Consider the following 57,671-nt stretch of genomic DNA (forward strand, 5'->3'; position numbering starts at 1 on the left):
CCTCCTCAGGCCAGACCCGCGCATCAGCTACCGCCGCAGCGGTTTAGTTCAATCACAAATCCGACGAATCGGGAATCCCCTCCGATTCCGTCAAATCTTGAACCGCTCTAGCCGGGGCGACCGGGTCGGCGGTTGATTGCGCGACCGCCCCTCCGTTTTCTCAACTCAACGCGTTCTGACCAGAGCGGCCTCGTAGACGAGAATCTCGGACTCTATTGTAGTCTTGATAGAGCAGGCGGCCCACTCTCTCGTAGAGATACGACCCAGGCCAGCCTCGGTCGCTAGATCTCTATTTTTCGGTAGTGTAGTCCACCCCGTACCACTTCAACGACAGCTTCGACAGCGTGCCGTCTTCTTTCATCTTCTGGATAGCCGCAGCGATCTTGCCGCTGAATCCTTTGTCTCCATGAAGCACTGCGATGGCTCCGGGCGCGGCGTATAGCGGGTCGCCAAGAAGTTTTATTGGATAGCCAGCGCTTATGGCATTATTCGCAGAAGTGCCGTCAGTAATAACTGCATTAAGCCGAACTCCATCGCCGAGTCGGAGGTCATCGAACGCTACATTGGTGCTTGCATAGGTTTTGACTGCGCCAGGCCTGAATTGATAGGTGACAGGCGTACTGCCTTTCCAATCCGCGGTAAGCACGTGGTTGGCATAAGCTTCATACGTTGTGTTCGCTGTGACGCCGACCGTCTTGCCGTCTAGATCGGCAAGCTTGGTCGCCTTGCTGTCATTCTGCACAACAGCGAACACCTGCTCATAGAAGTAAATAGCTGGGAAGTCGAATTTCTGGGCTCGAGCCGCGGTTGGCGTCATCTGACCCATGGCGATATCCCATCTGCCTTCCCACTTTCCCGCTGTGATAATATCCCAACCCGGCGTCAAGAACTTGACCTCCACACCAAGCGATTTTGCGATATCCTTCGCGATATCGACGTCGTAGCCCTCAAGTTCGTGCTGCTCGTTTAGGTGCGAGACCGGACCCCAGTCTGTCCCCACGGCCACAGTTAGCGTCGCTGACTCCAGAACCTTGTCGAGCAAGCTCCCAGCATTAGTTGCGCTCGTCGTAGCCGCGATCGCTACCGCAACCGATGCCGCGGCTGCAACTGTCATTAGTCTGCTCATGGAGATACCCCTCTCTACCGTTGCTTTTTCCTTCGCCGACACGAGGCGCAAATCCGGCCTCTGCAGGCGGCAGCTGTTCATAGTCTGTAGCGACTGTCTTTGCAACACATGTTCTCGATTTTGAATTGATGCTTCATATGGATCATCATAGTGCGGCTGGCTCGAATATCGAGTTGGGGCTTGATGAACGATGATCGCGAAAATCCATCGAGCTGAATGAACGGCAAAAACAGGTCTGTATCTACTGAGCGGTGAGGCTAACTTCGAAGCAGCGCCGTAGTGGCAACAGCCGTGGGCTCGCGGGCCGACGGTTCTGCTGCAGGATCGGATCAGCGCTAGACGACGAATTCACTTATTGGCGGACGAGCGCCGGTTGCAGTCCTGGTGGTCGTTAATGACCTCACCCACAGAGATCGCGGACATGAACAGAGTGGATCGAAACTGGACGAGAGCGATTGGACTGCAGCTGTCAGCGCCCCTGAAACTGGGCGGGGGCGATTAGCCAGGAGCGCCTCGACCGCCTCGAGATGATCCCTCGTGTTGTGGCAGATGCCCTGAAATACTGCACATAAAAGCTTTCTTCAGCCCCCACGAGTCGCCCAGTGAAAATGATATCCGCCGCCCTCTGTGGGCCGACCAGGTCCTGGAGGAACCAAGCACCGCCGTCTCCTGGAACAATGCCCAAATTGATGAAAGTCGAGCCGAATACCGCATTATGGGCCGCAATCCGGATGTCGCACATAGTCGCGAGATCGAATCCCGCTCCGATCGCAGCCCCGTCAACGGCGGCAATGGCTGGCACCTCTAGGCCATGCATGGCTAGAGCTATTCTTTGGATGCCGTGGCAGTAGCGATCCTGTACATCATGGACGTCGCCAGCAAAGCTCCCCTTACGGTCGCGCATGTTCTTAACGTTGCCGCCGGCAGAAACGCCTTCCCGGCCCCTGTCACTACCAATACTGAGACGGCCGCAGAGCCATTGATCCAGTCGACTGTTTGCACAATGTCGTCGATCAGCGCGGTACCGTCAGCTCGTTGCGGACGTCGTCGCGGTTCAGCGAGAGCACCGCGACGCGATCGCTCACCCCGAGTTTCGCATCGATCAGTTTCGGCAGATCGATCATGCCTCAATCCCTTGCGTGTGTGCCGAGTGTGCTGCGGAAACCTCGGTGAGAAGGATGCGAACGTCCAGAACTGCCAGATCGTGGGGATAGGCAAGGACGGGATTCAGGTCGAGCTCATCGATCTCCGGGAAGGCTTCAACGAACCTCGAAATACTTACCATCAAGTCTGCGAGCGCGCCTCGATCGACCGGCGCTGCCCCGCGCACGCCGTCGAGAAGCGGTCGGCCCTTGATTTCGTCCAACATCGCCAAGGCATCACTCCGGGAGATCGGAAGCGCGCGGAAAACTACATCTCTGAGAACTTCGACGAGGACTCCGCCCAGCCCAAACATCATTACTGGACCATATACAGGGTCGCGCACGATGCCGACGATGACCTCGACGCCGCCCTTTGCGGCCATCGGAGTAATTAGAACCCCGGCAATATTCGGATTGGTTACTGCGGCCTTGGCGTTGGCGACGATCTCGACGAAGCCGCGGCGCACCAATGCAACATCTGTAACGTCGAGTTTGACGCCGCCGGCCTCCGTCTTGTGAAGGATGTCACGCGATACGACTTTCATCGCGACCGGCTGTCCACCGAGCCGGCGAAAAGCCTCTTCGGCCTCACTTTCGTCAGTAGCCAGAAACGTCGGTGCGAGATCCAGGCCGAAGTCGCTCAGGCCGGCTCGGCCTTCGTGCTCCAAGACCACCCGCCTACCCTCGGCCGTGCAATGTGCGAGCACCTGCGCGAACACGCCGCCGGGCTCAGTACTAGGCGGCAACGATTCAAGGGTGCGGCCAACCTCACTGTACTCGGCCAAAGCTTGCATGCAGCGGACAGCGATCTCAAGGGAATTGTGCACCGGAATACCGGCTCGATGCATGTTTGCCAGCGGCAGTGGCCGCTGATCTGCTTGAAACACATTGTACAAACTGTGAACGATCACAGGTTTGCCAAACCGGTGCGGCATCGCGCTGATCATGTCCGTCGCATCGAGTTCTTGGGCGAGCAAGTCTGGTGAGAAGCGGACCGCATATCCGCCATAGAGACCCGAGATAAGAAGTCCGTCGACTGCCGAGTCCTGCAGCAGAATATCTGCGCAGGCAGCAAAAACTGATGGATCTGCATCGGTACCGCCGGCAACGTCGATTGGATTGATCACCGACGCGGCCGGAGGAAGCACCGCCGCAAGCCGCCGTCGTGTCTCGTCGCTGAAGGAACTGAGCACCAGTCCACGCTCGGATAAGGCGTCGGCCGCAATGGTCGCGTGACCCCCGCCGTCCGCGAGGATGGCAATGCGGCGCGAGCGCAGCGGCGGTAGCAACGACAGTGCTTCCGCTATCGGCAGGATCTCGTCGGATCGGTACGCGATGATTGCGCCGGCTTGCCTCAGGACACCCTCGTTGATCGCATATTCGCCAGCCAAAGCGCCGGTATGGGACTTCGCGGCAATGTGCCCTGCACTTGTCCGGCCTGATTTGTAGATGACGACGGGCTTTTCCAGCGAGATGCGCTTCAAGGCGTTCAAGAAGCGGCGGCCATTTTTCAGTCCTTCGACGTAAGTGATCACAACGTTGGTGTTGGGATCGGCCGCGAAGTAGTCGAGATACTCATCGAAGCCGATATCGGCCTCGTTCCCGACGCCGACATAGGTACTCAAACCCAGATGCCCGTTCGCGTGCGCTTCCGTGACGAGCGATAGAGCCATATTTCCGGATTGAGACAAGAGCCCAATACTACCCTTGCGCAGCTCCGAAAAGCCGACGAGGTTACACGCTTTGTGGGTATTGAAAATACCAGAGGTGTTGGGTCCTATGATCCTCACGTCGCCAGCGCGCGCAGCGGCGAGTGCCGCATCTTGGAGCCGCTTGCCATCGTCTCCAGTTTCCGCGAAGCCTCCCGCCAGAATCACGGCGCCGCGCACTTTTTTTGCGGCGCATTCGGCCAGGACAGAAGGGACCGTCGCAGCAGGAGTACAGATCAGCGCGAGATCGACAGGCCCTGGCACATTGCCCAAGCCGGATAGACATCGGACGCCGCATATTTCACTCTCCTTCGGATTGATCGGGTAAATCGGTCCGGCGTAGCCGTCATCCAACAGTTTTCTCAGCGACCGATATCCGCGCTTCGCAGGATTATTGGATGCGCCGATGATTGCAATGGAGTTGGGGTACAGAATGGGAAGCAGCTCGTTCGAAACCATTGTTACTCCCCACGGAAGACAGGCGGACGCTTCTCGGCGAAAGCGTTGATACCCTCATGCCAATCGCGCGTAGTTGAACAAAACATCATGCCCTCAAGCTCAGCAGTAAGCACAGAGTCGAACGTCCCGTGAGCAGCCGACGCCAACTGCTCTTTGGCAAGCTGCATCGAGAATGGTGCCCCCTTTGACAGTTCGGCCGCCAACGTGCGGATGCCTTCGGCAAACTCATCGTCGGGGATACAGCGCGAAGCCAGCCCGATACGGACCGCTTCTGCTCCGTCGATCTGCTGGCCTAGGAAGATCAGCTCACGCGCCTTTGCCAGACCGACAAGTCTTGGGAGGATGTGAGTGACGCCACCGCCGAGAAATGCACCAAGGCCAATCTCGGGAAATGCAATCCGGGCCGAAGCGGCCATCACCATGAAATCGCAAGCGATGGCCATCTCAGCACCGGCACCTAGCGCATAGCCGTTCACCGCCGCAATACTCGGCTTTGGGTGTGAGAGCAGACGTCTACACACCCTTTGTTCGCTCATCAGATATTGCCTCCTCTCGAAGGCCGAGCGGCCGGCTTTGTGCTCCTTCATATCGGCGCCGACACAAAACGCCCGCCCTTCTCCGTTCAACACAATCACGCGTACGTTTTTGTCCATTTGAGCCCGATCGAGAGCCTCCAGGAGGTCGTCGTACAATTGCTGCACCACTGCGTTTAGCCGGTGCGGCCGGTTCAGGCGAATTTCGGCGATAGCGTCCTGGGTTTCGTACGTAATCGTTTCAAACATCATGTTGCCTGTCACCTCGCCCGACACAAATGGCCATGCTTGCCCGACATGATAACAGACTCAGTTAACTACGCAACAGTTGTTGCACTCTCACGCCTTTGAACCAAGTGGATCATCCTCCCATCGCTACGTGCCGCTACCGCGGCGTGAGTGGAACTGCCCTACATTTTTCGAACGGCTACCGGAAAGGCTCAAGAAGTCCTTGAGTATCGCGCTTCCATCTTCACTTCACCCCACCTCGACGTCGTGGCTCAACATGTCGAGCGCTTCTTTACAGAGATCACCGGAAAACGCATCCGGCTTCAAAAGCATCACTGAACTTCAGGCGTCAGCTTCGAATAACCTGGACAACCACAATGCCGCTCCCAACCCCTTCGTCTGATGAAGTCTGCGGGCGCGAAATCCTCGAAATGGTTGCCGTGCGAAACGCACACTAGCGCGGCCTGGCTGTGTGCATGCCGGCGCATCGTATTGGTGCTACGCTGGGCATCGCGATCCCAAAAAGTCAGCAATTTACCAGCAGGTCGCGTGACATATTGCTCAGCGACTTCGCGCCATCATCGGTCACGCGAACGGTCTCACTGAAGATGTAACCATCGGTCTTCTCAAAGATACCAATGAGGAGGTGAAAGGTCATGTTGGCCTGAAGCACCGTCTCATCTCCCTCCTGAAAACTCGGGCCGCCGTCCACCCAATCGATGCCTATTGAGTATCCAATTCTGGATTCTTTTCGCACGCCGCGAGGCGCGAATTCGCGTCGAAAAGCTCGCTCCACATCATTGCTCGTCACCCCAGCCCGGATAGCTCCAAAGGCAGCGAGAAAGCCGTCAAGGCACGCTTGGTGCACGTGTCGCGATCTCGCGTTCGGTTCTCCCAAAAATACCGTTCTCGACAGGGCGCAGCAATATCGGTGACGGACGGCACCGAGCTCAAAATTCGTCTGGCAGCCCATCTTATACTGTCCGTCGGTCCACGTGAGGTGTGGCGCGGCGCCGGGGGAACCCACTGGCATAGTAACCAAAGGACTACGGGAAGTCCCTCCCGGAAATTCAGGAGTGCCCGCGTAAAGTGCATGTGTTATAGTAGCGGCTACGTCGCATTCTCTGGCGCCAACAGAGATTGCAAGCCTACCGACCTGCATAGCTCTATCGACGATCTTTCCCGCCTGCTCCATGTAGGTGAGCTCAGCAGGTGATTTTATCGCCTTTAGCGCTGCAATCATCCCATCGGCATCGATGAACTCTGATGTGCCTAAACTTTTGCTCAAGGCGGCATGGCCCTTCACCCCAAGTATTTTACCCGATAGTTCGACCCCAATACGGCCAGATGGGCTGCGCTCGCGAACACTTTCAGCGATCGGCTGCCATGCCGTGAGCTGGCTCGCAGCTATGTATTTCTCCGGATAACTGAGGACGCGTGATTGCGGCAGGTACGAGCTGGCGTCTGCACACAGCGTGTCCATCTCACGCAATATGAGCCACGGATCCTCCTCGTCCTGGCAAACAAGAGCAAGTTGCGGAACGTAGTCGGAAAAACCTTCGTAGCCTGTAAGGTAGTTCATATTACCTTCATTCAGGACAAGCAGTGCATCGATGCCACGCTCGGCCATCTGCTGGCGCAGGCGGGTCGTGCGTGCGCGATATTCTTCTTGACTAAATGCAGGCACCAGCATCTCTCCTATCTTGATGAGGATTGCGCGAGGCAACCAACTCGGCTTTGCTTTCCTCGAAGCGGAACATTGGACGAACGCCGAGTCGTCTCAAAATCGGCAGGTATTTTGCTGCGCAAACAGCATGCGGCATCTTGCCTGGAATCCGCGAACAACAGAGCTTGTTTGGAGGGTCTCGAATAGGCAGGGCGTCTATGTCCGCCTTCAACCCTGTTATCCGCCCCCTTCGCACTCTTCCAAAACTGGCGCTCCACGATACAGTCCCGGCTACTCACGTTTCGACTCGACGCCGACGAGCCGCTTTTACCTTCAGCCGCGCTCTGTTTTCGATCGATAGCCGAGCTGAGATTCTGGTGGAGGTAGCGCGCCACTCTGCAAATCCGGCAAGCTTCAATGCCGCGCATCTATTGTTCAACGTGGTTGGCCCGCGATTTGTGCTTGCTGTGTTGAGCATCATTGGCCAGGATGATTTCGTCAAATACAGATTGTGTACCCGTATCATCTAGAAGCGAGATGGCGCTAGTGTCTGCCATGACCAGTGTCGTTGACGCACACCGCTTCCGGCATCGCAGTGTGTCAGATGTTGCCGTCTGGAGATCGAACAAAACAAAACCGCCGGTGACCTGCAACAGAAGTTTCAAGCGATGCGAACACGGTCCGCCCGCTTCGATTGGAACACGTGCAGCGCCCCGGAGCGGTCGAAGGGCAAATCGTGACGGAAGAACTCCTCGCCGCACAGATACTGGAAATAGGGGTTCTCCACCCAGCGAGCGCACAATTCCTCGTCCGACAGGTCGAAGGTGTGCTTCAGGATCGCCAAGCCCCGCCATCAGCCGGGTCGGCAGCGGCGGCATGCCCGGTCCGTCCGAATAGACGGCGCCGAAACACGCCTCCAGCACCGGCCAGTCGATCGCCTGCGCCAGCCGCACCAGCTCGTGCCTCATGTTGATGATCTGATCGAGCCGGGCGCGGAACAAATCCTGCTCTCCCGTCTCGCGCTTCTCGCGTGGCCTGGACATCGCTGTCCCCTCGATTCGCCCGCCAAATCGAGTGAATCACGCCTCAGCGCACAAGGAAACCGTCAAATCAAATTGCAAGAAAACGGCGCTCAAAAACCGCCAATCCTGCAATTCCAAACTCACGATTCTCCCTGATCAGGAACTCGAATCAATGGCTTGTGGATAGTTCACAGGCGACGGCTTCGGCCGGCGGGATGTTGCCGATGAGCTCCAGCAGCCGGCGACCCATTCCAGCGTCGCGAACTCGACGCCTCGAATGAGCGCCAGGCTTCGTCTTGCCCGTTACGCTGCGACCGGGACGGCAGCTTTCTCTGCGGCCCCACGAGAATCCCGTTATCAGAGGAGCCCTGTGAATGGTTTGCGTGTTAGGCCACCGACGAAGAATTCAACCATGGAGGTATAATCAAACACTGGTAGGTCAGTCGCCTCTTGAACCGCGGCCGCGTATGGTCCCAGCCCGCCACACTCAAGCAAGAGCATGCCGATATCCGGCCGATCCTTCTGCAGAGTCAGGATGGCGTTGACCACATCAGCCTGGACTGCCTCCACGTCCAGGTCACCATACGGCTCCAGGAAGAAGCCGGCAAACACGGGAGCGTCATCGAGTCCAAAGACAACCACCCTGTCACTGATTTCCGGTCGCACCCCAGCCGCTTTCAACATATCTTGGCTCAGTGCAGCCTTACTTGCCACGACTACGCCAAGTGCCTTGCCCTGGGGAAGCACTTGTTCAAGGAACGGAGCAAGGACAAGGCTAGACAAGAACACCGGCACATCAACCGCAGCGCGCACCGCTTCCTGGTACCGGATGAAATAGCCGCATCCAGCAGTAATCACTCGCGCACCCTCGCGTACGAGATCTTGCGCCGCCGCAATCACAGCGGATGTTTTTTCCTCGCCATCCGCCCCGAAAATGGCGGTATTGTTGAGCCCCGGTACGGTTTTATAGCGCACGGGAACGCTCCACGTGGTGGCATTGCCGGCGTCTCCGGGGATGTACGGACGGAGGCCGGGTCCCGGCATCCGATCAAGCATCAAAATGCCCACGGGTGCCCCGTGGAACGCCAATCGGGGCCTAACCCAAGACGGCCAGCGCTTTCCTTGGGCACGAGGAAAATCAGTCATCGGCTGTCACTCCTAAAGCAGCCCATATCTGACGATGGGCGGTCGTCGTAGCGATGGCTATCACGCGGCCTTGGCCGACTACCTCCAGTATTGGCAGCGTTATGCCCGGACTTCTGCGCTTCTCCTGAGCTGCGGTCATTTATTCGGAGGCTTATAGATCGCTGCAGCTACATACAAGAATGGCGACGAGCGCCCGTGCGAAATAAGTGCTAGAGTCACAACACTAGCGCGGCCTGGCTGTGTGCATGCCGGCGCATCGTATTGGTGCTACGCTGGGCATCGCGATCCCAAAAAGTCAGCAATTTACCAGCAGGTCGCGTGACATATTGCTCAGCGACTTCGCGCCATCATCGGTCACGCGAACGGTCTCACTGAAGATGTAACCATCGGTCTTCTCAAAGATACCAATGAGGAGGTGAAAGGTCATGTTGGCCTGAAGCACCGTCTCATCTCCCTCCTGAAAACTCGGGCCGCCGTCCACCCAATCGATGCCTATTGAGTATCCAATTCTGGATTCTTTTCGCACGCCGCGAGGCGCGAATTCGCGTCGAAAAGCTCGCTCCACATCATTGCTCGTCACCCCAGCCCGGATAGCTCCAAAGGCAGCGAGAAAGCCGTCAAGGCACGCTTGGTGCACGTGTCGCGATCTCGCGTTCGGTTCTCCCAAAAATACCGTTCTCGACAGGGCGCAGCAATATCGGTGACGGACGGCACCGAGCTCAAAATTCGTCTGGCAGCCCATCTTATACTGTCCGTCGGTCCACGTGAGGTGTGGCGCGGCGCCGGGGGAACCCACTGGCATAGTAACCAAAGGACTACGGGAAGTCCCTCCCGGAAATTCAGGAGTGCCCGCGTAAAGTGCATGTGTTATAGTAGCGGCTACGTCGCATTCTCTGGCGCCAACAGAGATTGCAAGCCTACCGACCTGCATAGCTCTATCGACGATCTTTCCCGCCTGCTCCATGTAGGTGAGCTCAGCAGGTGATTTTATCGCCTTTAGCGCTGCAATCATCCCATCGGCATCGATGAACTCTGATGTGCCTAAACTTTTGCTCAAGGCGGCATGGCCCTTCACCCCAAGTATTTTACCCGATAGTTCGACCCCAATACGGCCAGATGGGCTGCGCTCGCGAACACTTTCAGCGATCGGCTGCCATGCCGTGAGCTGGCTCGCAGCTATGTATTTCTCCGGATAACTGAGGACGCGTGATTGCGGCAGGTACGAGCTGGCGTCTGCACACAGCGTGTCCATCTCACGCAATATGAGCCACGGATCCTCCTCGTCCTGGCAAACAAGAGCAAGTTGCGGAACGTAGTCGGAAAAACCTTCGTAGCCTGTAAGGTAGTTCATATTACCTTCATTCAGGACAAGCAGTGCATCGATGCCACGCTCGGCCATCTGCTGGCGCAGGCGGGTCGTGCGTGCGCGATATTCTTCTTGACTAAATGCAGGCACCAGCATCTCTCCTATCTTGATGAGGATTGCGCGAGGCAACCAACTCGGCTTTGCTTTCCTCGAAGCGGAACATTTGGCTGTTAAACTTAACCACATGGTAAGTCGGCCGAGACATCTTTAAAATACAGCGTCCAACTCAGGATAGACAAGCAACGTGTGTCATTGGATATTGCAGTTGATATTATTTGCACGCGATAACCACGAGGTTCTCGCTACTGGTTGTAAACGCTCCACCTTCCTGCCCATAAGCTTCAACAGTCTCGAACCCCGCGCTTCGCAACATACGAACGTAATCGGAAAACCCATACTGCCTGAAAGAAAGCTGCGTTCGTCTAACGCATCCATCGCGGACGATAATCCTTTCGAGGTTCCGACGATCGCTTAGCACATCGTTGCTCATTATATCGATTCTTAGATCGTCATTACGCTGCACAACGTAGATAGGCGACTCGCGGCGCAGAAAAGCGAAGCGATTGGCGGAATCGATTAGAAGACGCCCGCCCTTTCGAAGTGAAGAAGCGGCTTCACGAAGAACTCTCCCATTGTCCGCGTCGTCGAAATAGCCAAATGTTGTGTACCACAGAAAAACTGCGTCAAATCGATCTCGCCAGGGAAGGGAGCGCATGTCGCCCAGAACATACTCAACATTTACTCCGCGTTCGGCCGCATCCGCTTCGGCTTTCTTTAGCAAGGTCGGCGAGATATCAAGTCCGGATACCCGCGCTCCTTTCTCAGCCAACCGGTTGGTAATCCGCCCATAGCCGCATCCAAGTTCAAGAACTGAGCTGCCTTGTGCAAGGGAAAGAAGATTCCAAATTGCTCCTGCTTGTCGGTCACTTGTCTCCGGCGGATTTACCACATCACCAAAATGATAGTAATCTTCGCTGAAGTATGATTCAAGCTCTGATAAGGACACTGCATTACTCATCTCGCCATTCATGTGCTTTACCTTCATATCCCATTTAGATTGGTTTTTGCATAGTGCGGAACGTTTTGAAAGGAAACATTTGTGAATTTTTCTTGCCGTTGTTAAATATTGTGGCAGTCATTGACTTTTGGCGGGGAGCTGAAATCCGATGGCCACGGTAATCCACCACCCCTTGGGTTTGTGCTGCGATGGCGTGACCAGATGGCCTTCTCCACCATGTGGATCAGCGATTGGCATCGACGTTTCGCGACTGAGCCCGCCGTATTTCCTGCGCGCGGTCCCAGAGTAGTAGTGGATGGAACCGCGCAAGTGACGCCCCGCCGCTGCTCGCCCGTCGCAGTCACCGCCGTATATCAATAGCATTCCCGCCGGCACTCAGAATCTCCACCTCCGCTCCGGGGCTCTTGATCAGTCAATGACACTGTGTCGGTAATCAGCATTGCGCGCTTTTCGATCTCATCCTTCGGGCAAATCGTCCAACCAGCAGGCGCCCTCGCGGTGCGGCCGAGAAAAGATCTTTCCGATCTTTTTCGGATCCTTGTTTTGGTGATATCGCATATACAGGCGGCCATCGGCTCCAAGGTCAAGGATTTCGATCTTCCCTGTGTAATGGGACATAATGTATTTGAATGTCTTTTGGATGCCGCTTACACGTTGGTTGATGCCGTGGGCAATCTCTAGCCCACGGCGCAGTGGAACCTGAAAATGCGATGCGCCTTTCACCGGCCTGCCCTGAAAGAGATAATAAGGGCGGACACCCATTTGGTGACACTTGGCGAAGGTCGCAGCCAAGATCTCAGGCTCATCGTTGACTTTCGCGAGAAGCACGGACTGGTTGAGGAACTGCACGCCCTGTGCGCGTAAGGAACGAATGTTGCGCTCCGCATCGACCGAGATTTCACCGATGTGGTCGAAATGAGTGACGATCACTGCGACCTTACCTGCTTGATGGATCCGTCGGAACAAAGCAGGTAGAGCGGGATCCTCGAACCGCTTGGGCTGATAGACAATTGCCTTTGTACCGAATCGAATCGAATCTAAATGTGGGATCGGCAGCAGATGATCAAGAATTTCGTCGAGCTTGCCGGTGCTGAGCACGAACGGGTCGCCTCCCGATAGCAGAACATTCGTCATCTCAGGATGGCCGCCAACATATCGCGCAATTTGGGCGAAATCGATCGCGATTTCATCGGAGTCCTTGCCAACGATGCGTTTGCGGAAGCAATAACGGCAATATGAAGCGCAACGGTCCGTTACCAGCAACAACCCGGTCTGGGCGTACTTGTGCTGAAGTCCGGGAACGACAGTATTGTCGTGCTCGCCGCTCGTATCCAGATTGCCGGGACTCTCGAACTCCTCGAACGAGGGCTCCACAATATACTTAAGCTGATCGTAGTAACCACTGTTGGTGATCTGCTCACGGTAGAATTTTGTGACATGATAGCGCGTGATGCTGTTGGCTTGTAGCTCACCCTCGGTGAGAACGCGCCTCCCCTCAATGAACTTCATGACCGAAGTGTGGGGCCTCGGGCCCGAGTTGAGGGACGATGATTGAGGCGGGCAAGCTCGAGGCGCCGCCGAGGTCGCCCGCGCGTTCAACTCGCGATAGCTCAAGCCCTGGTTCTCATTCGCGATCACCTCCGGATCTCGCTCCGCCTGCGCCTCAAATAGCTCGTGAATCCAGGGCGCCTGCGGATAGACCACTTCCGTCGGGTCGGACTCCATTGGAAAACGGTGATGCTCCTCTGCCAACAGAAGCGGTGCCGACAAAACCCGCTGCGCCGGGTCGGCCACCATCTGGTTCAGCGCGTGCTGCAAATCCCTCGCAAACCGCTCGACCGTGCTCCGCTCAAATAGCGACGTCGCGTAAATCAGCCTTCCGCAGATCGCCTCGCCGACCTCCGCCAGCTCAAGCGCAAGATCGTGTTGCGCGACACGGTCGACGCCGACGTATTCAAGTTCGAGCCCGGGCAGCGGCGCCGGCTCCTTGCCATTGTTTTGGCATGTAAGTATAGCCTGAAAGATCGGGGTTTGAGCCGGGTTGCGGGGCGGGTTCACGAGTTTCGCCACCTGGTCGAACGGCAGGTCCTGGTTCGTCTGCGCTCCACGCGCAACGGCATTTACCCGCTCCAGCAATGTCTCCAGCGTCGGGTCGCCCGACAGATTGATCCGCAGCGGCAAGATGTTGGCGAAGAAGCCTATAAGCCCCTCGATGTCGGAGCGTGTGCGATTGGCGCTCGGCGTGCCGATGACCACATCGTCCTGGCCGGACACCCGCGCCAGCACGAGCGCGTAGCCCGCCAGTAGAGTCACGAACAGCGTCGTCCCGTGACGTCGGCTCAGCGCCTTGAGTTGTGTGGTCAGCGCCTCGTGCAGCGCAAAGTCGACGCAGCTGCCGCTGTAATCCTGCTGCGCCGGACGCGACCGGGCTGTCGGCAGCTCCAGCACCGCCGGCGCGCCCTCCAGCATCCGGAGCCAGTATTGCGACTGACGGTCCAGGACCTCACCTGCCATCCAACGTCGCTGCCAAAGGGCGTAGTCCGCATACTGCACCGGCAACGGCGCCAGCCGATCCGCGCGGCCGTCCCGGGCCGCGGCGTAAAGCTCGCTGAGATCGCGGGTCAGGATCTTCCGCGACCAGTCGTCCGAGACCATGTGGTGCATTGTGATCAGCAACACATGATCCTCCACCGCCAGGCGTACCAGCCGACCGCGGATCAGTGGCCCGGCTTCCAGGTCGAACGCCGCCTGCGCTTCATGGCGCATCAGATCCGCGAGCGTCGCCTCCACATCTGCTGCCACCGTCAGATCGTTTCGTTTCAGTGGCAGGCCGACGTCCACCGGCCTGATCTGCTGGAACGGCTCCCCGTCCTCCATCCGGAAGGTGGTGCGCAGCACCTCATGACGCGCCACCAACCCGTCCAAGGCTGACTGCAGGGCCGCCTCGTCCAGCTCGCCGCGAAGCCGAAGCCCCATCTGGATGTGACAGGCCTCGCTGCCGCCCGCCAGACGCAAAAGGGACCAAAGCCGCTGCTGGGCGAATGACAGCGGCACCCGCGGCGGCCGCGGCATAGCTTCAACTGGCGGGAGCGCATTCAGTGCAGCGTCTATCGCATTGATTTGGATCGTTCGAGGAAGTTTCATGTAAACCTCTCGGCCGGAGACTGCGAAACCGCTATGGTCGTAACGGATTCTTCGCCGTGTTTCATGCAACCGGCGCGCCAACGCCGAGGGTGCGAGCAAAACGGGCAAAACCATGTGTTTCGCGGGCAACGGCGGAATACTTGCGCCTCAGCGTGTCAGGTTCCGAACACAGACGCGTCTTCAATGGGACAATGCTGAACACGGACCTCGAATGACGGCTGTCAGCGAGACGAGGAAGTCTTCCAGGCCGAGCGGCTCTCTCGATTGGCCATCTATCCACGGCCAGGATCTGGCACGTTGCGTCCCGGTCGATGCCGACGGCGATCAGCCCCGCCTGCCTCATAAAGATGCTGACCTGAGTACCTTGTCGTAGCGGGCGTCGGGCAGAGGTGGGCAAACGGCTCTTGCAGCTGGCGCTGGGCAAAGGCCTTCAGGCTCTCGTCCAAGCGCTTGCCGATGGCCGAAATCGACGAAGCTGAGAAGGCATGGCCGCACAGCTCTTCCCCAATCGCTTCACACCGCGGGTCTACAGCCTTGCACATACCCTTCCGCAGTGGCCACCAAAGGGTGCTCCGAAAGCTAGAGCGGGATGAATTTAGGTTGGCGGATATCCGGCCTCGTTGAAGTAACTTCTGCATTCGGTTGAAGTGACGGTGTGGAGGATTTGGCCGATAGCGTCACAGACGGTCTCGACTGTCCGCTTTGCGGCTTTGCGCAACCAATGCTTGAGCTTGGCGAAGAGCTTCTCGATGGGGTTCAGGTCGGGCGAGTATTTGGGCAGCAAGAACAGCCTTGCGCCGGCCGAGCGGATGGCGCGGCGCACGGCCTTGCCCTTGTGTGAGCCGAGATTGATGGGGTGGACGCCCCCTCACGGCATCGCTGTGCCAAAGTGGTGTCGTTGATCATCACTTGAACGGAGGCGTCCATGTTGGAAGTTAGCACAATCGGGTTGGATCTGGCGAAGAACGTGTTCCAGATGCACGGCGCGGATGGATCGGGAGCCGTGGCCTTCCGCAAGAAACTGCGTCGTGACCAGGTGCTCAAGTTTCTTGCCGCGCAGCCTGCTTGCACGGTGGCTATGGAGGCCTGCGCCGGCGGTCATTATTGGGCGCGGGAGATTGCGAAGCTTGGGCACGATGCCCGGCTAATCGCTCCGGGATATGTGAAGCCTTTCGTGAAGCGGCAGAAGATGGGATGGTTGCCGCCCTCCCCAGACGGCATCGCAATGTGCCAAGGTCGTGGTGTTCAACGCCACGAGAAGGAGAGGACGGCAAATGAACGATACTATGATCGGGGTGGACCTGGCAAAGAACGTTTTCCAGCTTCACGGCGCGACAATGACGGGGCATCTGAGATTCCGTAAGAAGCTGACGCGGTCACGGTTCCGGCAGTTTATGGCAAGCCAGCCGCCTGCTGTGGTTGTGATGGAAGCATGCGGCAGCGCGAGCTACTGGGCCCGAGAAATGGTCAAGCTTGGCCACGAGGTGAAGCTGATCGCACCTCAATATGTGCGGCCCTTTGTCAAACGGCAGAAAAACGATGCTGCCGATGCTGAAGCAATCGTCGTTGCAGCACAGCGTCCGGAGATGCGTTTTGTACAGCCGAAGTCGGAAGATCAACAGGCATGCGCTGTGTTGTTCCGAGGTCGGGAGCGCCTCCTCCATCAGCGCACCGAGCTTGTGAATGCTCTGCGTTCGGTGCTGTACGAATATGGTCACATCATTCCGAAAGGGATCGCCCACATCAAGCGGATCGAGGGCATCCTGGAGGCACCCAACAGTGACCTGCCCGAATTGGTACGCGAGGAATGCCGCGACCTGATTGAGCAGATTGCCGAGAAGACAGCTCGGATCGACGTCAAAACGGCAAAGGCCAAAGCCCTTTCCCTGGCGACCGATACAGCGCGGCGCCTGCAGACAATGCCTGGTGTCGGGCCCCAGACCGCGTTGGCGATCAGCGGCTTTGCTCCGCCGATGGAGAGCTTCAAACGCGGGCGAGACTTTGCGGCCTGGCTTGGGCTTGTGCCACGTCAATACACCTCCGGCGGCAAAGAGCGACTTGGACGCGTGTCGAAGGCTGGCCAAACTGATATCCGTTCTTTGTTGATCATCGGTGCCATGTCACGCCTGACAGTGCTGGCCCGCAAATCCATCGTCGAGGGTTCATGGCTGGCACGGATGCTGCGTCGCAAGCCGCTCATGCTGGTCGCGATCGCGCTTGCGAACAAGATGGCGCGGGCGATCTGGGCGATGATGACAAAGAAAGAGGATTATCGAAATCCGGCGCGAGTTGTGGCTGCATGACGGATGCATCACCACACGAACTGCGCCGGTGAAGGAGGTGTAGGAAGTCGATGACCTGAATGGGCACAATGATCGAAAAGATCTGGATCAGGAAAACCAGACATCGTTCGCGAGCTTGAAAGCTCTTGCAGAAGATTTGGACCCGATCCGCAGATCACCATACTGGCCCGCGGCTTCTTGAAAGGTCGCAACGAAAGGCCTGAGAGAAGAACGCACTCGATCACCGGGCACATCAGGTTGGAAGGCTTCTTGCATCGAGGGCGGCAACCAGAGAAGAACGATGCCGCTGACGCTGAGGCGATCTGCGAAGCAGCCCAGAGGCCGACCATGCGGTTCGTGGCGGTGAAGAGCGAAGAGCAGCAAGCTGCGGCAATGGTGTTCCGCGTTCGCGATCTTATGGTTCGTCAGCGGACCCAGACCATCAATGCGATACGGGGCCATCTTGCCGAATTCGGACTCGTGGCTGCACAGGGTCTCTTCCATGCCGCCAAGCTTGTCACGGCGATTGAGGACAAAGGTACCGCCATCCCCGAAGCTGCCCGTCCGATCCTGTCTCTGCTCGTTGCACAGTTGCGGTCGCTGGATGAGAGAGTGGCCGTGCTCGACCGCGAGATCGCCCGGCGTGCCAAGGAGGATGCAGAAGCCAGGCGATTGATGACCATTCCCGGCATAGGGCCGATCACCGCGACGGCACTTGCTGCTCTGGCTCCATCGGCGACAACCTTCAAGAGGGGGCGAGACTTCGCGGCCTGGCTCGGCCTCACGCCGCTGCAACGCTCCACGGGCGGAAAGCAGAAGCTCGGCGAGACGTCTCGGATGGGCGAGCGAACGCTACGCCGGCTGCTGATCATAGGGGCCAGCGCGGCCGTACGCTGGGCAATGCGGAAGGGGAAATCTGCGGACCCATGGCTCATGCGCATCTTGGGCCGCAAGCCGCCCATGTTGGTGATCGTCGCGCTTGCCAACAAGACTGCACGCATCGTCTGGGCACTGATGGCGAAAGGCGGAACTTATCGGGCTCCAGCCGTGGCGGGTTAGTTCCGCTCGGCCAGAAGGCCTCGAAAGTGTGAGAAGGTCAAACGGAGAGTATGGCGCAACGGTCAACGAGACGGGATCGGGAAAACCAGATCATGGATACGCGCCTTGAGCGCGCCAGATTGAAGTGACGGTGTGGAGGATTTGGCCGATAGCGTCACAGACGGTCTCGACTGTCCGCTTTGCGGCTTTGCGCAACCAATGCTTGAGCTTGGCGAAGAGCTTCTCGATGGGGTTCAGGTCGGGCGAGTATTTGGGCAGCAAGAACAGCCTTGCGCCGGCCGAGCGGATGGCGCGGCGCATTGCCTTGCCCTTGTGCGAGCCGAGATTGATGGGGTGGACGCCCCCTCACGGCATCGCTGTGCCAAAGTGGTGTCGTTGATCATCACTTGAACGGAGGCGTCCATGTTGGAAGTTAGCACAATCGGGTTGGATCTGGCGAAGAACGTGTTCCAGATGCACGGCGCGGATGGATCGGGAGCCGTGGCCTTCCGCAAGAAACTGCGTCGTGACCAGGTGCTCAAGTTTCTTGCCGCGCAGCCTGCTTGCACGGTGGCTATGGAGGCCTGCGCCGGCGGTCATTATTGGGCGCGGGAGATTGCGAAGCTTGGGCACGATGCCCGGCTAATCGCTCCGGGATATGTGAAGCCTTTCGTGAAGCGGCAGAAGATGGGATGGTTGCCGCCCTCCCCAGACGGCATCGCAATGTGCCAAGGTCGTGGTGTTCAACGCCACGAGAAGGAGAGGACGGCAAATGAACGATACTATGATCGGGGTGGACCTGGCAAAGAACGTTTTCCAGCTTCACGGCGCGACAATGACGGGGCATCTGAGATTCCGTAAGAAGCTGACGCGGTCACGGTTCCGGCAGTTTATGGCAAGCCAGCCGCCTGCTGTGGTTGTGATGGAAGCATGCGGCAGCGCGAGCTACTGGGCCCGAGAAATGGTCAAGCTTGGCCACGAGGTGAAGCTGATCGCACCTCAATATGTGCGGCCCTTTGTCAAACGGCAGAAAAACGATGCTGCCGATGCTGAAGCAATCGTCGTTGCAGCACAGCGTCCGGAGATGCGTTTTGTACAGCCGAAGTCGGAAGATCAACAGGCATGCGCTGTGTTGTTCCGAGGTCGGGAGCGCCTCCTCCATCAGCGCACCGAGCTTGTGAATGCTCTGCGTTCGGTGCTGTACGAATATGGTCACATCATTCCGAAAGGGATCGCCCACATCAAGCGGATCGAGGGCATCCTGGAGGCACCCAACAGTGACCTGCCCGAATTGGTACGCGAGGAATGCCGCGACCTGATTGAGCAGATTGCCGAGAAGACAGCTCGGATCGACGTCAAAACGGCAAAGGCCAAAGCCCTTTCCCTGGCGACCGATACAGCGCGGCGCCTGCAGACAATGCCTGGTGTCGGGCCCCAGACCGCGTTGGCGATCAGCGGCTTTGCTCCGCCGATGGAGAGCTTCAAACGCGGGCGAGACTTTGCGGCCTGGCTTGGGCTTGTGCCACGTCAATACACCTCCGGCGGCAAAGAGCGACTTGGACGCGTGTCGAAGGCTGGCCAAACTGATATCCGTTCTTTGTTGATCATCGGTGCCATGTCACGCCTGACAGTGCTGGCCCGCAAATCCATCGTCGAGGGTTCATGGCTGGCACGGATGCTGCGTCGCAAGCCGCTCATGCTGGTCGCGATCGCGCTTGCGAACAAGATGGCGCGGGCGATCTGGGCGATGATGACAAAGAAAGAGGATTATCGAAATCCGGCGCGAGTTGTGGCTGCATGACGGATGCATCACCACACGAACTGCGCCGGTGAAGGAGGTGTAGGAAGTCGATGACCTGAATGGGCACAATGATCGAAAAGATCTGGATCAGGAAAACCAGACATCGTTCGCGAGCTTGAAAGCTCTTGCAGAAGATTTGGACCCGATCCGCAGATCACCATACTGGCCCGCGGCTTCTTGAAAGGTCGCAACGAAAGGCCTGAGAGAAGAACGCACTCGATCACCGGGCACATCAGGTTGGAAGGCTTCTTGCATCGAGGGCGGCAACCAGAGAAGAACGATGCCGCTGACGCTGAGGCGATCTGCGAAGCAGCCCAGAGGCCGACCATGCGGTTCGTGGCGGTGAAGAGCGAAGAGCAGCAAGCTGCGGCAATGGTGTTCCGCGTTCGCGATCTTATGGTTCGTCAGCGGACCCAGACCATCAATGCGATACGGGGCCATCTTGCCGAATTCGGACTCGTGGCTGCACAGGGTCTCTTCCATGCCGCCAAGCTTGTCACGGCGATTGAGGACAAAGGTACCGCCATCCCCGAAGCTGCCCGTCCGATCCTGTCTCTGCTCGTTGCACAGTTGCGGTCGCTGGATGAGAGAGTGGCCGTGCTCGACCGCGAGATCGCCCGGCGTGCCAAGGAGGATGCAGAAGCCAGGCGATTGATGACCATTCCCGGCATAGGGCCGATCACCGCGACGGCACTTGCTGCTCTGGCTCCATCGGCGACAACCTTCAAGAGGGGGCGAGACTTCGCGGCCTGGCTCGGCCTCACGCCGCTGCAACGCTCCACGGGCGGAAAGCAGAAGCTCGGCGAGACGTCTCGGATGGGCGAGCGAACGCTACGCCGGCTGCTGATCATAGGGGCCAGCGCGGCCGTACGCTGGGCAATGCGGAAGGGGAAATCTGCGGACCCATGGCTCATGCGCATCTTGGGCCGCAAGCCGCCCATGTTGGTGATCGTCGCGCTTGCCAACAAGACTGCACGCATCGTCTGGGCACTGATGGCGAAAGGCGGAACTTATCGGGCTCCAGCCGTGGCGGGTTAGTTCCGCTCGGCCAGAAGGCCTCGAAAGTGTGAGAAGGTCAAACGGAGAGTATGGCGCAACGGTCAACGAGACGGGATCGGGAAAACCAGATCATGGATACGCGCCTTGAGCGCGCCAGATTGAATTGGACCCGCTCCGCGAACTCCCATACAGGCCCGCGGCATGTGACAGCCGCAACAGAGGCCGGACACATGTCAGCACCCGACCACGCTCCGTGCTCTTCGAAAGATTCTTCTTGCACCAACGGGGGCGTCCACACATGTCCATGACGACGATATCGCCGGACTTGAGGGTGGGGACGAGAACCTCATCGACATAGAGCTGGAAACGCTCGCCGTTGATCGGCCCGTCGATGAGCCACGGTGCTTCGACGCGATCGTGGCGCAGTGCCGCCAAGAAGGTCATGGTCTTCCAATGGCCGTGCGGCACCTTGGCTTTGATCCTTTCGCCGCGTGGCGCCCATCCCCTGAGCGGCGCCATGTTGGTTTTGGTCCAGGTCTCGTCGATGAACACCAGACGAGAAGCATCGATCCGGTCCTTATAGCGCGACGATCAGGATGAGACGCCGTATTGCCTCACGTAACGATGCTCCCTGAGGCTCGAATGTTGCCTCATCCATTTTGCTCCCGGCTTGGGTGAAGGAGGCCCGGCGCGGAGATGGCCGGGGTTTCGGAGCGTCGGGCCTCCTTGGCGAGCGCCAGGAAGCCTCAGTTTGGCCTTGCGATCTCCGGGATCGGTGGCCCGTTGTTTAAGGGGCCAAACAGCAGCGCGTCCGCCTGTTCGCTGCGCCAGACCTTCAGCCGACGCTGAAGTGTTCGAAGCAGTTTGTTCGGGTAATCGCCGGGATACTCGGCCTGCAGTCGTGACAGAAGTTCGCTGCCGGTTCGCCATGGTTCGGCTTCGAACCAATTTCGCAAGTCGGCAGTTGCCTTGACGAGAGGGTCAGGACGCCGCCGCCCTCTTTTGGCCTTCACAATCGGGCGATCCGTCGGCCGGATAGCTCCGTCCTTCCAAGCTGTCCGCAAACTCGCCAGGAAAAGGTCGATTGGTTGAGCTGTGCCGTCAGGGCGGATGGCCTGCGAAGTATCGGCAAGCGCAGCGAGTCGCTCCTGCACGGCGCGGATATCGCGCAATAGCAGGACAGGATCGAGCCCGGCGTAGATTTCCTGCAGACGGGAGCGGACTGCATCGGAGGTGCGAGCGTCGGCAACCAGACGCTGATGCGGCGTAGCTGGCGGACTATACGTCTTGCGCATACGTGCGCCGTCGCGCTGCTTCGCGATCAACTTGAACGATGGCTGAAAGAAGTTCACGAACAGCCGCGCTGACCGGTAGAGCTTCGCTAGCAGCGTGGCGGCCTCCAGCCCCTCGAACCGACGATATCCGACCATCCTACGCACCACGGCGCCATTCTTCTGCTCAACAAAGGCCTGGTCATTCTTGCGGTAGGGGCGGCAGCGCGTGAAGACGATGTTGGCGGCGTCGCAATAGGCCTTCAGCGTCTCGTTCATGAAAACGGTGTCGTTGTCCGTATCTAGGCCCAGAAGCGCGAAGGGCAGTTGCTTGCGCAATTCAGTGAGCACCGTGCTCAACAGTGTCTGTTCGCGAACCAGCAGGGGCGCACATTCCGTCCAGCCGGTCGCGATGTCGGTGAGCACGAACGTTTGGATGAAGCTGCCGCGAGTCGAAGGGCCGCTATGGGCCACGAGGTCCGCCTCAACGAAGCCTGGCGCAGGATCGTCCCAATCCGCCGACGTTCTAATGGGAATGCTCCGTCGCAGGGCGTGCGCCGCGGGCCGTCGTCGGGGACGTCCCAGGCCTTCTCGGATCGGTCGCAGCGTCCTGTCGATCGTGGCCGCGCTCATCGCCAGCAATTTGCCCCGGATTTCCAGCGCTGGGTCAAAATGACCGTGCCGTTCCATTGCCTCGATAAGGACGGGCAGCAACGCTTTCAGCCGCTTGCCGCAGACGCGGTCAGACGCCTCCCAGAGCAATATGAGCGCATTGCGTTCCGCTTCATCATAAATTCGCGGCCGCGCTCGCCGGCCTGAAAACGGCCCTTCACGGCGTCGTAGCAGCCGCATCGCGTGCTTGCGGTGAAAGCCCGTGATGACGACGAACTCATCCAAAATTCTCGCCTTCTCCGCTCGCGTCGAAGCACGATAGCGCTCTGAAACCGCCGTCGTCAGTTCTTTCCTTGTCGCCATGCTCAGCCGTCCCATCGTCGCCCCTGCTCATACCCCTCGGTAGGGAGCAACTTATGTGAGGCAACGGTTGAATATTCGGGAACAATTCAGGCGAGGCAATGCGAGTCTCACCTTGATTGTCGCCGCGCAGGTCCTGATACTTTGCCCACTGTGCCCGCCGGCGCGCCACATCCGGGCGATCCTGCTCAGCCGCGATCAGCGTCTTTTTTTGTGACTGAGCTTCTCGGCGTGGACGAACTCCCACACCGAGCGGTAATCGACCTTCAGGCCGCGCTCGCCAAGTTCGCAGACAAGACCGCGCAGTGTGAAATCCGCAGCTCGGCAGCACACCAGCAGCCACTCGCGATGCTCTCCGGCAATCTTCTTCGGCCTGTGCCCACCCATCTTGCCAGGCGCAAGACTGCTCGTCTCGCGCAAGCGGCTTACCCATCTGATGACCGTGCTGATCCCAACCTCAAAGCGCACTGCCGCCTGCCGTCGCGACAGCCCCTCTCGCTCAACCGACGCAACAACCCGTTCGCGAAGATCCATAGAATAAGGCTTGCCCATCCATGCTGACCTCCTTGCTCAGCAAGCAGGTTGATGAGGTGGACGCCCCCTCGCGCCGGCATCGATGTGCCTTAAGGTGGCCGTTGATGATCGGAACCACCGAGGAAGGAGCGTTTACATGAAGGTTACAACGATTGGGCTCGACTTGGCCAAAAGCGTATTCCAGGTTCATGGCATTGCCGATGACGGCACCGTCGTCGTGGTGAAGAGGCTGCTCAGGAAGCAGATGATCAATTTCTTCTCCAAGCTTCCGAACTGTCTGATCGGCATGGAAGCCTGTGCGACGGCGCATCATTGGGCGCGAGCCCTGGCGGTGCTGGGGCATGAGGTCAAGCTGATGCCGCCCGCCTATGTCAAAGCCTACGTGAAGCGGGGCAAGAACGACGCCGCGGATGCCGAGGCGATCTGCGAAGCCGTCCGGCGCCCGACCATGCGCTTCGTTCCAGTCAAGACGCCAGAACAGCAAAGCATCCTGATGGTTCATCGGACCCGAGCCTTGGTCGTGCGCCAGCGCACCATGGCTGCAAACGCCCTGCGGGCGCATCTGGCGGAGTTCGGACTGGTCTGTAACCCGGGTGTGGTGAACCTCATAAAGCTGATGCGTGCCGTCTTCGACGAGCATGATCCACAGACTATGCTTCCTGAGATGGCGCAGGTGGCGATGACGACGCTGGTTCGCCGGCTCCTCGAACTGGAAGACGAACTCCGGAAGCTCGACAAGGTCTTGCACGAATGGCATCGCCAGAACGAAGCGAGCCGGCGCCTGGCGGCCGTTCCTGGCATCGGCGTGATCACCGCGACGGCGATCGTGGCCACCGTCAGCGAACCCGGCCAGTTCCGCTCCGGGCGCCAGTTCGCAGCCTGGCTCGGCCTCGTCCCCAAACAGAACTCGAGCGGTGACCGACAACGTCTCGGCGGCATCTCGAAGCAGGGAGACCGCTATCTTCGCCGGCTGCTTGTCGTCGGCGCTACGGCCGTGATCCGTCACAACCGGGGCAAGCAGACGCCAGGAGCCCAGTGGCTGCAATCGTTGCTGGCGAAGAAACCGGTGCGGCTGGTCTCGGTCGCTCTCGCCAACAAGACCGCGCGGATCGCCTGGGCTCTTCTCGCCCGCGGGCAGCAGTTCAGCCCATATCGGATCAGCGCCTGCTGACGGCCGCCAGCCGCTACAGGCAAACACAGGAATTGGTGACGGCAGAACGTGATGCGAGATGATCGACCAAGAACGAGAACACCCCGTGTGATTCAATGCGTCTCGAATGCGCCAGCTTGATCAGGGATCTCGTTCGCGGATTTCCATCAGGGCCAGCGGAAACTGCTCCGCACAAACAGGCCGGACATATGAAAGCGACCGATCAGAAGCTCACCAAAAGCCATTGCCAATCAGGGGCGTCCACATATGAATCAGATTTGCGCGCCTAAGGGAATCTGGAGGCTTCTGTGAGGTCGCGCGGCGGAGATGGTCTGGCTTGGCGCGGTGCGCGACCTCATTGAAGTCGGATTGAGCGAACCCGCTGACGCGGCCACGCGCTATGGGATTAGTGTCGCGAAGCCTGTTCCAGGTGAGCGGCTTGGTGTGATGCAATGCTGCCATGTCGGTGAAGACGAGGCCGAGACGCCGACGTTGACCGAGGCGATCGACGCGCCCGGTGGCATCTTTGGGCGGGCTGCGGGGTAATGCTTCTGCTCTTCGGGCTGGTCGGGAAGATGACGATATGGGGGGTCATTGCGTCCGTCGACGCTGATGCCGCGACGCTGCCACGATCGATGCTGGGGCGACATCCTGTCGTCATGAGGTATCCGGCTGCGGTCGTGACGGCCCGGTGCGCCATCGCGGCAGTGTGGCGGTGATGCGCAGAATGCCACCACAGCAGGGACAGACGGTTGGGTCAAAGCGCGGGAGCGGCCTGGTAGTCTCGCCGGCTGCGGCGGTCGGAGCGAGCTTCATCGCCACCAGGAGTTGCCGGATGATGGCGAGTCGGGTCCGGCGGCATCCATTGGCGAGGAAGCCATAGTGGCGGATGCGGTGAAAGCCGTCGGGCAGGCAGTGCAGTAGGAAGCGACGGATGAACTCGTGCGGATCGAGCGACATCAGCCTGGGCGCGTTGCCGTGACGATAATCGCGCCAGCGGAAGGTGACGCTCGTCTCGTCGGCGCTGACCAGGCGACTGTTGGCGATGGCGACCCGGTGGGTATAGCGGCCGAGATAGGCGAGGACCTGCTCGGGCGAGCCGAACGGCGGCTTGGCATAGACGATCCAGTTCTTGCGACGAAGCTGCCGGATCGCGGCCGCGAAGGCATGGGCCTGACCGAGCCCGTCGAGGGTGCCGGAGAAGCGCAGTCGCCCAGCCGCATAGGCCGCCTGGAGCCGCTCGAGGAACAGCCGCCGGAATAGGCGGGAGAGGACATGGATGGGCAGGAAGAAGCGTGGCCGGCAGCTGAGCCAGCGCCCATCGGGAGAGAGAGCGCCGCCGGGGACGAGGCAATGGATGTGCGGATGATGGGTGAGCGCCTGGCCCCATGTGTGAAGAATGGCCAGGAACCCGATCTCCCCGCCGAGGTGCCGCGGATCGGCGGCGATGGTCTTGAGCGTTGCGGCGACGGCGTCGAACAGGATGGCATAGACGACTGCCTTATTGTGAAAGGCGATCTCGGTGACTTCGGCCGGCACCGTGAACACGACGTGGAAGTAAGGCACCGGCAGCAGATCGGCCTGACGGTCGGCGAGCCACCGTTCGCGCGTCGCACTCTGACACTTGGGACAATGCCGGTTGCGGCAGGAGTTATAGCAGACGCGGGCATGTGCGCAGTCCTCACAGGCCTCGACATGACCGCCAAGCGCCGCAGTCCGGCAGAGCTCGATCGCGGACATGACGCGGCGCTCGACGCGACCGAGATGGCCGTCATGGGCAACACGATAAGCATGATCATGGCGACGGAAAATATCCGCCACCTCCAGCTCGGAGCGCATCGCTGGGCTCAGGCGGGCGGCACCACCTCCAGCGTCAGGCGGTCGAGCGGGCTCTGCGTCCTGGCGATCGTGCTTGTTGCCACATGGGTGTAGCGCGCCGTCGTCGAGAGGTTGTTGTGCCCCAGCAGCACCTGGATAATCCGGATATCCGTACCGCTCTCAAGCAGGTGAGTCGCAAAACTGTGGCGCAGCGTATGCACGCTCACCCGCTTGACCAAACCCGCCGCCTTGGTCGCGGAGCGGCAGGCCGCGTGAAGGACCTGCACGTCGATCGGCTTGTCGCCTCGTCCGGGGAACAGCCAGTCCTCCGGGCGTGCCAGTCGCCAGTAGGTCCGCAAGATCCCGAGCAGCTGCGACGACAGCATGACCGTGCGATCCTTGGCGCCCTTGCCGTGACGGACCTGGATCACCATTCGGTCGCTGTCGATATCCGCCACCTTGAGGCTCACCGCCTCCGAGGCGCGCAACCCCGCGGCATAGGCGGTGGTCAGTGCAGTGCGCGCCTTCAACGATGGCACCGCTTCCAGAAAGCGCACAACCTCGTCGGCGCTCAGGATCGCCGGCAATTTGCGCGGCGTGCGCGCATAGACGATGCGCTCCGGGATCTCCGCCCGGTCCAGCGTCACGCCGTAGAAGAAACGCAACGCACAGACCGTCTGGTTCAGTGCCGGCCAGGAAATGCCCTGCGACACCAGATAAACCTGGAACGCACGGACGTCCTCCAGCCCCAGCCGATCCGGCGACCGGCCGAAATAACGGCTGAACTTCGCCACCGCATGCAGATAGGATCGTTGCGTCGCGGGCGACAGGTTGCGCAAGCTCATGTCGTCGATCATGCGACAGCGCAGCGGGCTTACCGCTGTCGTGGCTTCAGCCATGGGATGGTCTCCTGGTCAGGGGTTGGTCTCAGCAACCAAACCTTCCCATCAGGAGGCCATTCCAGCCAATGCACACGCCAATCCCGCGTCAGCGGGTTCGTTCAATCCTCGCCGATTCAGCCTCAACTCATCCCGCTCTAGCTAGTAACGCTCGAATTTCTCCGTGGAGAAGCGCCACTTACCGGTCCTGCGGAGCCCGCGGCTCCAGCTTGCCGACATGGGTGACAAGGTTGCGGCCGAGCGGTAGCCGAGCCGCTCCGATGTCCGCTTATCCTTCGAACGGCCTAGCGCTTCCCTCCAGAAGCTCCGGCATCACCAACCGGATGAGTTCATGCAGCCCATCCCGGTTCGATAGCAGAATGTCTTTGACTGCGGCCGTGGCGGTCTTAATTTCAGTCTTGGCTACGGTGGCGTTCCTTCGGGGAATCGGTGATGCGGATGATTCGCTTGCCCTATGACGCCGTGAGCAGATTAGTTTAAACTCTTACAGGTCAAACTAGTATCGTGGACCTCACATCTCTCTGACGTTTGTTGAGATGTTCCGAGCCACCCGGCAGCTGGTAGCGAACGTTGTAACAGATCCTTCAAATAACTTTACAGAATCTTTGCGAGCGCGGATCACTGACAATGGTACCTTGACCCGCAACGTCTGAGGTCGAACACGACTAAGACCGATGCCCGTTTACGCTCGAACCGCACATCACGCAACGTCGGAGTCAATGGCCCATGGCAACAAGAGCGCTCATCCTGCTCGAAGGTCACAGGAGTGTTGGTCTGCTATACATAAAAGCAGCCCAGCGTCTTGGGCTTCATCCAATTATCCTGGCGGCCGATCCAGCTCAGTACGACTATCTTGCGGCCGGAAGCCTTGAGGCCATCCGTGTCGATACAGACGATCTCGATGCGCTGATCCGCGAATGTTCCCAGCTACGTGCGACCTATGACATTGCTGGCATTACTGGCTTTTCGGGCCTCGACGAGTCGATCTATGCGACAGTTGGCAAGCTCTGCCGGCATTTCGATCTGCCAGGACCTAACCCGACATCCATTGAACAGTGCTGCGACAAATTCACTCAACGTCAACTCCTCGCGGCGGCCGGCGTTCCAATGCCTGCTTATCGCCTGGCAGCGGATGCGACGGAGGTGGAAAGCTCTGCAACGGAGATCGGCCTACCGGTGATTGTTAAGCCAGCCGTCGGCAGCGGCAGCTGTGGTGTCCGATTGTGCCGCAACGCTGACGAGTTGGCCGAACATACGGCCTTTCTGCTGTCTGGAGGGCCGACATGCGGGTCTTCGCCGAGGATACTGATCGAAGAATTCGCACAAGGTCCCCAGTGTAGCGCTGACACAATGGGAAATGAGGTCATTGCAGTAGGTGCCGCTGACTTCGACTGCCCACCGCATTTCGTCGTTCGTGGCAGCATCTTTCCGGCCCTGCTGACTGATCGCGAGCATAAACGCATCGCCGATGTTTCACTGAGCTGTTTGCGCGCTCTCGACCTTGCTTGGGGACCAGCGAACATTGAATTCCGGTGGACGGAGCGTGGGCCAGTAGTCATCGAAGTCAATCCGCGTCTTCCGGGTTGGACCACTCCTCGGCTGATTCAGCTGGCTTACGGTATCGATCCCATTGCCGAGCACCTCAAGCTTGTGATCGGCGAGGAATGGGATTTGCGCAGAAAGCATTCGCAGACTGCGGCGGCGCGGTTCCTCGTTCCAGATCGCGATGGCATCCTCGATTGGATCGATGGCGACAGCCGGGCGGCTGCCATACCAGGTGTCGCCGAGGTCAAGTTGTATGTTGAACCCAAGACGCCGATCATCAGGAAAGGCGATTTCCGAGACACCATCGGACATATCATCGCCGCCTCACCCAGCCGTGCTGAGACCGAGGCTATACTGCAGCGTGCCGTCGACTTAATTAGTTGGTCGATCACACCCTTTCCAACCCTTGGCGAACAGAAGCAATCTGCGGCCCCTCACCTCCCCGCACCAGGGCAGGTGACGCCAGTTAACGGGTGATCGCGCCAAACATAGATGGCATCGAAAGCACGAAAGAGCCTCAGATCGATGAGGAGACCTTGGCCGGCCGGTAGGAACCTGGTCAGGTTGATTTTAGCTCAGGCATGATGCTGTTGCGGCGAGCCGATGGCCAGCTCGATGGCAGCTGGACGCCAGAGTTCGCGCGCTTCATATGAGGGCCAGGCGGCGGTTGTCGGCGAACATTGACGGCCGAAGTCTCCAAGAACCAAGCGCGCTCGATTAAATTCCCGCTCACCATAGCCAAGCTGCCGCTCGCCAACGAACGCTTGGAGTTTGCTGTGCAACGGTCAACGATGCGATGCCCGCGAGTTAGTTAGCCAGCGGCCGCTTCGTCGCCGACCAGCGCGAAGCCTTCCTCATCGACGGTGCTGGACCGGCAAATCTGGTGACTACCCATCCGTCTCGACTTCCTCGTCTTCGACGAACTCGGCTATCTGCTTTTCGCCCAGGCTTGCGGTCAGCCGCTGTTCCAGCTGATCAGTCGACTGCGAGCGTACCTCTATCATCGTCACCACCAACGTCGCCTTCGGCCAATCGCCAAATGTCTTCGCCGGCCGGCGCCAAGATGACAACCCGCTGCTCGATCGGCTGACTGATCACTGCGAGGTCATCGAGACTAGTAACGAATCTGGTGCTTTGAGAGCCGCACTCAGATCTCACATTTGGAGTTCTGCCTCCAAATATGAGGCGAACCTCCTTTACCCAACTTGAACAGTTGGAGGTGAACGGATGGCGAACGCTGTAACGCTGTCCGTTAAGCTATTGAATTCATTTGCATTGAATTTCCGGCGCGAAAATGTGTGGTAACAACATTTGTGCCGTTATCGCGGTTCTGTATGGATTGTACGGCATTTATTCGCTAACAACGCTGGCATGTTTGTCGTTGAGAGAGTCGCGCGCGGCCATCGCTATCTCTACCTCGTGGAAAGTGTCCGCGACGGCAAAACCGTTCGCCAGCGCACGATAAAGGCGCTGGGCCGCAAGGATGCGCTGGTTGCCAGCGGCGAACTTGACAGATTGGCGGCCTCGATTGCGCGCCATGGCGAACGCAGCCTCATCCTGTCCGACATTGACGCGGGGCGGATTGCCGCTCGCCGCATTGGCGGTCCGCTGTTGTTCGGGCGGCTGTGGCAGCGGCTCGGGATCGGCGATGTGCTGGAAGAGGTGCTGGAAGGGCGCCAGTTCGGCTTTGCGGTGGAACGGGCGGTGTTCATTGGCACGTTGCATCGGCTGTTCGTCTCGGGCTCGGACCGCGACTGCGCGAACTGGATGGCCGATTATGGTATCGAGGGCGCCGAGGGTCTGGCGCTCCATCACTTTTACCGGGCCATGGCGTGGCTGGGCGAGGAACTCGGCGAAAAGGCGCAAGGCGCGCTGGTGGCGCGCTGCGTGAAAGACGTGATTGAGGAAAAGCTCTTCGCGCGCCGGCAGGACCTGTTCACCGACCTCAGCCTTGTGTTCATGGACACAACCTCGTTGTCCTTCCATGGCGCGGGCGGCGAGACGCTGGGCAAGCGCGGGCATTCCAAGGACTTGCGCCCCGATCTGGCGCAAATGATCCTGGCGCTGGTCGTTGATGGCGAGGGCCGGCCGATCTGCACCGAGATGGTGCCCGGCAACACCGCTGACGTGACCGTCCTGTTGCCGGTGGTCGATCGGCTGCGAACGCGCTTCGGCGTCACACGCGCCTGCGTTGTCGCCGATCGCGGCATGATCAGCGCCGATACCATCGCCGCGCTCGAAAAGCTGGGCATGGAATACATTCTGGGGGCCCGGGAACGCTCGAGCAGCGTGATCCACAACCTCGTGCTCAATGACACGGCGCCGATGGTTCCGCTCGTTCTCGAGCGCCAGCGAGGTGAAACTCAGTTGTGGGTCAAAGAGGTCAAGGTCGGTAAAGATCGCTACATCGTCAGCCGCAATGACGCCGAGGCGAGAAGGACAAGGCCGACCGCCAGGCGATCATCGCCGGCCTCGAGGCGCAGCTCAAGAAAGGGTGACAAGGCACTGGTCGGTAACTCGGCCTACCGGCGTTACCTCAAGGCCAGCGGCAAGAACTTCAAGATCGATGTCGGCAAGCTTGCCGAGGAAGCCCGCTACGACGGTATCACCGTGGTGCGGACCAACGCGAAGGTGACCCCGCTCCAGGCCGTGCTGCGGTATCGCGATCTGCTCGAGGTCGAGAGCCTGTTCCGCGCCGCCAAGGCAACCTTCAATACCCGGCCGATCTTCCACCAATCCGATGCCGCCATCCGTGGGCATGTGTTCTGCTCGTTCCTGGCGCTCGTGCTCAGCAAGGAACTGCGCCGCCTCTGCCGGGCCAAAGGCCTGACGCCCGAATGGCAGCCGCTCCTACGCGATCTCGACCGCCTCCAGGAAGCCACCATCGAAAAGGATGGTCGCATCGTCACAACCAGAACTCACGTCACCGGCCAAGTGGGCCACGTCTTCAAGGCAGCTGGCACCGCTCTGCCACACAACCTCGACGAACAACTCGCCTGAGATCACCCCCAAAATGTAGTGGTAACACGCGCCGGCGCGCGCCTAACATGCTGACTTAATGACATATTCTTACAGGCGGTGTTTAAGTCGGGCTTTACGTGATCAGGCTCATGTCTGAGCCAGTTCATGTGACGCTGCATTTTCCTTTTGCCGGTTCAAAACTCACCTACAGTCGCTGCGTTTGTCACCTGCACCGCCATCCCGCTTGCGGTTGCCCCTGCATGAACCGCGCTAAGCGCAGACGAGCCTGGTGGCGAAGTCACCAACACCGCCCACCCGAGGTGAGAACAGTCTGAGCTTGGACTTCTGACGCATAGCAGTGGCACGCAGCCTAACCGACACACCCAGAACGCGTACAGGGGGTCAGCGTAACCAGATAAGTCGAGTATCGTTACATTGTCGAAACTAAAGATATAACAATATCCATTCTTCTGAAACAGTGTACATATTACTCTCAAACTATATTAACTTTGTGCATTGCCTGAATGGTGATAGAGATATGGCGATGCCGGGCTGCCGAGGACGGCGCGCAGAGCCGTAGCGTTTCAACCGGCAGCTTTGTGGGCCAGCGACAACATTCATGCAACTGCTGCGGTGCAGAGATCATGGAACGCCATCGGTTGACTGCTGTCTCTCCTCAGGGGGCGCCAACCAGAGTATCCGATTTCTTTGGTCCTCGCGATGCATTTGCTTGAGGCTGCTAGGGAGGCGTTCGCGGTCGAGTTCGGCCGATTTCTCGACCAGACTGATGGCGTTGCTCAATCCGAGCGGTTGTTCGACCTGTTATCTGCTTTTGCCGTGAATTTTGATTGCCCTTGGATCGCCTATGACACTCTTGCACCCCAAAAACGTTTGAAGTCGGTCCAACGCGATCCGGCGGTCATACTGAACTTTCCTGATGAATGGCAGTGAGCGCGACGAGCAGCCCACGGCTTTAGTCTGTTGACGGACGAGGAGCCGTCCGTTGTTTCAGGACTTCTGCTTTGCGCGCTTTGGCATGAAGTAGCTTCGGATGTTGACGAGGGCTTCGCCCACGGCAGCAGCATCCTCGTGGGTGGCGGGCCGTTTCGTCTCGCTGAGTTTGCGGATTGGCGCGATGATATCGCCGGTGACGGCATGGCCGCGAATGACGGGCTGCCACAGCTTGGGGGCGAACCCGGTTCCTATCAGGAAGCAGACGTCCCAGTCCATGGCATCGAAAGTTAGATCATCGATCTTGGTGAACCTGGGCCGGTGGTCTTTCGGCGTTTCGGCGAGGCTCGCCGATATCCGGTTGTATTCCGCAACGATGGTCTGCACGGCCCGATGCTCGGTTGTTTCCACTGGCAGGTTCAGGGCCTCCGGGCCGGTCAGCTCCGGGATCCACTGACGTGGGTCGATAAACCTCGGGCCGATGATGAGAGCCGTGAGATAGCCGTCGAGGCCGCTCATCGACCAGATCGGTGACACTGGACGACGTGGCCTGATGAAGGCTTCGAACGCCTCGTCATCGAGCTTCGGTCGTGCCGCCGTCCCCTGGCTGCTCTCTGTCATGCCGCCCGTCGCTCCTGATCTGCAATGTCCTCGCGTTCCGCCTTCCAAGCCCACGGCAAGAGGCTTTCCATCCGGTTGGCTTTCACTTTGCCGGAGATGATGCGTTCCAACACATCGGCAAGCCAGGTTTCAGGATCGACGCCGTTAAGTTTTGCTGTGTTGACGAGCGATGCCAGGACCGCGAAGGACTTGCCACCGCGTTCGTTGCCCACGAACAACGAGTTCTTCCTCGTCAGAGCCACCGATTTCATTGAGCGCTCGACCACATTGGAGTCCACTTCGATCCGGCCATCCTCCAGGAAGGCTGCCAGTCCGCTCCAGTGATTGAGCGCGTAGGAGACGGCCTTCCCAAGCGCCGATTTTGACCACACCTCTTCGCTCAGTTCGCTGAGCTGGACCTTCAGTTCTCTCATGATGGGGTGCTGTCTCGCGACGCCGTACCGTGAGCCGGGTATCGGCACTTTCGCCGCGCAGTTTCGCCTCGATGCGATAGACCTCGGCGATCCTGGCCAGGATCGACAGCGCCTCCGAAGAGCCGGTCAGCTTGACGACATCGACGAACTTGCGTCGTGCGTGAGCAAGGCAGAACGCCAGCCGCATGGGGGCGACATTGCTCTTCCCCCTGCGCTTGGCCAAAGTTTTATAGGCTTGATAGCCATCAACCTGAAGCACGCCGGCAAACGACGACAGTTGCCCCTCGACCTCGCGAGCGCTGCGGCTTTCGGCAAAAGTATAGGCCACCGCCGGCGGCGCCGGACCATTCCATGGCCGATCGTCGACCGCCTGCGCCCAGAGTTGGCAAAGCTTGGTGCGTTTGCGCCCCGGATCGAGCCGCGGAAGCGGCGTCTCGTCACAGAACACTCTAGGCTGGGAGCGGATGAAGGCGGTAAGCGCATCGTAGAGAAGCTCGAGCCACCAGGCGACCCGCGTCACCCAGGCGCCGAGCGTGCCGCGATCGATGATCACGCCGCAGGAGGCAAGCATCTGCGCCTGGCGATGCAGCGGCAAATGCCAAGCAAACTTCGAAACGGCGACATGCGCGGCAAACGCCGTGGTCACCATGCCGCCGTCCATCACCCGCGCCGGCGCGGGCGCTTGCACAACAACGCTTTCGCAGGCCCGGCATGCATAACGCGGCCGGATCGCCCGCTTTACCCGGACAACCGCCGGCACGATGTCGAGCGCCTCACTCACGTCCGTGCCGACGCAATGCAGTTCGAACGAGCAGCACGGGCAAATCTTGCTCTCCGGCTCGATGAGCTCTTCATACCGCGGGAGGTGCTTGGGTAAACGGCCGATGTTGCGTGACGGCAATCGTCGCTCCTGCTTTGACCCTTCAGCCACGGGTGCAACATCGTCATTGGCCGCCTCGGGAATGTCGCTGAGATCGCCCAGATCGAGCGTCGCCTGCGTCGGGTCGATCGTCGTCATCTTCTCCGATTTTGGCCCAAAGAGCTGGCCCTCGAGGAAGGCAACGCGCGCTTTGAGATCGGCGTTCTCTTCGTCGAGCGAGAGAATGATCCGGGTCAATTGCGCAGCATCCTGGGGCAAGGGATCGGGTCGAAGCGGCATGGCAGACCCTACCATATGAGCCTGAATCTTCAAGCAAAATCAATAGGATCAGCCTACTTTTGAGGGCCTCTTCACCGCGTTTCGTTTGACGCGCGTCCAGTCAATACCGGCCAGCAAAAGCGAGAACTCCTGGGCACTCATCTGCATTGAGCCCTCGCGGATCGGCGGCCAAACGAACTTGCCCGCCTCAAGCCACTTCGTCACCAGGATCATGCCTGATCCGTGCAGCGAAGTCGATCGAGACGCTTGGCGCGGAACACGAACACGTCGCCACAGTGCGGTTAGGTGGCGCGCCACCTAACCGCACTTATGCATCGGGTGAGATTTTGTGGCGGAGCCGTCCTAGCGCCAGCCGGGGTCTGCCAAATCTGGCGTGCTCCGCCACATAATGTTTTAGCTTAGATGCTGTCCAGCAGTTGCAGAACGGCATCGGTGGGCCGGAAGCGCGCCCCGTAATTGCCCTCGATGCCCGCCTTTTCGAGTCCGTTGCGCATCATCTCGACATCCGCAGCGGCATAGCGGTGGGTGGTGGCGACCTGTGCGTGGCCGAGCCAGGCTTGAATCGTCAAGAGATCCACGCCGGACTGGAGAAGCTTCATGGCGAGGGAGTGTCGAAAAATGTGCGGTGATATGGGCTTTTCAGCCAAGTCCGGCCTTACGGCCACGGCCTTGGCCGCTGCTCGTCGTACGATGTGGGTAGCCCCGAAGCGCGTCAGGCGCTCATTGTGGGCGCCGACAAAGATCGGTCGTGGTTCGTGGTTGGCGATACCGCGCTCGCGCAACACGGCCGCCAGCGCTCTCGCCAGATCCTGAGGAACGGGGATGACGCGATCTCTGCGCCCCTTACCGTGCAACAGCACCTGCGAACGCGGGCGTTCCAACTGAAGGTCGTCAGCATCGACACTGATGGCTTCGGAGACGCGCGCGCCGGTCCGCGCGAGGAACAGCAGAAACGCGCGGTCGCGCCGGCCACGGGGCGTCCTCTGATCGGGCGCCCCAATGATTGCGTCCACTTCTGCGCTGGTGAGGTGGCGCGTCACCTCAATGTGTGCCCGTTTTGTGGGAATGGTCAAAACGCGTTGCGCGACACCAAAGGACGCCGGGTCGGCCGCTGCCACATGGTGGAAGAAAGATCGTATCGCAGCTAGTCGGGCATTGCGCGTGGCGACGGTGTTGTTCCGCTTCTCCTCGAGTTCGTCGAGAAAGGCGAGAATGAGGTCTCGATCGAGATCTTCAAGCACCAACGCCGCCGGCCTCTTCCGCAACCTGGCGGCGGCGAAGAGGATCAGCATGCGCAAGGCGTCGCGATAGCTCGCGACAGTCGCGGGAGTGGCGTTGCGCTGCTTGGTCAAGCGCCGGCGAAAGTAGGATTCCAGGAGCGGCGCTAGGAGCATATGTTCGCTCATGCTGCACCTCCATCGAGGAAAGCGCGATCCGCCGCAATGGCGAGAAGATCCGCCGAACCCGTGAGGTAGTAAGCTGTATCGCTGTAGCTGGCGTGGCCGAGATATGTGGCGAGCAACGGGAGCAACGCCTGAACGTCTGCACGCTGTTGATGCCAGAAGCTGAGACGGGTCACGGCGAACCGGTGCCTGAGATCGTGCGGCCTTAAGGGCTTACCGCCATCAAGGCCGGCGAGCTTGCGGACCTCGGCAAAACCGTTTTGCAGGCCGGTCGCTGAGAGGCGGTTGCCACGAGAGCTGAGGAAGAAGCCCTGGTCCTTGGGCGTGGGAAAAGCGGCGTCACGATCACGTGCGTAGTGGCGAAGGGCAGCCTGGGTCGTCGTGTGAACTGGAACGAGACGGTCCTTGCGGAACTTCGTCTTCCGAACCAGAAGAACCCCGCTGGTCAGATCGACGTCGGAACGATCAAGTCTGACCGCTTCGCCAGATCGCAGTCCCGAACTTGCCAACAATCCGATCAGCGTTGCCATCGTCCGCCCCCTGAGTGGGATGCCTGGCGAAATGCGCGCACATGCGTCGATGAGCGACGCCAACTCTGACTCGCTGAGGATGCGCGGCGGCGGAATTGCCCTGGATCTGGGAAAGACTCTGCGCTCCAAGGCCTCGGTTTGGGCGTCATAGATGGTGAGATACTCGTAGAATCGGCGGAGCACGCCGTGACGAGTGGTGCGGCTGTTGGCGGCGCCACCGAACGACAGGACGAAGTCCAGCGCCATCGTCCGGGTGGCGGGCGCAACGAACTGAGCGTGTTCAACGTAGCGGACGAAAGCCCGCAAGGTGGCGGCTTGTTTGCTGAAAGAGTAGCCGAGCGAGTGGCGCAGTTCGATGTAACGCTCGGCCTTCTCGCCGAGGAATTGGGTAAAGACGGTCATACCGCGCCTCCCGGAAACGGGAGTGCGACCTCGGCGAGTTGTGAGGCCGCAACCTTCACGTACAGCGCCGTTGTATTGATACTCCGGTGTCCAAGAAGATCGGCGATCTCGTTGATTGGCCTTCGCTGCCTGACGAGCTGGGTGGCAAGGCTGTGGCGCAGGAGATGCGCACCTGCGACCCGCCCGAGTTCGACCCCGCCATGCCGCAACCGCTTCCGCACGATCCTCGAAACAGGCGATGCGCACGTGAACGGTCCCAGCGGCGGCTTGAAGGACAGGAACAGATACGGACTGTCCACCTTCGGTCGAGCGCGCAGGATGTAATCGGCGAGTGCGGCGCCGGTCTCCTCGAGGAGTGGCACCACCCGATCACGTTTGCCCTTGGTGCGCCGGACAAAAACCTCGCCGGTACGCCAGTCGATATCCTTCAGCCGAATGGCGCGTAACTCGCCGTTGCGAATGCCCGTGGTGGCGAGCAGCAGCAGGACGGCTCGATCGCGGATGTCGACCGGTGTCGTTGCGCCGATCGCATCGATCGCCTGCCGAACGTCATCCCATGCAAGGCGCGGCGGCAAATGTGCTAAACGCCAAGAGGGCGTCCTTGGGACAAGGCAGGCGAGATCTTGGCGATGGTGGCCAGCCCAATACAAAAACCGAAGAAATGTTCGAATGTGAGAAGTCGCTGCCGTGCGGCTGCTGGAGGTCGCCGATAGCGACAGCCGATGTTCGGCAGCAGCGAGGACGTGCTCAGCCGTCAACATCTCCAGGTTTTGCCGAGGATGGTGGTGGTGGAACCAATCCAGAAAGCGGCGGCCGCCCAGAAGAACGCCTTCGAGGGTCTTCGGCTCCAGGCCCCGTACCCTACGCAGATAGTCCGAAAAGGAGGCCAGAAGCGGGGCGTCCGGATCATCCTCTTTATTTGGAACGGAAACAATGAACCGCTCCGGAGCCACTCGCCGTGCGTGTCCCAGCGCCGACACTGCCCCAATGCGCGGAGAATCCGTAGTAAACGTACGCAAATAGCTATCGACGACATCTTGAAGGATCGGCATCGGACCAGAGCGCGTCGCGGCAAACTGGCTAAAGTGCGCAATCCGGCTCAGATAACACTTGGCCGATGCTCGCTTGTAACCAAGCGTGAAGAAATGCTCCGCGAGGCGATCCATCTCGCCGCCGAGCGCACCGCTACGCAGGCGCTTGAGTACCCCACGATACGAAAAATAGAAGTCGAGCATATTGCCCCTCCGGCATTGCGACGCAGGGGGATCCCGCGTCCGTCAGAGAGGCATGAAATATTATGTGGCGGAGGAAGCCAGATTTGGCAGACCCCGGCTGGCGCCAGGACGGCTCCGCCACAAAATCTCACCCGATGCATAAATAGGGATCGGCCGCAAGCGCTGATGCCACCAAAGCCACCAGGCCATTCATGCCGCGCCGGAAGTCGACAGGCTGCGTCGCCACCATGATCTTCACGCCATTCGGCGAAAGTCCGATCACCGGCGTCCTCGCAACGCCGCCACCATCGCTTGCGCCAACTCGGGCGCCACCGAGCCGATCACGGTCATGCGCGCCCCGGCAATCTCAATCTCAATTCGACCGGCGGCAAGGGGCGCGACATCCGACGCCGAGCTCTGGTGAGCCGCTCGACCAACCACCGTCACCGGCACGAACATCGCCTGCTGAGCGCAGGCTCTCTCGGATCGTCGAGAGGTCAGCCCGGCATCACGGCGCCAGACGTTGAGTAATCCTCGATTGACGCCCCAGCGCCGGGCGACGGCCGAGATGTTCACGTCGGGTTCTGTGCTTTCGGCGAGGATCCGCGCCTTCTCTTCGTCGGTCCAATTCCGCCGCTGGCGTCGACCGGTGATCACCTCGATCCGACGATACTTTCCCTCAGCCTGCCTTCATGCATGCCTTCATCCATGACTCCAAGCATGGCACCAGCGCGATCTCCAACCACCCGTTCCACTCCTGTCGATGACGGAGCTTATCTCGCGGTCTCAATCAGCAAAGAAAAGGTGGGCTGTTCGTCGCGCTCACGAATGGCAGAAGCGTTATTTCGAAATGGGATATGACAGGATAGATCCGATCATCAAAGCAAGTCGAGCGCGAGCAGGCGCTTTTCGGTGGAGCGAGGTGTACAACGACGTAAGCACGACTGAAGACGAACGGCGCGTTTTTGACGAGGCTGCGACGTTTGGCCTAAGATCAGGCATTAGCGTTCCATTGCACGGCCCGGGCGGCAGCTTTGCGATCATGAGCTTTGCCCAAGCCCGAGATGGTGAATTCCAAAATCGAAGAATCACGTACTTGCAACTAGCGGCGTTGCATTTCCATCTCAGAGTCACAAAGTTCGCCAATTCGAGCGGCATCGAGGAGACCCCTGACCTTTCTCCAAGACAAAAGGGAATGCATCCGATGGGCGGCGAAAGGGAAATCGTCGTGGGAAATGGGGCAGATTTTAGGAATATCTGAAAATACTGTTAATTTTCATATAAAAAACGTAATGCGAAAAATGGACACTACGAGCAAAACAACCGCGGCTATAAAAGCGCTGACGTTGGGAATAATCGAATTGTAAAAATGACATCGAGAATGTCATCCGAAAAAGTTATGCCAACGTCACGATATGGCTGTGCGGAGAAATTTATTCCGACAATTTTGCCTTTTTACGATGGTCAGCGGTGCTCACTGCACCCTGTAGGCGACCTATCAATCTGTGAAATATCCGTTGCCTCCATCACCGATTTGTTCTGTTGCTTTTGCCTTGCTCAACATCATATCGCGATGAGTGTTCGGCTCCGCACCGGGAACAATGGAGCGCTGAGAACTGCCGAAATTCAGGAAACGTCCGGCAACAATAGTCTGTGCCTGTATCTGTTGAGCAGCGCAAAGAACTTCATTATATCACCTGCGCAATAGGCAGTGACGCAGACAGATAATTAGCAATCGTTTGGGAGACCGGCAGCATCTGAAGCGTCCCAGGGACTTCATGATAGTGCCGGTCTTTGGATCAGCCCGAGGGCTGTTACTACGAGACCTCCCCCGTTGCCACAGATGTGATACTTCACTGTCCGAGGTCGGTCAGTCGCGGTGAGATTCAACTTCAAGTCCACCAGAGAACAAGATCCGGCCGCGCAAACCCGAAAAAGCAATTCAGCAGCACGCGACGCTTTCCTTTGCCTGATTGACCGGTAACCCCATGAACGAAACCGCCGTCAAGTAGCGCGATATCCCCGGCCTTGAGCTGGATTTCGCGACTAGGCACGGCCTCGAGATAAGCTGCCGAATAGGGATATCCCGTGGTCTCCACACCCTGCGACTTTCGGTCGTCAACTGTTGGCTTGTGGCTCCAGAGCCGCAGATTGCCGCCTTCCTCGGACATACTGGGGTAGAAGTTGAGCGCGGCGACGGTATTGTGCGCCACCGCAGAGAGCTCGTAGTCGTTCCCAGCACGTAGCACTTGAGCGACATCGTCGTGGGGGTCCAAGGAAAATGTGCCGCTGCCGGTCCAACTGAGAGCCCGACAAACGTTAGCCTGACCGTGTTCTGAACGCGCCAACCGCAATTCAATGCCTTGTTTGTGAAGCTCGCGCTTCAATGCGTCGAATACGGCTCGGACCGGGTCAACTAAATTGCCAAAAAGGGCGTCAACGTGCGGCCGCGCATTTTCCGCCTCCTTGAAATAGGTGGCCGCATCCTTCCTGTAGTGGGATGCACCGACATATTGTCCGGGGACGCCATCTTTGCGCTCGTTGAGTCCGGGACTGCCAAAAAACTTCGCGGTGATCTCCTCGGCTATTTCGGTGCTGAAAGCTTGCTTGATGTGCAGAGCCGTGATCTCACCTTTCAGGACTGAGATGATCTCCGCAGTGCTGATCGTGCCGGTTCGTTCTTTGATCGTAAGAGGCGAGATGGCCGGCGTTTGAGCTACTTGGTTAGTCGCCATTGGTTTTCTCCTGTAGTGCGTGATCGAGGATGGCAATGCCGTGATCGAGTTCGTCATCCGAGATGGTTATCGGCGGAAGGACTTTGATGACGTCGCGATTTGGCCCCGAGGATTCGATCAGCAGGCCGTTTTCGAACGCGACATCGTGCACACGGCCAACAACGGCCTGTGAACGGCACTTGAGGCCGGCCATCAGACCACGGCCGCGCTTTTGTTCGATGCACTTGGGGAATTTCGCAACGAGGCGATCAAGGTGTTCTTGCAGTTTGACGGCCGTCCGCTCGACGGCTGTAGTAAATTGCCTATCGGACCACATTGTGCACATGGCAGCTGAAGTCACGAAGGCGAGGTTATTGCCTCTGAAGGTCCCGCTATGTTCTCCCGGATTCCATATGTCCATGTCAGGGCGAATCAGAACTATGGACAACGGATTACCTGAACCGCTCAGCGATTTCGAAAGACACACGATGTCGGGTTCGATCTTGGCGAACTCGAACGAGAAGAAATCGCCCGTTCGTCCCGAACCTGCCTGAATGTCATCGACGATGAAAACAACGTCGTGCTTACGGCAAATGCGCTGAATTTCTGCAAGCCATGGTGCGGATGCGGTGTTCATGCCGCCTTCTGCCTGGATGGGCTCCAGGATGATTGCGGCCGGCTTTTCGATCCCGCTGCCTGGGTCGCCCAACACGTGATCAATGTAACTCGCGGAATCGAAAGTTTGGTTCGGATAATTCTCGTAAGGGACTCGGATCACATCGTGGCGAGCAACGCCGCCAAGCTGTCTGGTTGACGCTGAACCCGACACCGCCAAGGAGCCGAGCGACATGCCATGGTACGAATTTGTGAAGGCCATGACACTCGAGCGGCCGGTATATTTTCGCGCCAGCGCCAACGCCGCTTCGTTAGCGTTTGTCCCGGTCGGCCCAGGAAACTGTATCTTGTAGGACAGGCCCCGGGGCTTCAGGATCGACTCGACGAACACTTCGATGAAATCACGCTTTGCAGCTGTATACATATCAAGCGACAAAACAATATTTTTATCGGCGAGATATTTAATTGCCGGCGCCATAATATCTGGATTGTTATGACCGTAGTTGAGCGCGCCGGAGCCTACAAGGAAATCGATATAGGGCTTGCCGGCCTCGTCCCAGATTGTCGCCCCAAGGGACTTTGTAAAGACTGTGGGAAACGATCGCCCATAGCGACGAACGTTAGACTCGTAAGCTTCGAAAATGTCGATATCCATTAAACGGCCTCTCTGTATGCGGCTCGCGGTCAACGCTGCTGGTTCTGTGTTCACACATTCCAAACCATTGAGTTAGACGATTAGCTACGGCCAATCTCGGACTTAAAGCGAACGTATCATGGTCAGCGACTTGCATTCGCAAAGAGTCTGTAAACTTGTTTGACGAATCTGTTGCAACGCTTTGGATAGCGATAGCGTGACAGTCAGTACCCGCCTTGCGGCAGCGCTATCGGCGGCGTTGTTGGCGGGGCCACTGACATAGCCGCACCGGTTTTTCCACATGACTGCAACCACGATGCTTGTATTTCTCTACCTCGGCCGTGACGGGATCCTTGCCGACGAGTGGCTGTGACAAATGGCGATTTCTCTCCTTCGATGTGACGGCGAGACCGGTGCTCGCCGAGTTTCGTTTTGGATCGCGGACGAGCGAGACCGCGATTCGCGACAGAACTGGAACTGACCGCGGCCTCTAATCGTGGCCGTGGCCGCCGTGGCGGTGATTGCGCTTTTCCCTGAGCGGCGCGCTGGCCTACCTCCTGGCTTCACGGCATTTACAATGCCTCAGTCGGCCCTTGCGAGGTGACGGCCGCACTGCAGGCCACGGGCCGAGCACGCGAGTGGCGTTCGGCATCTACGAGCCGACGCAGATTCAACGGCACCTGCTTTGAGAAGGCGCGATCGATGCGGCTGTCGACCACCCGGTGTTCGCCATCGCACCGTGTGGTGACGATGGCGCGGCTTTTGGAGCGCAGCACGACTTAAGAGTTCCCACCCTTACACTGGTCAACATTCATATGATCGAAAACGAAGGCTCAGGCGACGACACTGGCGGTGTGTCCAATGCCGCTTCGTACGCAACGTTTCACTCTGTCCGACATCCGACAATTGTTGGATGTGAGACGGGGCGCCAAATCCGCTAACCCGGTGTTTTAATCCAATCTTCCTCTCTGGCACGCTCTGTGCAGCGTGCCTTTCGAACGCATCAGCTAGAAAATAGTCCCATGATCACACTCACTGAAAACGCCGTCGCCGCCGTCAAGGCCGCGCTTTCCCGCGCCGACGAGCCGGCGGAAGGCTTTCGTATCATGGTCGAGGCGGGCGGCTGCGCCGGCCTCAAATACCGGATGGGTCTGGAAAGCGTCTCGCGCGAGGGGGATGCCGTCATGGAGACGGACGGGGTCAAGCTGTTCGTCGACGCAAGCTCCCAGCCCCATCTCGCCGGCATGACCGTTGACTTCGTCACGGACCTGGAGTCCTCGGGCTTTGTCTTCGACAATCCCAATGCGCGGGACAAATGCGCCTGCGGCAAGTCCTTCGGCTAGCCGCCATCACGACAAGGATCGGCGCCGTGCGGGATAATACCGACAACGTCTGCCTCTTCAGCGACAAGCTCTATTTCATCAACCCGCACAATGTCGGCGCTTTGGACACCCCCAATGCGGCCGGCGAGGTCGGCGCCGTCGCCTGCGGCGACGGGCTTAAATTGATAATGGGTTTCGACCCCAAGACCGAGACGATTACTGCCGCAACGTTACAGACCTTCGGCCGCGGCTCGGCCATAACCGCTTCCTCGACATTTACCGAATTCATCGTCGGCAAGACCATCGATGAAGCCCTTCAGATCACCGATCAGGACATGGCGGATTTTCTCGACGCCCTGCCGCCGCACACGACCTACTCATCGCTCGACCGCCTCATCCTGGAGCGCGGCTTGCGGCTGATGAGCGAGTTCTTCCGTGCTGTGAGGCAGGCTTTCGAGGAGACACCAGGATTCTCACGCCTCGTCGTCGTCAAGGCATCATCGCCATGACCGGCGTGATAGCGGCGTTTCTCGAGGTGATAGGCTTCAAGGAGGGGGAAGCCCTTCCCCGCAGCCTCCGCCCGCTGAAACCTAATTCTGCGAGGAGTTCGAGCGAGTGGGTTTTCGGTAACGAGCCTCGACGGTGGAACGCGCTGCAAAACGTGCAGTGGGACATTTCCCACCTTTTGCCGCGTCTCGTAAGCCTGCAGAGATGCTCCTTTGCTCAGTCGAAGGCCGCTTAAGCAATGTCATATGCGGTCAAGGAAATTTTCTACACCCTTCAAGGTGAAGGACGAAAAGCCGGGCGGGCCGCCGTATTTTGTCGTTTCGCCGGCTGTAACCTTTGGTCGGGACGTGAAGACGACCGGGCAAAAGCATTCTGCGGATTCTGCGACACCGATTTCGTTGGGGTAGATGGCCCCAGTGGCGGACATTTTGACACCGCACGGCAGCTTGCGTTGGCGATCGAACAAGCCTGGCGCGGGTCGGGAACTGGGCAGCGTCTCGTCGTGCTCACCGGAGGAGAACCCCTCCTCCAGATCGATGAAGAACTCCTGGAAGCGCTGCATTCCTTGGCGTTTGAAATTGCCGTGGAGACCAACGGGACCATTCCCACACCCGCCGGCATCGACTGGCTGTGCGTCAGTCCGAAATGCAATGCTCGCCTCGTGGTCATGGCAGGGGACGAGCTAAAGCTTGTATATCCTCAGATTGGCGCGGAGCCTGAACATTTCGAAGTTCTCGCGTTTGAACACCTTTTGCTTCAGCCGATGGATGGGCCCGAGCGCGAGGCGAATACGGCCGCCGCAGTGGCCTATTGTCTTGCCAACCCACGTTGGCGCTTGAGCCTTCAAACCCACAAATTTCTCGGGATCCCATGAAAATTACGCAAGCTTTCACCTTCGAGGCAGCGCACTGTCTTCCGCGCGTGCCAAAGACACATCGCTGCCACCGCATGCATGGCCACTCATACCGTGTGGAACTGCGTCTGGAAGGGCCCGTCGATCCAGACACGGGCTTTGTCATCGATTTCTTCGATGTCGAGGCTGTCTTCGGACCGCTTCTGCAACGTCTCGACCATCAGCATCTGAATGAGGTTGAGGGTCTCGGCAATCCGACAGCGGAAAACATTGCGGTCTGGATCTGGAACCAAACCAAGCCGCTTCTTGGCCAAATGTGCTCGGTATCGGTCTATGAGACGCCGCTGTGCTGGGCTGAATACGAGGGTTGACCCGATGCAACGAGATCCGGGAACCGCACTCGTCCTTTTCTCCGGCGGCCAGGATTCGACAACCTGCCTGGCTTGGGCGCTGGAGAACTTCGAGCGCGTCGAGACAATCGGCTTCGACTATGGGCAGCGGCATCGGATCGAGCTCGATGTGCGGCCTTACCTGATCGAGCGCATTCGAACAGACTTTCCGGCCTGGCGTGGTCGACTGGGCGAGGACCACATGATTGACATGGCCGTACTCGGCCAAATCAGTGATACCGCGCTCACGCGCGACGTCGAGATCGCACTGAACGCGAACGGCATAACAAATACCTTCGTGCCTGGCCGCAACCTTCTGTTCCTCGGCTTTGCGGCCGCGATAGCTTACCGGATGGGCGCGAATCACCTCGTAATCGGCGTGTCCGAGACGGATCGTTTCAGCTACCCGGATTGTCGAGATGACGCAGTTAAGGCGATGCAACTTGCCCTGAACCTTGGAATGGAAACGCGTTTCGTCATTCACACACCCCTCACGCAGTGTGACAAGGCGCAGACCTGGGCGCTGGCGGATTGGCTGGGCGGCGAGGCGCTGGTGAAGCTCATCTGCGAAGGAAGCCACACCTGCTATAGCGGAGACCGCGAGCATAGACATAGCTGGGGTTTCGGTTGCGGTACTTGCGTCGAGTGTAATCTTCGCGCAGCAGGATGGGAGCAATTCCGATCCTGCAAAGAGGCACCCGTGACCGCCCATGAAATGACGTGAGCGCCAAGATCCAGGCTGACGGTGGCAATCTGTTCCATAGATCGTTTCCTTCTCTTTGTGATGTTCAGCACGACCAGGTACGCGCCTTCGATGCCGTTTCGAAGGGCTGTTCCATACCATCGACTTTGATGATCTTCGCCGTTCGCATGGTGCTGTTTCGTGGGGGAGTTCAGCACCACGGCGAGCAGGCTGCGGTTGTTATCCTTGATCCCGGTCGGATTTGATCGTGGAGCGTACTGCCAAGAAAAAAGGGGGAGGTTGTGGTTTCGACGAGAGGCAGTTGATGCCCGAGCCTGCCCTTATGTGGAGGATCGTCCATGCAGTCCATCACCAGCATGGCCGCACCACTGGCATCATTGAACGAAGAATGACGACCTCATCGGCAATCGATGCCAGCGCCTGCGTGAGCTGGCACGGGCGCAGACGCCTGCGGCGACGCGATGTTGCGGATATCCCTCCCCTGGCCCCGCCTCGGGCCAATCAAAGGATTCCTGATAGCGCCTTCGATCTGGCAATGCTCGTGCGTTCAGTGAATGCGCGCGCCGCCTTGATGGCGATCATCACAGCCTCAGTGTCGATTGACGAAATGGATCTGCTCGACCGCCGGAAGACAATCGAGCAGGTAGCCCAGCAAGGTCGACTCATGTGCCGTCGAATTGAAAGGCGGCTGCCGTCATGAAGGATACGCGCGACCGCATCAAGCGCCGGGGCAAAGCCCCCCAATGAATCAGAATGGCGAAAGTATTGATTGAGGTCCAGAAAGCAGCGCCCATTGATGTCACACAGATTGGCGCCTTCGCGTTGCAGCGCGCGACGCGGCTTCGGATCGCACAGCCGCGGCGCGGGTGGCGCCATCGGAAAAAACCGGGCTCCGATTGGGCGTCAGGCTGCGCGGAGATTCGTGCAATATGTCAGGCCTCCCTCGAAGAATCCGGAGACCTACGCCTCTTTCGCCGGTGACATGGCATTTGCACTTCGAAGGCGTCATTCACGAATCACATATGGAGGCGGCTGATGAACAGGCCAACGATCGCCGATCTGGCGAAAGCCGCGGGCGTAAGTGTTTCCACGGTCAATAGGCTCTTGCACGGAACTGGCACACTGCGACCGCAGACGGCCGACCTCGTCCTGAGCGCAGCGCAGCAGATCGGCTTCCGCAGTTCGGGGCCGCTGCACGAACGCAGGCGGGACAATCTCCCGCATCGGCGCTTGAGCTTTCTCATGCAGCAATCAAACCGGCCGCTCTGTCAGATCTGGGCCGAGGCGCTTCTCAGTGCCTGCGCGCGACGCACAGATGCGGTTATTGAGCCAGACGTTCTGTTCGAGGACGACCCTTCCCCCGAAGCGGTTGCTGCCAATCTGCTCAAGATAGGCGGAAGCGCCAATGCAATCGCGGTGATCTCGGCCGATCACCCGCTCGTCGGCCAGGCGATTGACGAGTTGCGCGTCAAGGGCGTTCCGGTGATCGCCTACGTCACCGACCTGTCCGCCGCCAGCCGGGCCGGCTTTGTGGGAACCGACAACTGGAAGGCCGGCCGCACCGCCGCATGGTTTATCAGCCAGACGTCCGGTCGGCCCGGCAAGGTCTTTCCTCTCATCGGCAGCAACCGTTATCAGTTCCAAGACATCTCGGATGCGAGCTTTCGCTCCTACATGCGCGAGCACGCGCCCGAGTTCCATGTCAGCGAAACCCTCCTGACCCATGAGACGCCGAGTAACGCCTATGCAGTCGTTCGCAGGCTGATAGCGGAGGAGCCGGAGCTCAGGGGCATCTTCGTCAATGGCGGCGGCATTTCCGGCGTTCTGCGTGCTATGCGCGAGCTCGCTGCGGAGCAGCAGTGCAAAATCCGGGTCGTCTGCCGCGACATCGGGCCCGAGACACGCAAGGAATTGAGGGAAGGCTTGATTACTGCTTCCTTGTGCCATCCCGTCGACAGGATGCCTGAAGAACTCATCGACGTAATGCTGCGAATGATCGAACGCACGGACACACGGCTAATCGAACAGCGGATTGTTCCGTTCGAGATTCTCACGCCAGAGAGCATTTGGACTTAAGAATCGGAAGAGCCATCGTCGTCCGGATAAGGTCATCCGTGCCGCTGCGAAGCGAACCGCTTCGTGGAGTAAAACTGGGGCGCAAAGGGCAGCTCGGCACTCATGATCCTCGTAGCAACCGAAATAGGCCAGGAGGACGAGGAGATAGAAATCCCCGAGGAAGACGATCTTGTCGAGAGCTGGACCCACGCTTGCGCCAATGACCAGGCTGCATCGGCCGTCGGCGCCGATTTGCGCTGCTTGTGGCGCACCACAACGTCCACCTTATAAGCGCGTCGACCGAGGCAGCTCACCGGGCGATCTATAGAGAACTTGTCTGTTCGCCCCGTGACTATCGCAGATATGTCGAGCTGTTTCATAACAAGCAATTGAGCCGATTTCGCCTGAGTGAGGCGCCGACGCACAATGATGGCGCGGATCTCACGGGCGAGCTTGGCTTTCGGGGCAATTCCTCTTCGGAATTATCAAAGCCCAAATCCGCAAACACGTTGCCGCTGGTCATTTCGCCGGTGATTCTTCAGTCATGACTGTGTTCCTTTGCCATAGTTTTCGCGATCGTGCGTCTCAGCCACCTTCAATCGCTGTAACGAGATCGACTTCGCACTTGGGCGTGTCCCTGCCCTTCTTCTGGAAGCAAAGATGCAGATCACACCAGCGAAGCGACGGCATGGACGGGCGATAAGTATCCCCGTCTAAGTCGTCGACCACCGCAAGGATTCGGCCGCCAAATCCCTTGAGGGCATTGACCGCCAGATGCTGCTCGCGATTTTGGGCGTCGTTGATTGCAACACCCATCACGATGCAGACATCGACCAATCTGACTCCGCTCAGCCACTGAAAAGAAAAGATTCGGGTCAAACAGCCGTTTTCGCCAAGTGATCCTGTTTTCCTATGAACGCATTTTGGACTGCACGGGCCGTTCCAGCTCGGCGCAAAACCCTCTCAGATACCCGTCAATCGCGCTCTGCAAATGCACCCAGTAGAGCACTTTGGCGGTGCTACATCGATAATGAGCCCAGTTTTGCTTTTTTTGAGAAGATGTCCCTCTTGCTTGGCCGCAGCGAATATCCCGCTAAAAAATTGGCGGCAGCGCATCGCGTTTAGCGCTCGCCGGGCGGAGCTGGTCCGGGTTGCGAAGCCCGGCGAGCGCGGATCGTCTTGGGCGATGTGTTGATCAGGCGCGGTTCTTGGAGCGCCAGGATTCATGTCCGATTTCGATGATCTCGCAATGATGCGTGAGAGGATCGAGCAGTGCGGTCGTTGTTCCGAAGTAGCCGCGCCCGCTGTCGCGGATGAGCGCCCGGGCGATGGCAAAGGCCAGATGCGACTTCCCGTTCCGGGGCCACCAATCAACACGCCATTGGACAAATGCCATCAAGGGCATCTCACCGCCGGGCGGCGGCGAACAAGAAGGAGAGGAAGTGATGGAACGCAGGCTTGATGACGTGATCGCAGCCCTCCCTGAGGAGCGTCGGGCGCGTGTCGATGCACGTTTCGAAGAGCTAAGGACGGAGGTCGAGAGCCTCGGCGATCTGCGCCGTGCGGCTGGCAAGGCCAGGCAGAGCTTGCCGCGACCCTCAAGATCAACCAGCCCTCTGTCTCGAAGATCGAGCAAGCAGGCCGATAATGCATCTGTCGACACTTAGAGCTACGTAGAGGCGATCGGGGGACAACTCGACCTCATCGTCGCCTCGCCTCGCGCGCGCCCCTCCGTATAGAGCGGCTCAGCGACGTCGTAGCCCCCAACCCCCTCCGCACATAGTGCTAAAAGAGCGCCAAGTGGAGGAACCCGCCCGAAGGCAACGCGCCGGCTGAACGCGCCGTTTCGGTCAAATTGCCGAAGGGACGACAGTCTCGTCGACGCTCGCAATAGGTATGAGCAAGCCCTCGTTAAGCCGGATACCGACTGCCCGCTGTCACGTCGCGGGGGACGCCTCTCCCTCACCCATACTGGCCCAGTTCACCGCCGCGCTGGGGGTGTCCGGCGATGTGCTCGCCGACGACGACCCGCTCGGGCACGCTTGGTCACAGCTTCCAAACCTGCTCAAGTAGATACCTCTGCGCCTGCGCGACATCTTCGGTGGCTTACAATTTATCAAATTTACGGCGATTATCGCCGCACCGCAAAATCACAAGAAAGTCAAACGGCCATGTCTTCTCCCTTCTTATGCGGCTCCAGGACACATTGAGCACAGGCAAATGCTGCCAAGCATGCCAGCACCACGACCCCACGTCGTGGCGGCAGTTAACAGCTGCCCGCTGAAGTTTGCCAACGGGCCTTCGGTCAAACTTGGCGCAGCACTGTTACGGCGGGCACAGCACGTGGAGGTCCGTCGAGCATCAGCCATTGCGAAAGGTGTAGCCATAACCGTTGATGGCCGGCGCGCCGCCGAGATGCGCGTAGAGTATCCTCGAGCCCTCTGGAAAAAAGCCTTTTTGGATGAGGTCAATCATCCCTTGCATCGATTTGCCCTCATAGACGGGATCGGTAATCATACCCTCGAGCCGCGCACACAGACGGATCGCCGCCTTGGTTTCCTCGGATGGAATGCCGTACCGCGGGTACGCGTAGTCTTCGAGCAGCACCACGTCATCCTCGACAGGTTCCGTTCCGAGCTCGACGAGGGTCGCTGTACGTCGGGCAATGCTTAGCACCTGCGCCTTGGTTTTTGCAGGCGTGGCAGAGGCATCGATACCGATCACCTTGCGCTGTCGACCGTCCTTGGCGAATCCGACGAGCATGCCGGCATGCGTTGAACCGGTGACCGTGCAAACGACCATGTAGTCGAAGCCAAACCCTAGCTGTTCCTCCTGGGCGCGCACTTCCTCCGCGAACCCCACATAGCCGAGGCCTCCATTCGGATGAACAGACGCCCCGGCCGGTATCGCATAAGGCCTGCCGCCCCTTGCCTTGACCTCATAGAGCGCTTTTTCCCAACTGTGCCGGATGCCGATGTCAAAGCCATCGTCGACCAGACGCACTTCCGCTCCCATGATCCGGCTCAAGAGAATGTTGCCGACGCGGTCGTAGACGGCATCCTCATGGGGGACCCAGCTCTCGTGAACCAGGAGACATTTCATGCCGATCTTGGCGGCAACGGCTGCAACCATCCGCGTGTGGTTGGACTGCACGCCGCCGACGGTGACCAGGGTATCGGCATCCGACGCGATCGCGTCGGGGATGATGTATTCGAGCTTGCGGAGCTTGTTTCCGCCGAACGCGAGACCGGAGTTGCAGTCCTCGCGTTTGGCGTAGATCTCCACCTTGCCGCCCAGATGCTTGCCGAGCCGGTCGAGCTTCTCAATGGGTGTGGGTCCAAAGGTGAGCGGGTAACGTTCGAATTCTTCCAGCATATTCTCTCCGGCGATGATCATTCAGCTGAAATAGCCACGCAAAACTCGTTCCATAAGCGCTGCTTGGATTGGTCGGCCGCGCTCTTCGACCTGCCGTCAGAGCCTTGGCGATTTCCAGCGCTTTCCTTGCGACTGAACGAAGCGATCCACATGTCGGCATGCTGCGATGAGGCGACCATCGCCTAGGAAACCTACGACGACACGCGGTCGGCATCTGTGTTTTTGCCAGCTTTGCGAGCGCAGCTAGACCGCCAAACCAACATACTTCGATAAAAACGCAGTGGCTCTTGTTTGCGCTTGGATCGGCAGAACCGCACAGTTGCCGAGCCGAATTCTGCGAGGCGATTTTTGTGGCGCTCAACGCCTCACAGAAGTTTCAGCTGCTCGATCGAAGTACTCGTCTACCTGATCGAAACGGGTGCCAATGCCCTCGAAAGGCTGGCCTCGCCGCGGCCGTAAGTCGCCGCGTCATAGTTGACGAGCGTGTCGGTCCTGGCTGTATCCAGCAGCTGATTGGTGATTTGTGTCGGTGTTGCGGACGTGAACTTGCTGCCAAGGATGGCGGCATAGCCAGCCACTACAGGTGCCGCGAAAGACGTTCCGGATAGCCCAATCTTGTCGCTATCGACCCCCACCGTGAGGAAGTGGTTCTGCACCTCCGAATCTGAACCGGCGTAATTCGAATAGGAGGCGAGCTTCGCCTTGTTTTCGGGAGTGCCATTGCGCTCGAGCGCACCCACAAAGATTGTCGATTGCGTTCCAGTCAGCTCAAGAGCTAGGAAATCAATATCCCCTTCGGCCGGGGTACCTACCGCTACGGATTTGTTTCCGGCTGCCTTTGTGAAGACCGCGGCACCCGCCCGGGCCGCATCGACAATCGACTGCTCGAGCCGGTACCCGCTCACTGGGTTTTCAAGGGCATAGCTCAGATTAATGACATTGAGCCCCTCCTCCAGCGTCAGCGGAACTGCTTCCAAATAGTCGAGCTCGACTATCTTTGCGCCAGGCGCCACCATGCCGGCTGCTTGAGCGATCCACTGCCCATGTTGCCGCCATTGGGGGCCATAGCCGAGATCCCCAAACTCATCCATTTCACCTGTGAAGTCGTCTGCGACAGTCACCGATACGCCGGAACCGGTATAGCCCGATGCCCATGCTTCACCAATATCCGGGCTCATCCAGCAAAAGGTCCCGTCGGCATTTTGTGGGCAGCCCGAGCTACTGCTTTCCGTGGTTGGCGTTCCGGTCGTTCCTTTACCGCTGACCCGCGCATCGAGATCACCAGCAAAACCGGGTGCCGTCAGCAGGCACATGAAAAGACCGGCAACGAGTCCTACCGGGAACAATTGTGTTTTGTGCATAATAGACTTCCTGTCTGGATTGTTCTGCATCAACGAAATGTACCGCCTATGCCTTTCCCTATCTCTAGAATTCACCCCTGAACCGGAGATCGAGTTTCAATCGGCTTGGATTGATGTTTTCCATATATTTCAACGTGTCCGCAGGCCGGAGTTGCGACGCGGCCAGACGGCAATTCACTGTCTGGAAGCCGCCGACGGCGCCATAGTCAGCCGTGCAAGGTCGTTCCGTCAGGTTCCCGCCCAAAATCGAACTGACGGTGAGAGAAAGCGTCGTGGACGGTGTCGGTCGCTTTTGCAGAATAAGGCCGAGTTTCAAACCTGGCTCGATTCGGACCTTTTCGGCATGTTGGCCGGTGCTCGCGCCCCACAGGAGACCGAAATCATCCGACAGCTGCGTCAACATTTCGAATCGCATGTCGATCCATTTGCTATGGTACCACTTGTCGAAAGACACTTTGGTACCGCCCGACAGCTCGTATCCGCCTTGTTCCAGATGGTTGGCTGCCACGGTTAGCTCCGAACCCTGGTAAATGCCGACAAGGCTGGTCTCCTGTCCGTTCGCAGTTATCGGGCTGGCGAAGAATGCCATCACGAACAGGACGTAACTCGCCGACCGTATGCACATCTGCACCCCCCCTCGTTGGATCCGCCAGCAAATCATGTGATCGACACGCGTACTGCAGTCCCTTGCCGCATGTTCAACCACACGGAGGGTCCAGCCGCAGACGCATGGCCGCCAGCGGCCAACGTGTTCATTCGCAACAAATCTGTGATCTCCCGTCCTTCAATTTCGCCCGAGCCATCTCTTCGCTCTCCCTGGCAAGCAGCTCCCGCCCTCTCAACGGAAACGAGCAAAATTCATGCCGATCTAGATGACGGCGCCATAGAAGGAATAGTATGTTTGTTTTCAGCGGCTTAGACGAAACGTCCAAGACCCCGGCCAACCAAGGCCGTGTCGTCGAACCGACAAAGCCGACACAATTGCCGGATATTGACGAAAACGCTGAGCGTGAACCCTCCCGCATGGCAACACTCCCTTCTCGCTCCAGCCATGCGCCGGAGAGCCTCGAAACGGCTTTCATTTTCCATTCGACGCAATCCTCTTCAGTCGGACATTGCGCCGCCCAATTTGAAGTTCTGTACGCGAATCGTCTGAAAAGGCATGCCCGGCAGAGACGGAGCTCCCTGCCGGGCCGGGTTCGCCTTGGGAGGCGGCGTAAGCTAGCGACTTTCGTGTCGGTGGGACCACTCAATCCGTGCGTTTTGCGCAATAACGAGCATCTGCCGTGCCAAGCCAAAAGCATTTAAAAACACCCGAGAGTCAGCTTCCTCTACGTTGCGTACCCGACATTGTCGGCTATCGGACAATGCCGAACGAGGCCTCTCGGCATCGACCTACACCTTAACCAGAGCGCACTCACCAGGCCGCTCGATGCCATTTCGACCTGGCGAACTGGTGGTGACCGGGTTTTAGCTCCGAACTGTTCGCAGGCTGACTGACAGGGCGTATGTTTACCTTCAATGCAGAGGGCGCGGCCACGAGAGACGGCGCGGCGAATGGGCGGGCAGATGATCGCGAGGATCGCCACAATCGGCATGGCCGCGCCGTAGGCCAATCACCCCTCGGCGACCTCGCGTATGTGACGCCTCAGCAAGTGAGCCGTCGAGCCCACGAAGAACGAAGGTTAGACGCGTTTTTCCGGCTTTGGCCCAGACGTAGTTCATTGAGGCACTCGAGCGCCCTCAGGCGGTGCTTCGAAAACATCGCGGGCCAGGTCGCCTCGGCACGGAGGTAAATAGGGTGCGAGATATCCGCGCGGCAGCGGGCGACAGCAGGCCCGTCGCACGACATGGCAATGCCAAGAGCTCGAGCGGCGATACGGCGATGTCGCCGAGGATGCGGACAGCAGTTCGAGGATCAACACATCCGGCAGACTGGCAAATCAGCAGCCTGATATCTGTCCACAGGGCCGCACTCCAGATCGGCGTCCACTTATTGCCTCCGCTTGCATAGGCGCGACGAGGAGCGCTCGCCGGGCGGAGCTGGTCGGGTTGCGCAGCCCGGCGAGTGCGGATTGTTTGGGCGGTGGGCGCGTCAGGCGCGGTTCTTGAAGCTCATCATACGGCTGTGGCGAAGCCGGACATGTGCCGCCTTCACACATGTTAAGTTTTCCGGCGCTTCGTTCGCCTTCGAGATGAAGCAACCCGCGTGCCGCGCGCTGCGATCGACTACCATTGCCCGGAGAACCGAAACTGCATTCCCCTGGACGGTAGAACGATGAGAATGCCGTCGCCTTCGACCTTACCAGGGAACCTGGCCTGAATAATCAAACTTCAACAAAGGGATGAATCTGAGCTCTGATCTTGTGACGGCGCTCAAGGGAGGAGCAGCGATATGCCGAGCGTTTGATTGCGCCGTGGCACATCTTGAGTTTCATTCCAATGCTCATCGTCGCTCGACCGAACTTCCTGGGACCTATCGACAAGCTCAGCTTCTTGCCCGGCTTTGCCAGCGCAGCTGGATCGCCAAATCAGAAAGAGCACACTTGCGAAATAGCCCAGCTGAAGAAGTAGCGAACAGCCCAGCGTCGTGACGACTGCTAGACGTAACGAATGCGAGGCGAAGTAAACCGTCACAGCGTTGCCGCACAGGACCAGCCCGAGGAGCCGACAAAAGATGATGAAGCGCATGCCGTCCTCCTGATTTTGTCTCGTCAAATCATGCAGCTCATGCTGCGACCTGGTCGGCCGCAAGATGGGTCTGGCAGTTCTTTGGGCAGACGCGGCCGCAGGCTCCGCAGCCAATGCAGCGGCCGGCATGGTCGACAACCATGATCATGCGATTGAGCTCACCATCGAAATCGTCGTCATCGGCGTCGCAGGCGCCAAGGATCTCACCCGCGTCATCGACGCCGTAAAGATGCATGACCTCGCGCGAGCAGACTTTGAAGCAGCGGCCGCAGCCGATACAGATCTTGCCATCGATAGCGATCAGATATTCCGGCACCCATATGGAGCCGTCGCGGCTGATGAATGTGCTCCTCATCGCAAAGTCTTCATTTTGGCAAGCTCTCTCCTGGCACCATCCAACTCGGCATAAACGGCATGCGTTTTCTCGGCGACTTCCTCTATCTCAATCCATTTGACCGGGAGACCCTCGGCAAGGTCGCGCAAGTTCGTCTTGGCAATTGCCGCGCGCAGTTGAAGCTTTCGGACTTTCTTCGCCATCTCATCCAGGTTTGACATGATCCTTCCTCGAAAATGGGTTTCTTCACGCCCGCGCCACTTCGGGATAGGCAATAGCTGCAGTCACATCGCCGACCAGTTTCGCGGCCGGTCTCCGCGAGTTTCCGGAGAGTCTCGAAGCCGAACCGGTAGACGTCTCGACAGACGTTTGATTTCTGTTGTTGACAATGTCATCACGCCTTAGCGCTCCTCGATCGCCAGCTCCGCTACGGTCTAAAACGGATCCGGATTGCCATTGAGTGGATATTCCGGCGCAGTTCCTCGGGGACAATGAAATCGGCCAGCAGCCCGGTGTCCGATTTCCGTGGAAATCCTGAGCACGGATCAGCCGCAGGAGGCATTTGACGAACGGGCGGGCACGGGCCTCGCCATCCTTGTTGACGGCAGGGCCAAGCGCTGCGTGAGACATTTCGTTTCCTCAATTTCAGGTCTCGTCCTCAACGGAGGATTTCTGCTTTCGGTTACGCTGACTTCGTGCTCGCTTACGCAGCCGACGTCCGGCCTCGCCAGGCCGATTCCACGTAAATGCTGCCCCTGTGGCCGACCTTGAACAGGTCCTGGACTGTGACGTCTTCAACGACGGGCCAAATTCGCGTCGAATATCGCCGCCGCGGCTATTCGGTTGGAAGTCTAAGGTCCGAGCCCTGACCTGCAGCAAACGGTCCACGCTGTGCTCCATGGACATAGTTACTGCGGGCGCGCCGCAGAAAATGGGCGGATTGACCAGGGTTCCATTCCACTTGTCATCCCGACACCTTGCCGGGCTGAAAGTTCGTGAGAGGTTCGCCACGCAGCCAGTCGTCCACTTTGATCAGAGGAGCCGGGGACTCTCTACGCAACATGTTGTTCTCCATTCCCACACCTTTCCTGACGTTTATACGCGAGCTGGTTCTTCTCTCAGAACGGAACACACCGGTTAGGAGACCATCAAAGTCTTGCGTGTTCTCATGCGATCAGCCCTCATTCAGTATTGCCGATCTCAACCAGCAAACGTCATGCCAGCGCTTTGTCCGCAGTAAATGCATGATTCTCCCTCGAACCTCACAAGCCCAAGACGGCCGGTTGTTTTGAACCCGACATGTTTTCTGCCGCTGTCAGCTTTTGGACACGCATTATGCGTCAGACGCTTGAGGGCGAGAACCGCTCGTCGGCCATCGTTCGCCGCCGGCGATACGCGGGCGCGCTAGGCTGACCCAGCGCCCAAACCGCATGACCTTCTTGACCGGCTGGCAATAGGTCGGAAATTCCGCGATTCCGAAAAGTCAGCGCAGTGCAGCCCACTCGGCATTTGCCGCACGAATGGCAAGCGCCCGAAAGCTGTCAATCGAGCGATCCTCCAAGGCGAGGGCCTGCGTCTCGACGATATGATTGGTTA

General features: G+C 58.8%; 45 protein-coding genes and 17 pseudogenes. 22 read left to right on the plus strand and 40 right to left on the minus strand.

What is annotated here, in order from left to right:
* Window positions 1-289 precede the first annotated feature (289 nt).
* The 13 genes and pseudogenes from JN302_RS33565 to JN302_RS33620 form a co-directional block, all read right to left on the minus strand.
* Window positions 290-1,126, minus strand: a complete 837-nt coding sequence (locus tag JN302_RS33565; protein ID WP_202334536.1) for a transporter substrate-binding domain-containing protein — start codon at window positions 1,124-1,126, stop codon at window positions 290-292.
* 469 nt (window positions 1,127-1,595) lie between these two features.
* Entirely contained in the window at window positions 1,596-2,114 is a 519-nt protein-coding gene (locus tag JN302_RS40075) for an enoyl-CoA hydratase-related protein (RefSeq protein WP_446720774.1), read from the minus strand.
* Between the two features lie 132 nt (window positions 2,115-2,246).
* Window positions 2,247-4,436 carry an acetate--CoA ligase family protein gene (locus JN302_RS33575; RefSeq protein WP_202330496.1) on the minus strand — a complete coding sequence of 730 codons (2,190 nt, stop codon included), beginning with the start codon at window positions 4,434-4,436 and terminating at the stop codon, window positions 2,247-2,249.
* Window positions 4,437-4,438: 2 nt separating this feature from the next.
* Window positions 4,439-5,221, minus strand: a complete 783-nt coding sequence (locus JN302_RS33580) for an enoyl-CoA hydratase/isomerase family protein (protein WP_202330497.1) — start codon at window positions 5,219-5,221, stop codon at window positions 4,439-4,441.
* Between the two features lie 502 nt (window positions 5,222-5,723).
* Entirely contained in the window at window positions 5,724-6,890 is a 1,167-nt protein-coding gene (locus tag JN302_RS33585) for a M24 family metallopeptidase (protein ID WP_202330498.1), read from the minus strand.
* A gap of 688 nt (window positions 6,891-7,578) precedes the next feature.
* Window positions 7,579-7,906 (minus strand): annotated as a pseudogene (locus JN302_RS33590) (transposase); the annotation flags it as partial.
* A gap of 336 nt (window positions 7,907-8,242) precedes the next feature.
* A complete protein-coding gene (locus JN302_RS33595; RefSeq protein ID WP_202330483.1) occupies window positions 8,243-9,031 on the minus strand; it encodes a hypothetical protein in 789 nt (262 codons plus the stop codon).
* 295 nt (window positions 9,032-9,326) lie between these two features.
* Entirely contained in the window at window positions 9,327-10,493 is a 1,167-nt protein-coding gene (locus JN302_RS33600) for a M24 family metallopeptidase (protein WP_202330498.1), read from the minus strand.
* A 175-nt stretch (window positions 10,494-10,668) separates the two neighbouring features.
* Window positions 10,669-11,427: a class I SAM-dependent methyltransferase gene (locus tag JN302_RS33605; protein WP_202330499.1), complete on the minus strand. Its 759-nt coding sequence runs from the start codon at window positions 11,425-11,427 to the stop codon at window positions 10,669-10,671.
* Window positions 11,428-11,871: 444 nt separating this feature from the next.
* Entirely contained in the window at window positions 11,872-12,924 is a 1,053-nt protein-coding gene (locus JN302_RS39425) for a KamA family radical SAM protein (RefSeq protein WP_244846735.1), read from the minus strand.
* 243 nt (window positions 12,925-13,167) lie between these two features.
* Window positions 13,168-14,673 (minus strand): annotated as a pseudogene (locus tag JN302_RS39430) (condensation domain-containing protein); the annotation flags it as partial.
* 125 nt (window positions 14,674-14,798) lie between these two features.
* Window positions 14,799-15,135, minus strand: a pseudogene (locus JN302_RS33615) (transposase); the annotation flags it as partial.
* 19 nt (window positions 15,136-15,154) lie between these two features.
* A pseudogene (locus JN302_RS33620) lies at window positions 15,155-15,409 on the minus strand (transposase); the annotation flags it as partial.
* A gap of 75 nt (window positions 15,410-15,484) precedes the next feature.
* Here JN302_RS33620 and JN302_RS33625 point away from each other — a divergent pair.
* The 3 genes and pseudogenes from JN302_RS33625 to JN302_RS33635 form a co-directional block, all read left to right on the plus strand.
* A pseudogene (locus JN302_RS33625) lies at window positions 15,485-15,748 on the plus strand (IS110 family transposase); the annotation flags it as partial.
* 85 nt (window positions 15,749-15,833) lie between these two features.
* Complete coding sequence (locus tag JN302_RS33630; protein WP_202330397.1) at window positions 15,834-16,862, plus strand: IS110 family transposase; 1,029 nt, start codon at window positions 15,834-15,836, stop codon at window positions 16,860-16,862.
* Window positions 16,863-17,132: 270 nt separating this feature from the next.
* Window positions 17,133-17,900 (plus strand): annotated as a pseudogene (locus JN302_RS33635) (IS110 family transposase); the annotation flags it as partial.
* A gap of 90 nt (window positions 17,901-17,990) precedes the next feature.
* Here the strand turns inward: JN302_RS33635 and JN302_RS33640 are convergent.
* A pseudogene (locus JN302_RS33640) lies at window positions 17,991-18,227 on the minus strand (transposase); the annotation flags it as partial.
* A gap of 75 nt (window positions 18,228-18,302) precedes the next feature.
* Here JN302_RS33640 and JN302_RS33645 point away from each other — a divergent pair.
* The 3 genes and pseudogenes from JN302_RS33645 to JN302_RS33655 all read left to right on the plus strand — a co-directional run.
* Window positions 18,303-18,566, plus strand: a pseudogene (locus tag JN302_RS33645) (IS110 family transposase); the annotation flags it as partial.
* Window positions 18,567-18,651: 85 nt separating this feature from the next.
* The gene (locus JN302_RS33650; RefSeq protein WP_202330397.1) at window positions 18,652-19,680 is read left to right on the plus strand and encodes an IS110 family transposase; all 1,029 of its coding nucleotides are present in this window, start codon (window positions 18,652-18,654) and stop codon (window positions 19,678-19,680) included.
* 270 nt (window positions 19,681-19,950) lie between these two features.
* Window positions 19,951-20,718 (plus strand): annotated as a pseudogene (locus JN302_RS33655) (IS110 family transposase); the annotation flags it as partial.
* A gap of 252 nt (window positions 20,719-20,970) precedes the next feature.
* Here JN302_RS33655 and JN302_RS33660 read toward each other — a convergent pair.
* The 3 genes and pseudogenes from JN302_RS33660 to JN302_RS33670 form a co-directional block, all read right to left on the minus strand.
* Window positions 20,971-21,261 (minus strand): annotated as a pseudogene (locus JN302_RS33660) (transposase); the annotation flags it as partial.
* A 164-nt stretch (window positions 21,262-21,425) separates the two neighbouring features.
* Window positions 21,426-22,940, minus strand: coding sequence for an ISNCY family transposase (locus JN302_RS33665; RefSeq protein ID WP_202330469.1), 1,515 nt, complete (start codon window positions 22,938-22,940; stop codon window positions 21,426-21,428).
* 118 nt (window positions 22,941-23,058) lie between these two features.
* Window positions 23,059-23,474, minus strand: a pseudogene (locus JN302_RS33670) (IS630 family transposase); the annotation flags it as partial.
* A 118-nt stretch (window positions 23,475-23,592) separates the two neighbouring features.
* On the opposite strand from JN302_RS33670, the gene JN302_RS33675 reads away from it, so the two are divergent.
* Window positions 23,593-24,627 carry an IS110 family transposase gene (locus JN302_RS33675; RefSeq protein ID WP_202330503.1) on the plus strand — a complete coding sequence of 345 codons (1,035 nt, stop codon included), beginning with the start codon at window positions 23,593-23,595 and terminating at the stop codon, window positions 24,625-24,627.
* A 306-nt stretch (window positions 24,628-24,933) separates the two neighbouring features.
* Window positions 24,934-25,152, plus strand: a complete 219-nt coding sequence (locus JN302_RS33680; RefSeq protein ID WP_036240937.1) for a hypothetical protein — start codon at window positions 24,934-24,936, stop codon at window positions 25,150-25,152.
* A gap of 111 nt (window positions 25,153-25,263) precedes the next feature.
* On the opposite strand, the gene JN302_RS33685 is transcribed toward JN302_RS33680, so the two are convergent.
* The 3 genes and pseudogenes from JN302_RS33685 to JN302_RS33695 form a co-directional block, all read right to left on the minus strand.
* Complete coding sequence (locus JN302_RS33685; RefSeq protein WP_202330504.1) at window positions 25,264-26,445, minus strand: IS91 family transposase; 1,182 nt, start codon at window positions 26,443-26,445, stop codon at window positions 25,264-25,266.
* 8 nt (window positions 26,446-26,453) lie between these two features.
* Window positions 26,454-27,323 carry a tyrosine-type recombinase/integrase gene (locus JN302_RS33690; RefSeq protein ID WP_202330505.1) on the minus strand — a complete coding sequence of 290 codons (870 nt, stop codon included), beginning with the start codon at window positions 27,321-27,323 and terminating at the stop codon, window positions 26,454-26,456.
* 144 nt (window positions 27,324-27,467) lie between these two features.
* Window positions 27,468-27,750: pseudogene (locus JN302_RS33695) on the minus strand (transposase); the annotation flags it as partial.
* A gap of 299 nt (window positions 27,751-28,049) precedes the next feature.
* Between JN302_RS33695 and JN302_RS33700 the strand changes: the two are divergent.
* Entirely contained in the window at window positions 28,050-29,345 is a 1,296-nt protein-coding gene (locus tag JN302_RS33700) for an ATP-grasp domain-containing protein (protein ID WP_202330506.1), read from the plus strand.
* A gap of 410 nt (window positions 29,346-29,755) precedes the next feature.
* Here the strand turns inward: JN302_RS33700 and JN302_RS39710 are convergent, their stop codons facing one another.
* Window positions 29,756-29,881: a hypothetical protein gene (locus JN302_RS39710; protein ID WP_274609242.1), complete on the minus strand. Its 126-nt coding sequence runs from the start codon at window positions 29,879-29,881 to the stop codon at window positions 29,756-29,758.
* Between JN302_RS39710 and JN302_RS39435 the strand changes: the two genes are divergently transcribed.
* The 3 genes from JN302_RS39435 to JN302_RS33710 all read left to right on the plus strand — a co-directional run bounded on the left by JN302_RS39435 (window position 29,871) and on the right by JN302_RS33710 (window position 32,780).
* A complete protein-coding gene (locus JN302_RS39435) occupies window positions 29,871-30,077 on the plus strand; it encodes a hypothetical protein (protein WP_274609294.1) in 207 nt (68 codons plus the stop codon). The two genes, JN302_RS39710 and JN302_RS39435, sit on opposite strands and share 11 nt — an antisense overlap.
* Before the next feature lie 162 nt (window positions 30,078-30,239).
* Window positions 30,240-31,868 (plus strand): IS1634 family transposase, encoded by a 1,629-nt coding sequence (locus JN302_RS33705; protein WP_202330507.1) that lies wholly within the window; start codon window positions 30,240-30,242, stop codon window positions 31,866-31,868.
* A gap of 681 nt (window positions 31,869-32,549) precedes the next feature.
* Window positions 32,550-32,780: an autoinducer binding domain-containing protein gene (locus tag JN302_RS33710; protein WP_202334600.1), complete on the plus strand. Its 231-nt coding sequence runs from the start codon at window positions 32,550-32,552 to the stop codon at window positions 32,778-32,780.
* Window positions 32,781-32,837: 57 nt separating this feature from the next.
* Here the strand turns inward: JN302_RS33710 and JN302_RS33715 are convergent, their stop codons facing one another.
* The 8 genes and pseudogenes from JN302_RS33715 to tnpA all read right to left on the minus strand — a co-directional run bounded on the left by JN302_RS33715 (window position 32,838) and on the right by tnpA (window position 39,268).
* On the minus strand, window positions 32,838-33,401 hold the full coding sequence (locus JN302_RS33715) for a UPF0149 family protein (RefSeq protein WP_202330508.1): 564 nt from the start codon (window positions 33,399-33,401) through the stop codon (window positions 32,838-32,840).
* Window positions 33,398-34,973: pseudogene (tnpC, locus tag JN302_RS33720) on the minus strand (IS66 family transposase). Before tnpC ends, JN302_RS33715 begins: the two are co-directional and overlap by 4 nt.
* A 48-nt stretch (window positions 34,974-35,021) precedes the next feature.
* A pseudogene (tnpB, locus tag JN302_RS33725) lies at window positions 35,022-35,254 on the minus strand (IS66 family insertion sequence element accessory protein TnpB); the annotation flags it as partial.
* Between the two features lie 117 nt (window positions 35,255-35,371).
* Complete coding sequence (locus tag JN302_RS33730) at window positions 35,372-36,379, minus strand: tyrosine-type recombinase/integrase (protein WP_202296181.1); 1,008 nt, start codon at window positions 36,377-36,379, stop codon at window positions 35,372-35,374.
* Window positions 36,376-37,308 carry a tyrosine-type recombinase/integrase gene (locus tag JN302_RS33735; RefSeq protein ID WP_202296179.1) on the minus strand — a complete coding sequence of 311 codons (933 nt, stop codon included), beginning with the start codon at window positions 37,306-37,308 and terminating at the stop codon, window positions 36,376-36,378. The genes JN302_RS33730 and JN302_RS33735 overlap by 4 nt, the downstream gene beginning before the upstream one ends.
* The gene (locus JN302_RS33740; RefSeq protein ID WP_202296176.1) at window positions 37,305-38,543 is read right to left on the minus strand and encodes a site-specific integrase; all 1,239 of its coding nucleotides are present in this window, start codon (window positions 38,541-38,543) and stop codon (window positions 37,305-37,307) included. Before JN302_RS33740 ends, JN302_RS33735 begins: the two co-directional genes overlap by 4 nt.
* A 142-nt stretch (window positions 38,544-38,685) precedes the next feature.
* Window positions 38,686-38,805: pseudogene (gene tnpB, locus JN302_RS33745) on the minus strand (IS66 family insertion sequence element accessory protein TnpB); the annotation flags it as partial.
* Window positions 38,802-39,268, minus strand: a pseudogene (tnpA, locus tag JN302_RS33750) (IS66-like element accessory protein TnpA). The pseudogenes tnpA and tnpB (JN302_RS33745), both read right to left, overlap by 4 nt.
* 17 nt (window positions 39,269-39,285) lie before the next feature.
* Here tnpA and JN302_RS33755 point away from each other — a divergent pair.
* Entirely contained in the window at window positions 39,286-39,783 is a 498-nt protein-coding gene (locus JN302_RS33755) for an autoinducer binding domain-containing protein (RefSeq protein WP_202330509.1), read from the plus strand.
* Window positions 39,758-39,889 (plus strand): helix-turn-helix transcriptional regulator, encoded by a 132-nt coding sequence (locus JN302_RS33760; RefSeq protein ID WP_202330510.1) that lies wholly within the window; start codon window positions 39,758-39,760, stop codon window positions 39,887-39,889. Before JN302_RS33755 ends, JN302_RS33760 begins: the two co-directional genes overlap by 26 nt.
* 525 nt (window positions 39,890-40,414) lie before the next feature.
* Here JN302_RS33760 and JN302_RS33765 read toward each other — a convergent pair.
* Window positions 40,415-41,257 carry a 2OG-Fe(II)-dependent halogenase WelO5 family protein gene (locus JN302_RS33765; protein ID WP_202330511.1) on the minus strand — a complete coding sequence of 281 codons (843 nt, stop codon included), beginning with the start codon at window positions 41,255-41,257 and terminating at the stop codon, window positions 40,415-40,417.
* Window positions 41,247-42,506 carry a diaminobutyrate--2-oxoglutarate transaminase gene (ectB, locus tag JN302_RS33770; RefSeq protein WP_202330512.1) on the minus strand — a complete coding sequence of 420 codons (1,260 nt, stop codon included), beginning with the start codon at window positions 42,504-42,506 and terminating at the stop codon, window positions 41,247-41,249. The genes JN302_RS33765 and ectB overlap by 11 nt, the downstream gene beginning before the upstream one ends.
* Before the next feature lie 1,001 nt (window positions 42,507-43,507).
* On the opposite strand from ectB, the gene JN302_RS33775 reads away from it, so the two are divergent.
* From JN302_RS33775 to JN302_RS33810, 8 genes are all read left to right on the plus strand, one after another.
* Entirely contained in the window at window positions 43,508-43,828 is a 321-nt protein-coding gene (locus JN302_RS33775) for a HesB/IscA family protein (RefSeq protein WP_202330513.1), read from the plus strand.
* 26 nt (window positions 43,829-43,854) lie between these two features.
* Window positions 43,855-44,316 (plus strand): iron-sulfur cluster assembly scaffold protein, encoded by a 462-nt coding sequence (locus JN302_RS33780; protein WP_202330514.1) that lies wholly within the window; start codon window positions 43,855-43,857, stop codon window positions 44,314-44,316.
* A gap of 236 nt (window positions 44,317-44,552) precedes the next feature.
* Window positions 44,553-45,188 (plus strand): 7-carboxy-7-deazaguanine synthase, encoded by a 636-nt coding sequence (gene queE / locus JN302_RS33785; RefSeq protein ID WP_202330515.1) that lies wholly within the window; start codon window positions 44,553-44,555, stop codon window positions 45,186-45,188.
* On the plus strand, window positions 45,185-45,538 hold the full coding sequence (gene queD / locus JN302_RS33790) for a 6-carboxytetrahydropterin synthase QueD (RefSeq protein WP_202324305.1): 354 nt from the start codon (window positions 45,185-45,187) through the stop codon (window positions 45,536-45,538). Before queE ends, queD begins: the two co-directional genes overlap by 4 nt.
* A gap of 4 nt (window positions 45,539-45,542) precedes the next feature.
* Window positions 45,543-46,280: a 7-cyano-7-deazaguanine synthase QueC gene (gene queC / locus JN302_RS33795; RefSeq protein WP_202296260.1), complete on the plus strand. Its 738-nt coding sequence runs from the start codon at window positions 45,543-45,545 to the stop codon at window positions 46,278-46,280.
* A complete protein-coding gene (locus tag JN302_RS33800; protein WP_202324307.1) occupies window positions 46,277-46,504 on the plus strand; it encodes a hypothetical protein in 228 nt (75 codons plus the stop codon). The genes queC and JN302_RS33800 overlap by 4 nt, the downstream gene beginning before the upstream one ends.
* A gap of 2 nt (window positions 46,505-46,506) precedes the next feature.
* Complete coding sequence (locus tag JN302_RS33805) at window positions 46,507-46,959, plus strand: hypothetical protein (protein WP_202324309.1); 453 nt, start codon at window positions 46,507-46,509, stop codon at window positions 46,957-46,959.
* A 335-nt stretch (window positions 46,960-47,294) separates the two neighbouring features.
* Window positions 47,295-48,335: a LacI family DNA-binding transcriptional regulator gene (locus tag JN302_RS33810; RefSeq protein WP_202324311.1), complete on the plus strand. Its 1,041-nt coding sequence runs from the start codon at window positions 47,295-47,297 to the stop codon at window positions 48,333-48,335.
* Window positions 48,336-48,367: 32 nt separating this feature from the next.
* On the opposite strand, the gene JN302_RS33815 is transcribed toward JN302_RS33810, so the two are convergent.
* The 9 genes and pseudogenes from JN302_RS33815 to JN302_RS33855 all read right to left on the minus strand — a co-directional run bounded on the left by JN302_RS33815 (window position 48,368) and on the right by JN302_RS33855 (window position 56,296).
* Window positions 48,368-48,739, minus strand: coding sequence for a helix-turn-helix domain-containing protein (locus JN302_RS33815; protein ID WP_244846089.1), 372 nt, complete (start codon window positions 48,737-48,739; stop codon window positions 48,368-48,370).
* A 160-nt stretch (window positions 48,740-48,899) separates the two neighbouring features.
* Entirely contained in the window at window positions 48,900-49,151 is a 252-nt protein-coding gene (locus JN302_RS33820) for a type II toxin-antitoxin system RelE/ParE family toxin (RefSeq protein WP_244730592.1), read from the minus strand.
* A gap of 358 nt (window positions 49,152-49,509) precedes the next feature.
* Window positions 49,510-49,596 (minus strand): annotated as a pseudogene (locus JN302_RS33825) (ATP-binding protein); the annotation flags it as partial.
* A 1,079-nt stretch (window positions 49,597-50,675) separates the two neighbouring features.
* Window positions 50,676-51,689 (minus strand): 1-aminocyclopropane-1-carboxylate deaminase, encoded by a 1,014-nt coding sequence (locus tag JN302_RS33830; RefSeq protein ID WP_202330516.1) that lies wholly within the window; start codon window positions 51,687-51,689, stop codon window positions 50,676-50,678.
* A gap of 401 nt (window positions 51,690-52,090) precedes the next feature.
* The gene (locus JN302_RS33835) at window positions 52,091-53,080 is read right to left on the minus strand and encodes a S8/S53 family peptidase (RefSeq protein ID WP_244846737.1); all 990 of its coding nucleotides are present in this window, start codon (window positions 53,078-53,080) and stop codon (window positions 52,091-52,093) included.
* A gap of 34 nt (window positions 53,081-53,114) precedes the next feature.
* A complete protein-coding gene (locus tag JN302_RS33840; RefSeq protein ID WP_202334539.1) occupies window positions 53,115-53,711 on the minus strand; it encodes a hypothetical protein in 597 nt (198 codons plus the stop codon).
* Between the two features lie 1,715 nt (window positions 53,712-55,426).
* Window positions 55,427-55,741 carry an exopolysaccharide production repressor protein gene (locus JN302_RS33845; protein WP_202330517.1) on the minus strand — a complete coding sequence of 105 codons (315 nt, stop codon included), beginning with the start codon at window positions 55,739-55,741 and terminating at the stop codon, window positions 55,427-55,429.
* Between the two features lie 37 nt (window positions 55,742-55,778).
* Window positions 55,779-56,096 (minus strand): ferredoxin III, nif-specific, encoded by a 318-nt coding sequence (gene fdxB, locus JN302_RS33850; RefSeq protein ID WP_096453666.1) that lies wholly within the window; start codon window positions 56,094-56,096, stop codon window positions 55,779-55,781.
* A complete protein-coding gene (locus tag JN302_RS33855; RefSeq protein WP_027033222.1) occupies window positions 56,093-56,296 on the minus strand; it encodes a CCE_0567 family metalloprotein in 204 nt (67 codons plus the stop codon). The genes fdxB and JN302_RS33855 overlap by 4 nt, the downstream gene beginning before the upstream one ends.
* Between the last annotated feature and the right edge of the window lie 1,375 nt (window positions 56,297-57,671).

Source organism: Mesorhizobium sp. L-8-3 (assembly GCF_016756615.1).
GTDB lineage: Bacteria > Pseudomonadota > Alphaproteobacteria > Rhizobiales > Rhizobiaceae.

What these genes read in the sequence shown, in the direction of transcription:
- JN302_RS33810 (WP_202324311.1), top strand. Translation starts at nt 47,295, where the DNA reads ATGAACAGGCCAACGATCGCCGATCTGGCGAAAGCCGCGGGCGTAAGT.
- JN302_RS33700 (WP_202330506.1), top strand. Translation starts at nt 28,050, where the DNA reads ATGGCAACAAGAGCGCTCATCCTGCTCGAAGGTCACAGGAGTGTTGGT.
- JN302_RS33675 (WP_202330503.1), top strand. Translation starts at nt 23,593, where the DNA reads ATGAAGGTTACAACGATTGGGCTCGACTTGGCCAAAAGCGTATTCCAG.
- JN302_RS33760 (WP_202330510.1), top strand. Translation starts at nt 39,758, where the DNA reads ATGGGGCAGATTTTAGGAATATCTGAAAATACTGTTAATTTTCATATA.
- JN302_RS33650 (WP_202330397.1), top strand. Translation starts at nt 18,652, where the DNA reads ATGAACGATACTATGATCGGGGTGGACCTGGCAAAGAACGTTTTCCAG.
- JN302_RS33585 (WP_202330498.1), bottom strand. Translation starts at nt 6,890, where the DNA reads ATGCTGGTGCCTGCATTTAGTCAAGAAGAATATCGCGCACGCACGACC.
- JN302_RS33565 (WP_202334536.1), bottom strand. Translation starts at nt 1,126, where the DNA reads ATGAGCAGACTAATGACAGTTGCAGCCGCGGCATCGGTTGCGGTAGCG.
- queC (WP_202296260.1), top strand. Translation starts at nt 45,543, where the DNA reads ATGCAACGAGATCCGGGAACCGCACTCGTCCTTTTCTCCGGCGGCCAG.
- JN302_RS33845 (WP_202330517.1), bottom strand. Translation starts at nt 55,741, where the DNA reads ATGCGCTTCATCATCTTTTGTCGGCTCCTCGGGCTGGTCCTGTGCGGC.
- JN302_RS33630 (WP_202330397.1), top strand. Translation starts at nt 15,834, where the DNA reads ATGAACGATACTATGATCGGGGTGGACCTGGCAAAGAACGTTTTCCAG.
- JN302_RS33715 (WP_202330508.1), bottom strand. Translation starts at nt 33,401, where the DNA reads ATGACAGAGAGCAGCCAGGGGACGGCGGCACGACCGAAGCTCGATGAC.
- JN302_RS33665 (WP_202330469.1), bottom strand. Translation starts at nt 22,940, where the DNA reads ATGGGACGGCTGAGCATGGCGACAAGGAAAGAACTGACGACGGCGGTT.
- JN302_RS33735 (WP_202296179.1), bottom strand. Translation starts at nt 37,308, where the DNA reads ATGACCGTCTTTACCCAATTCCTCGGCGAGAAGGCCGAGCGTTACATC.
- JN302_RS33765 (WP_202330511.1), bottom strand. Translation starts at nt 41,257, where the DNA reads ATGGCGACTAACCAAGTAGCTCAAACGCCGGCCATCTCGCCTCTTACG.
- JN302_RS33575 (WP_202330496.1), bottom strand. Translation starts at nt 4,436, where the DNA reads ATGGTTTCGAACGAGCTGCTTCCCATTCTGTACCCCAACTCCATTGCA.
- JN302_RS33705 (WP_202330507.1), top strand. Translation starts at nt 30,240, where the DNA reads ATGTTTGTCGTTGAGAGAGTCGCGCGCGGCCATCGCTATCTCTACCTC.
- JN302_RS33855 (WP_027033222.1), bottom strand. Translation starts at nt 56,296, where the DNA reads ATGTCAAACCTGGATGAGATGGCGAAGAAAGTCCGAAAGCTTCAACTG.
- JN302_RS39425 (WP_244846735.1), bottom strand. Translation starts at nt 12,924, where the DNA reads ATGAAGTTCATTGAGGGGAGGCGCGTTCTCACCGAGGGTGAGCTACAA.
- JN302_RS33595 (WP_202330483.1), bottom strand. Translation starts at nt 9,031, where the DNA reads ATGACTGATTTTCCTCGTGCCCAAGGAAAGCGCTGGCCGTCTTGGGTT.
- JN302_RS33600 (WP_202330498.1), bottom strand. Translation starts at nt 10,493, where the DNA reads ATGCTGGTGCCTGCATTTAGTCAAGAAGAATATCGCGCACGCACGACC.
- JN302_RS33730 (WP_202296181.1), bottom strand. Translation starts at nt 36,379, where the DNA reads ATGAGCGAACATATGCTCCTAGCGCCGCTCCTGGAATCCTACTTTCGC.
- JN302_RS33710 (WP_202334600.1), top strand. Translation starts at nt 32,550, where the DNA reads ATGCATTTGCTTGAGGCTGCTAGGGAGGCGTTCGCGGTCGAGTTCGGC.
- queD (WP_202324305.1), top strand. Translation starts at nt 45,185, where the DNA reads ATGAAAATTACGCAAGCTTTCACCTTCGAGGCAGCGCACTGTCTTCCG.
- ectB (WP_202330512.1), bottom strand. Translation starts at nt 42,506, where the DNA reads ATGGATATCGACATTTTCGAAGCTTACGAGTCTAACGTTCGTCGCTAT.
- JN302_RS33830 (WP_202330516.1), bottom strand. Translation starts at nt 51,689, where the DNA reads ATGCTGGAAGAATTCGAACGTTACCCGCTCACCTTTGGACCCACACCC.
- JN302_RS33685 (WP_202330504.1), bottom strand. Translation starts at nt 26,445, where the DNA reads ATGCGCTCCGAGCTGGAGGTGGCGGATATTTTCCGTCGCCATGATCAT.
- JN302_RS33835 (WP_244846737.1), bottom strand. Translation starts at nt 53,080, where the DNA reads ATGCAGAACAATCCAGACAGGAAGTCTATTATGCACAAAACACAATTG.
- JN302_RS33840 (WP_202334539.1), bottom strand. Translation starts at nt 53,711, where the DNA reads ATGATTTGCTGGCGGATCCAACGAGGGGGGGTGCAGATGTGCATACGG.
- JN302_RS33680 (WP_036240937.1), top strand. Translation starts at nt 24,934, where the DNA reads ATGGTCTGGCTTGGCGCGGTGCGCGACCTCATTGAAGTCGGATTGAGC.
- JN302_RS33740 (WP_202296176.1), bottom strand. Translation starts at nt 38,543, where the DNA reads ATGCTCGACTTCTATTTTTCGTATCGTGGGGTACTCAAGCGCCTGCGT.
- JN302_RS33775 (WP_202330513.1), top strand. Translation starts at nt 43,508, where the DNA reads ATGATCACACTCACTGAAAACGCCGTCGCCGCCGTCAAGGCCGCGCTT.
- fdxB (WP_096453666.1), bottom strand. Translation starts at nt 56,096, where the DNA reads ATGAGGAGCACATTCATCAGCCGCGACGGCTCCATATGGGTGCCGGAA.
- JN302_RS33605 (WP_202330499.1), bottom strand. Translation starts at nt 11,427, where the DNA reads ATGAATGGCGAGATGAGTAATGCAGTGTCCTTATCAGAGCTTGAATCA.
- JN302_RS33580 (WP_202330497.1), bottom strand. Translation starts at nt 5,221, where the DNA reads ATGATGTTTGAAACGATTACGTACGAAACCCAGGACGCTATCGCCGAA.
- JN302_RS33755 (WP_202330509.1), top strand. Translation starts at nt 39,286, where the DNA reads ATGACGGAGCTTATCTCGCGGTCTCAATCAGCAAAGAAAAGGTGGGCT.
- JN302_RS33690 (WP_202330505.1), bottom strand. Translation starts at nt 27,323, where the DNA reads ATGGCTGAAGCCACGACAGCGGTAAGCCCGCTGCGCTGTCGCATGATC.
- queE (WP_202330515.1), top strand. Translation starts at nt 44,553, where the DNA reads ATGTCATATGCGGTCAAGGAAATTTTCTACACCCTTCAAGGTGAAGGA.